The organism is Aquaspirillum serpens DSM 68 (assembly GCF_000420525.1).
GTDB lineage: Bacteria > Pseudomonadota > Gammaproteobacteria > Burkholderiales > Aquaspirillaceae > Aquaspirillum > Aquaspirillum serpens.
In genome coordinates, this window is the sequence record NZ_ATVC01000008.1 from 1 (window position 1) to 50,939 (window position 50,939).

46 protein-coding genes and 1 pseudogene are annotated in these 50,939 nt (G+C 47.6%); 18 read left to right on the plus strand and 29 right to left on the minus strand.

What is annotated here, in order from left to right:
• The 8 genes from G465_RS0102960 to G465_RS0102995 all read right to left on the minus strand — a co-directional run.
• Nucleotides 1–988, minus strand: a 988-nt coding sequence (locus G465_RS0102960) for a sigma-54-dependent transcriptional regulator (protein ID WP_022652996.1), incomplete at its 3' end; no start/stop codon positions are given.
• Nucleotides 989–990: 2 nt separating this feature from the next.
• Nucleotides 991–1,584, minus strand: coding sequence for a CheB methylesterase domain-containing protein (locus G465_RS0102965; protein ID WP_245556741.1), 594 nt, complete (start codon nucleotides 1,582–1,584; stop codon nucleotides 991–993).
• Between the two features lie 388 nt (nucleotides 1,585–1,972).
• On the minus strand, nucleotides 1,973–2,680 hold the full coding sequence (locus G465_RS0102970) for an MlaA family lipoprotein (protein ID WP_027405113.1): 708 nt from the start codon (nucleotides 2,678–2,680) through the stop codon (nucleotides 1,973–1,975).
• 10 nt (nucleotides 2,681–2,690) lie between these two features.
• Nucleotides 2,691–2,987, minus strand: coding sequence for an STAS domain-containing protein (locus tag G465_RS13220; protein ID WP_081642676.1), 297 nt, complete (start codon nucleotides 2,985–2,987; stop codon nucleotides 2,691–2,693).
• Complete coding sequence (locus G465_RS0102980; protein ID WP_022653000.1) at nucleotides 2,962–3,582, minus strand: MlaC/ttg2D family ABC transporter substrate-binding protein; 621 nt, start codon at nucleotides 3,580–3,582, stop codon at nucleotides 2,962–2,964. The genes G465_RS13220 and G465_RS0102980 overlap by 26 nt, the downstream gene beginning before the upstream one ends.
• A 26-nt stretch (nucleotides 3,583–3,608) precedes the next feature.
• Nucleotides 3,609–4,085, minus strand: a complete 477-nt coding sequence (gene mlaD, locus G465_RS0102985; protein ID WP_027405115.1) for an outer membrane lipid asymmetry maintenance protein MlaD — start codon at nucleotides 4,083–4,085, stop codon at nucleotides 3,609–3,611.
• A 13-nt stretch (nucleotides 4,086–4,098) separates the two neighbouring features.
• On the minus strand, nucleotides 4,099–4,881 hold the full coding sequence (mlaE, locus tag G465_RS0102990) for a lipid asymmetry maintenance ABC transporter permease subunit MlaE (RefSeq protein WP_022653002.1): 783 nt from the start codon (nucleotides 4,879–4,881) through the stop codon (nucleotides 4,099–4,101).
• A gap of 10 nt (nucleotides 4,882–4,891) precedes the next feature.
• A complete protein-coding gene (locus G465_RS0102995) occupies nucleotides 4,892–5,707 on the minus strand; it encodes an ABC transporter ATP-binding protein (RefSeq protein WP_027405116.1) in 816 nt (271 codons plus the stop codon).
• A gap of 142 nt (nucleotides 5,708–5,849) precedes the next feature.
• On the opposite strand from G465_RS0102995, the gene G465_RS0103000 reads away from it, so the two are divergent.
• The 6 genes from G465_RS0103000 to G465_RS0103025 are packed head-to-tail and all read left to right on the plus strand — an operon-like array spanning nucleotide 5,850 to nucleotide 12,946.
• Nucleotides 5,850–7,547, plus strand: coding sequence for a type II secretion system protein GspD (locus G465_RS0103000; RefSeq protein ID WP_027405117.1), 1,698 nt, complete (start codon nucleotides 5,850–5,852; stop codon nucleotides 7,545–7,547).
• On the plus strand, nucleotides 7,544–8,344 hold the full coding sequence (locus G465_RS0103005) for a tetratricopeptide repeat protein (protein ID WP_022653005.1): 801 nt from the start codon (nucleotides 7,544–7,546) through the stop codon (nucleotides 8,342–8,344). The genes G465_RS0103000 and G465_RS0103005 overlap by 4 nt, the downstream gene beginning before the upstream one ends.
• Before the next feature lie 2 nt (nucleotides 8,345–8,346).
• On the plus strand, nucleotides 8,347–9,882 hold the full coding sequence (locus tag G465_RS14940) for a GspE/PulE family protein (protein ID WP_022653006.1): 1,536 nt from the start codon (nucleotides 8,347–8,349) through the stop codon (nucleotides 9,880–9,882).
• A 12-nt stretch (nucleotides 9,883–9,894) separates the two neighbouring features.
• Complete coding sequence (locus tag G465_RS0103015; protein WP_022653007.1) at nucleotides 9,895–11,100, plus strand: type II secretion system F family protein; 1,206 nt, start codon at nucleotides 9,895–9,897, stop codon at nucleotides 11,098–11,100.
• A gap of 4 nt (nucleotides 11,101–11,104) precedes the next feature.
• On the plus strand, nucleotides 11,105–12,370 hold the full coding sequence (locus G465_RS0103020; RefSeq protein WP_022653008.1) for a hypothetical protein: 1,266 nt from the start codon (nucleotides 11,105–11,107) through the stop codon (nucleotides 12,368–12,370).
• A gap of 21 nt (nucleotides 12,371–12,391) precedes the next feature.
• Nucleotides 12,392–12,946: a hypothetical protein gene (locus G465_RS0103025; RefSeq protein WP_162138804.1), complete on the plus strand. Its 555-nt coding sequence runs from the start codon at nucleotides 12,392–12,394 to the stop codon at nucleotides 12,944–12,946.
• Here the strand turns inward: G465_RS0103025 and G465_RS0103030 are convergent.
• Nucleotides 12,943–14,118, minus strand: coding sequence for an acetate kinase (locus tag G465_RS0103030; RefSeq protein ID WP_022653010.1), 1,176 nt, complete (start codon nucleotides 14,116–14,118; stop codon nucleotides 12,943–12,945). The two genes, G465_RS0103025 and G465_RS0103030, sit on opposite strands and share 4 nt — an antisense overlap.
• A gap of 348 nt (nucleotides 14,119–14,466) precedes the next feature.
• Here G465_RS0103030 and G465_RS0103035 point away from each other — a divergent pair, with 348 nt between their 5' ends.
• Together G465_RS0103035 and G465_RS0103040 are read left to right on the plus strand one after the other, a co-directional pair.
• Nucleotides 14,467–15,582, plus strand: coding sequence for an aromatic ring-hydroxylating oxygenase subunit alpha (locus G465_RS0103035; RefSeq protein WP_022653011.1), 1,116 nt, complete (start codon nucleotides 14,467–14,469; stop codon nucleotides 15,580–15,582).
• 76 nt (nucleotides 15,583–15,658) lie between these two features.
• Nucleotides 15,659–17,605 (plus strand): glycoside hydrolase family 113, encoded by a 1,947-nt coding sequence (locus G465_RS0103040; protein ID WP_022653012.1) that lies wholly within the window; start codon nucleotides 15,659–15,661, stop codon nucleotides 17,603–17,605.
• Here the strand turns inward: G465_RS0103040 and G465_RS14945 are convergent.
• From G465_RS14945 to hemP, 7 genes are all read right to left on the minus strand, one after another.
• Nucleotides 17,602–18,336 (minus strand): energy transducer TonB, encoded by a 735-nt coding sequence (locus G465_RS14945; RefSeq protein ID WP_022653013.1) that lies wholly within the window; start codon nucleotides 18,334–18,336, stop codon nucleotides 17,602–17,604. The two genes, G465_RS0103040 and G465_RS14945, sit on opposite strands and share 4 nt — an antisense overlap.
• Nucleotides 18,317–19,156 (minus strand): ABC transporter ATP-binding protein, encoded by an 840-nt coding sequence (locus G465_RS13235; RefSeq protein WP_022653014.1) that lies wholly within the window; start codon nucleotides 19,154–19,156, stop codon nucleotides 18,317–18,319. The genes G465_RS14945 and G465_RS13235 overlap by 20 nt, the downstream gene beginning before the upstream one ends.
• The gene (locus G465_RS0103055) at nucleotides 19,156–20,109 is read right to left on the minus strand and encodes a FecCD family ABC transporter permease (RefSeq protein WP_022653015.1); all 954 of its coding nucleotides are present in this window, start codon (nucleotides 20,107–20,109) and stop codon (nucleotides 19,156–19,158) included. Before G465_RS0103055 ends, G465_RS13235 begins: the two co-directional genes overlap by 1 nt.
• Entirely contained in the window at nucleotides 20,109–20,900 is a 792-nt protein-coding gene (locus G465_RS0103060; RefSeq protein WP_022653016.1) for a heme/hemin ABC transporter substrate-binding protein, read from the minus strand. The genes G465_RS0103055 and G465_RS0103060 overlap by 1 nt, the downstream gene beginning before the upstream one ends.
• Nucleotides 20,890–21,936: a hemin-degrading factor gene (locus tag G465_RS0103065; protein ID WP_022653017.1), complete on the minus strand. Its 1,047-nt coding sequence runs from the start codon at nucleotides 21,934–21,936 to the stop codon at nucleotides 20,890–20,892. Before G465_RS0103065 ends, G465_RS0103060 begins: the two co-directional genes overlap by 11 nt.
• Before the next feature lie 37 nt (nucleotides 21,937–21,973).
• Nucleotides 21,974–24,247 carry a TonB-dependent hemoglobin/transferrin/lactoferrin family receptor gene (locus tag G465_RS0103070; RefSeq protein WP_022653018.1) on the minus strand — a complete coding sequence of 758 codons (2,274 nt, stop codon included), beginning with the start codon at nucleotides 24,245–24,247 and terminating at the stop codon, nucleotides 21,974–21,976.
• Between the two features lie 133 nt (nucleotides 24,248–24,380).
• Nucleotides 24,381–24,572, minus strand: coding sequence for a hemin uptake protein HemP (hemP, locus tag G465_RS16135; protein WP_022653019.1), 192 nt, complete (start codon nucleotides 24,570–24,572; stop codon nucleotides 24,381–24,383).
• Between the two features lie 115 nt (nucleotides 24,573–24,687).
• Here hemP and G465_RS0103080 point away from each other — a divergent pair, with 115 nt between their 5' ends.
• The 3 genes from G465_RS0103080 to G465_RS0103090 are packed head-to-tail and all read left to right on the plus strand — an operon-like array spanning nucleotide 24,688 to nucleotide 26,888.
• Nucleotides 24,688–25,047, plus strand: a complete 360-nt coding sequence (locus G465_RS0103080; protein WP_022653020.1) for a Spx/MgsR family RNA polymerase-binding regulatory protein — start codon at nucleotides 24,688–24,690, stop codon at nucleotides 25,045–25,047.
• Nucleotides 25,037–26,170, plus strand: coding sequence for a succinyl-diaminopimelate desuccinylase (gene dapE, locus G465_RS0103085; protein ID WP_022653021.1), 1,134 nt, complete (start codon nucleotides 25,037–25,039; stop codon nucleotides 26,168–26,170). The genes G465_RS0103080 and dapE overlap by 11 nt, the downstream gene beginning before the upstream one ends.
• 13 nt (nucleotides 26,171–26,183) lie before the next feature.
• Nucleotides 26,184–26,888 (plus strand): hypothetical protein, encoded by a 705-nt coding sequence (locus tag G465_RS0103090; protein WP_022653022.1) that lies wholly within the window; start codon nucleotides 26,184–26,186, stop codon nucleotides 26,886–26,888.
• Here G465_RS0103090 and G465_RS0103095 read toward each other — a convergent pair.
• The 6 genes from G465_RS0103095 to flhB all read right to left on the minus strand — a co-directional run bounded on the left by G465_RS0103095 (nucleotide 26,875) and on the right by flhB (nucleotide 34,246).
• Nucleotides 26,875–27,618 (minus strand): flagellar motor protein, encoded by a 744-nt coding sequence (locus G465_RS0103095; protein WP_022653023.1) that lies wholly within the window; start codon nucleotides 27,616–27,618, stop codon nucleotides 26,875–26,877. The two genes, G465_RS0103090 and G465_RS0103095, sit on opposite strands and share 14 nt — an antisense overlap.
• Before the next feature lie 65 nt (nucleotides 27,619–27,683).
• Entirely contained in the window at nucleotides 27,684–28,424 is a 741-nt protein-coding gene (locus G465_RS0103100) for an RNA polymerase sigma factor FliA (RefSeq protein WP_022653025.1), read from the minus strand.
• A 21-nt stretch (nucleotides 28,425–28,445) separates the two neighbouring features.
• The gene (locus tag G465_RS13245) at nucleotides 28,446–29,336 is read right to left on the minus strand and encodes a MinD/ParA family ATP-binding protein (RefSeq protein ID WP_022653026.1); all 891 of its coding nucleotides are present in this window, start codon (nucleotides 29,334–29,336) and stop codon (nucleotides 28,446–28,448) included.
• Complete coding sequence (gene flhF / locus G465_RS0103110) at nucleotides 29,333–31,003, minus strand: flagellar biosynthesis GTPase FlhF (RefSeq protein WP_022653027.1); 1,671 nt, start codon at nucleotides 31,001–31,003, stop codon at nucleotides 29,333–29,335. Before flhF ends, G465_RS13245 begins: the two co-directional genes overlap by 4 nt.
• Before the next feature lie 6 nt (nucleotides 31,004–31,009).
• Nucleotides 31,010–33,088 carry a flagellar biosynthesis protein FlhA gene (gene flhA / locus G465_RS0103115; RefSeq protein WP_022653028.1) on the minus strand — a complete coding sequence of 693 codons (2,079 nt, stop codon included), beginning with the start codon at nucleotides 33,086–33,088 and terminating at the stop codon, nucleotides 31,010–31,012.
• Nucleotides 33,089–33,097: 9 nt separating this feature from the next.
• Nucleotides 33,098–34,246 (minus strand): flagellar biosynthesis protein FlhB, encoded by a 1,149-nt coding sequence (gene flhB / locus G465_RS0103120; protein WP_022653029.1) that lies wholly within the window; start codon nucleotides 34,244–34,246, stop codon nucleotides 33,098–33,100.
• A gap of 173 nt (nucleotides 34,247–34,419) precedes the next feature.
• Between flhB and G465_RS0103125 the strand changes: the two genes are divergently transcribed.
• Nucleotides 34,420–35,214, plus strand: coding sequence for a thymidylate synthase (locus G465_RS0103125; protein WP_022653030.1), 795 nt, complete (start codon nucleotides 34,420–34,422; stop codon nucleotides 35,212–35,214).
• Nucleotides 35,211–35,705 (plus strand): dihydrofolate reductase, encoded by a 495-nt coding sequence (locus G465_RS0103130; RefSeq protein WP_022653031.1) that lies wholly within the window; start codon nucleotides 35,211–35,213, stop codon nucleotides 35,703–35,705. Before G465_RS0103125 ends, G465_RS0103130 begins: the two co-directional genes overlap by 4 nt.
• Nucleotides 35,706–35,754: 49 nt before the next feature.
• Here G465_RS0103130 and map read toward each other — a convergent pair whose 3' ends face one another.
• From map to dinG, 4 genes and pseudogenes are all read right to left on the minus strand, one after another.
• A complete protein-coding gene (gene map / locus G465_RS0103135; protein ID WP_022653032.1) occupies nucleotides 35,755–36,543 on the minus strand; it encodes a type I methionyl aminopeptidase in 789 nt (262 codons plus the stop codon).
• A gap of 120 nt (nucleotides 36,544–36,663) precedes the next feature.
• Complete coding sequence (locus G465_RS0103140) at nucleotides 36,664–37,731, minus strand: porin (protein WP_022653033.1); 1,068 nt, start codon at nucleotides 37,729–37,731, stop codon at nucleotides 36,664–36,666.
• A 185-nt stretch (nucleotides 37,732–37,916) separates the two neighbouring features.
• Nucleotides 37,917–38,204 (minus strand): annotated as a pseudogene (locus tag G465_RS0103145) (DUF3579 domain-containing protein); the annotation flags it as partial.
• Nucleotides 38,205–38,312: 108 nt separating this feature from the next.
• Entirely contained in the window at nucleotides 38,313–40,445 is a 2,133-nt protein-coding gene (gene dinG / locus G465_RS0103150; RefSeq protein WP_022653035.1) for an ATP-dependent DNA helicase DinG, read from the minus strand.
• 106 nt (nucleotides 40,446–40,551) lie between these two features.
• Here dinG and G465_RS0103155 point away from each other — a divergent pair, with 106 nt between their 5' ends.
• The 3 genes from G465_RS0103155 (at nucleotide 40,552) to G465_RS0103165 (ending at nucleotide 44,997) form a co-directional block, all read left to right on the plus strand.
• Entirely contained in the window at nucleotides 40,552–42,492 is a 1,941-nt protein-coding gene (locus tag G465_RS0103155) for an aminotransferase class I/II-fold pyridoxal phosphate-dependent enzyme (protein ID WP_022653036.1), read from the plus strand.
• Between the two features lie 242 nt (nucleotides 42,493–42,734).
• On the plus strand, nucleotides 42,735–43,658 hold the full coding sequence (gene argF / locus G465_RS0103160) for an ornithine carbamoyltransferase (protein ID WP_022653037.1): 924 nt from the start codon (nucleotides 42,735–42,737) through the stop codon (nucleotides 43,656–43,658).
• Nucleotides 43,659–43,761: 103 nt separating this feature from the next.
• Complete coding sequence (locus G465_RS0103165; RefSeq protein WP_022653038.1) at nucleotides 43,762–44,997, plus strand: argininosuccinate synthase; 1,236 nt, start codon at nucleotides 43,762–43,764, stop codon at nucleotides 44,995–44,997.
• 57 nt (nucleotides 44,998–45,054) lie between these two features.
• On the opposite strand, the gene bfr is transcribed toward G465_RS0103165, so the two are convergent.
• Both bfr and G465_RS0103175 read right to left on the minus strand, forming a co-directional pair.
• A complete protein-coding gene (gene bfr, locus G465_RS0103170; RefSeq protein WP_022653039.1) occupies nucleotides 45,055–45,519 on the minus strand; it encodes a bacterioferritin in 465 nt (154 codons plus the stop codon).
• 21 nt (nucleotides 45,520–45,540) lie between these two features.
• Nucleotides 45,541–46,704: a THUMP domain-containing class I SAM-dependent RNA methyltransferase gene (locus G465_RS0103175; protein ID WP_022653040.1), complete on the minus strand. Its 1,164-nt coding sequence runs from the start codon at nucleotides 46,702–46,704 to the stop codon at nucleotides 45,541–45,543.
• 65 nt (nucleotides 46,705–46,769) lie between these two features.
• On the opposite strand from G465_RS0103175, the gene mutY reads away from it, so the two are divergent.
• On the plus strand, nucleotides 46,770–47,840 hold the full coding sequence (gene mutY, locus G465_RS0103180) for an A/G-specific adenine glycosylase (RefSeq protein WP_022653042.1): 1,071 nt from the start codon (nucleotides 46,770–46,772) through the stop codon (nucleotides 47,838–47,840).
• A gap of 27 nt (nucleotides 47,841–47,867) precedes the next feature.
• A complete protein-coding gene (locus tag G465_RS0103185) occupies nucleotides 47,868–50,072 on the plus strand; it encodes a RelA/SpoT family protein (RefSeq protein WP_022653043.1) in 2,205 nt (734 codons plus the stop codon).
• A 73-nt stretch (nucleotides 50,073–50,145) separates the two neighbouring features.
• Here G465_RS0103185 and G465_RS0103190 read toward each other — a convergent pair whose 3' ends face one another.
• Nucleotides 50,146–50,508 carry an Mth938-like domain-containing protein gene (locus G465_RS0103190; protein WP_022653044.1) on the minus strand — a complete coding sequence of 121 codons (363 nt, stop codon included), beginning with the start codon at nucleotides 50,506–50,508 and terminating at the stop codon, nucleotides 50,146–50,148.
• Nucleotides 50,509–50,939: the final 431 nt, after the last annotated feature.

Sequence of the window (50,939 nt, forward strand, 5' to 3'; positions counted from 1 at the left end):
CTGTGCCAGATAAAAAAGCTTTAGCCAAAGGCAAAATATCTTCTTTTCTTTCCCGCAAAGGGGGAATAGAAACCGGAAAAACATTTAAACGGAAGTATAAATCTTCTCGAAACCGACCAGCAGCCACTTCTTCTTCGATGTGGCGGTTACTGGTTGAGATCACCCGAATGTCTAAACGAATTGCACGATTACTACCCAATCGTTCTAACTCTCGCTCTTGTAACACTCTCAGCAATTTTGCTTGCAGTTGCAATGGCATTTCACTGATTTCGTCGAGCAAGAGTGTACCACTTTGGGCCTGTTCAAACTTACCAACAAAACTTTGGCTAGCACCGGTAAAAGCGCCTTTTTCATGTCCAAACAGTGTCGATTCTAACAAGTGTTCAGGAATCGCTGCACAGTTGACTGCAACAAAGGGGCCGTTTGCCCGTGCCGAATGTTGATGCAGAAAGCGGGCTAAAACTTCTTTTCCTACACCACTTTCACCATGCAAAAATACACTAGCATCACTTAAAGCAACTTTCCCCAATAACGCTAACAGCTCTTTCATTACCTTGGATTCAGCAACAAGAGCCGTAGTTGCTTCGACATGATTAAGCGCAGTGGGGGCAGCATGTGTCCTCTCGAGACAACGCGCCACCTCATCTAGCAGCACATCAGGTTCAAACGGTTTTTGTAAGTAATGTGCAGCACCAGCCCGCAACATTTCAACAGCTTTATCTAACTCTCCATACGCCGTCATTAAAATAAACGGCACCGTCAGATTTTTTTGTTTTAATGCTGCAAATAAAGCATATCCATCCATCGGTTGCATTTGTGCATCCGAGATCACCAGAGCAACTTTATGTTGTTTGAGAATATGGAGTGCTGATCTACCTTCTTTTGCTGTCAAGGTTGAGTACCCTGCCAAATGCAGGGTATCTACGATGGCCTCCAATAAAGCATCATCATCTTCAACCACAAGAATAGGTAGCGTGAGCTTAGACATCTCTACCTCGCAATATGACTTGTTTGATGTGTCAACAAAGCTAATAGTCGTGGCGCAATTTGTTCAATCGATAGCACTTCTGCCACACCACCTAGTGCGATTGCTTCTTTCGGCATACCAAATACAACACAAGACGCTTCATTTTGGGCAATGGTATAGGCACCTGTTTGGCGTAATTCAGCTAATCCTCGTGCACCATCTCGCCCCATTCCCGTCAAAATCACACCAACAGCAGCAGCGCCTAGGGTATTAGCGCCAGAACGAAATAATACATCCACCGAAGGACGATGACGATTGACTTCATTGCCACGACTGAGAGCAACAAAAAATTGCATCCCCCGCTTTTGTAATAAAAGATGAGCAAAACCGGGGGCAATATAAACATGATTTGCTTTAATCATTTCACCGTCCTCGGCCTCTTTCACTGTCAACGCACATTGTGTATTGAGTCGATCGGCAAATGATTTGGTGAAGACTTCTGGCATGTGTTGTGCGATCAAGATAGGAGGAAATTGGGCTGGTAGCGCAGTCAACACAGCCTTGATTGCCTCAGTCCCCCCCGTTGAAGCGCCGATCAACACCATCTTTTCTGTCATGCGACTATTGCAACAACAGGGGTGTAGGGGCAAGACAACGTCGGCGCTATAGCTTGGCGTTAACTCAAAGGGTTTTTGTGTCGCAGGCTTTAACATAAAGGGCAATCAAATAGAAAAGAGACACACACAAGAACATCCTTGCCTCGCCAGATCACACTCAAACAAGGTTAACCACAACTCTAGCAGGAAACAAGGCCTGTACGCGAAAAATCGCAACAAACAACAAAAACAAAATTCACTCTTGCTTTATACCCTAAAAGGTGCCTGATGAAAACCGCGTAAAATATGAAGAAGAATTGCGATAAACACATAAAACAAAAATTCTATCTGATAAAAAATAAAAGCGCCCGTTAAGGCGCTTTATAGACCTAATCATAGAAATGATCTATTAGGGATTCACTAATTCATTAATAGGGATCTCTTCTTCTGCTTGAGATTGCAACCCAACTTTTTTATCTCGAATCTGCAAATAGGTATCTCTCATCAAAGAATAGGGATCGAGGGCAGCTTCTTCTAACAATTTTTCACTACCCAACAACTGCGCCCGCTGATTGATTACGTTAACACCGACGATAGTATTGCGTGTAGGAACATCATGTTGGACATGATGGTCGAGTGGATTAGAGACAAAATCAACCCCCGTACCAATCGCATCACGTACAGTTGAAGGCCCTAATAGCGGCAACACTACATAATGGCTGTTTTTCCAACCATAATGTGCCAAAGTATCGCCGAAGCCACTTTTTTGGCTTTTGAGTCCCATTGGGGAAGCAATATCAAGCAAACCACCAAAACCAAATACCGTATTAACAGCTACACGGAAAAAGTCATTTAGTGCTTCCTTTGGCTTTAATTGGACTGCATGATTGGCAAAACTGACAATATCTTTCATATTGTCAAAAACATTACTGACCCCCTGTCGGATGGGCTCAGGTGTCACGGTTTTGTATCCCTCAGCAACCGGCTGCATCACATATCGATCCGCCTTCTGATTAAAGGAAAACACGACACGATTCACCGGTTCGAGAGGGTCGCGGGCATGGCGTTGCTCAACACTGGCACAAGCGGTCAAAGAAAGAACCAAGGCTGCCGCCATGGCCGAACGCCTATTGAACAGAGGTAACAAGGTCAGAAACTCCATATAAATCAGCAAGATCTAAAAATGCTTGCGGCAGATGTAGGTGGGAGAGTTCCACGTGGTTAGCCGCAGCAATGCGTTGTAGTTGCAAAGCCAAAGCAACCGCTGCGGAATCAACCTTTTCCACCGCTTGCCAATCGAAACAAACAACACCGCGCTGCACCGCTTGGCTTATCTCACGTTCAATTTTTGCTGCCTCATAAAACGTAACGTTGCCCTTCAGTGGCCACGGCGATAACTCAGCTTTTGGCGATGAAAGCATCATTTTTCTCTTTTAATGACTTAATTAAGCCATCAACACCCGACTGACGAATAATGTCGTTAAAATTATTGCGATAGACAGTGACCAAGCTCGCCCCTTCTACAGAGACGTTATAGACTTTCCATTCAGTAGCAACCTTATATAAGGAATAGTCAACTTGGACATTCTTACCATCACCCATCGCTACTTGGCTACGTACTGTGGCTTCATTACCGTCGGCAGAAATAACAGGGTTAGATGCCACATTGACTTGTGCATTACGGAAGCGGAACATGGTTGAAGTGTAGGTTCTCACCAGTAGCGTTCTGAACTGCACTTGTAATTCTTCCTGCTGCGCCGGTGAAGCGTCTCTCCATCCTCGTCCCACCGCTAAAGCCGTCATCCGTTTGAAATCAAACTTCGGCACAGCGATAGATTCCACCTCAGCACGAATCTGACGGCTATTTTTCCCGTCATCTTTTTTCAGCGTGTCTAAGACCTGTCGAGAGGCCTGCCGTACCATGGCATCCGGCGTGTCATTTGCCAGTGCAACAGTTGATGGTAGCAATCCAGCACAGAACAAAATTGGTACTAACCAATGACGTAAACCCTGTAACATATTTTATTTCCTTAATTAAATGATGATTATTCGGTTGAGTTGGTTGGTTTTTCAGCAAAACTCAACATAAATTTGCCAACCAAATCCTCTAATACTAAAGCAGATGAAGTGATATCAATCTTATCGCCGGCAGCCAATTGAACTTCATCGCCCCCATCCAACAAACCAATATATTGCTCGCCTAACAAACCTGCTGTCAGAATTTGCGCGCTCACATCCTTGCTAAAGCGATATTCACTGTTTAAAGCCAAAGTTGCACGAGCACGCATGGTTTTTGTGTCTAAAGCAATCGATTCAACACGTCCCACTAAAACGCCCGCCGCTTTCACCGGTGCTCTGACTTTTAAGCCACCGATATTATCGAAATCGGCATACACCACATAGCTCTGCACACCCGAGCCGATGGAAGTCAGATTTGCCACTTTGAGTGCCAAAAACAGCAAAGCCCCAAGGCCGATCACCGCAAAGACGCCGACCCACAAATCTATCGTACCGCGTTGCACCATTCTTGAATCCTTAAAACATAAAAGCCGTTAACATAAAGTCTAGGGCCAAAATCACGAGAGCGGAGGTAACAACAGTCCGAGTCGTAGCACCAGAGACTCCCGCTGCAGTTGGTACGGCGTTAACACCCTCAAACACAGCAATCAATGTCACCGCCACCCCAAAAATCACACTTTTGATCACACCATTGACCACATCATAGTGAAGATCAACATTTGACTGCATTTGTGACCAATAAGCGCCCCCGTCCAGACCAATCATCACGACACCAACAAAATACCCCCCAACAATTCCACATACATTAAATACAGCAGCCAATAATGGCATCGATACCACCCCAGCCCAAAACCGAGGTGCCAACACCCGCGCTATCGGGTTCACCCCCATCACCGCCATCGCATCTAACTGTTCAGTGGCTTTCATCAAACCAATTTCTGCCGTCATCGCACTACCCGATCGACTGGCAAACAATAGTGCAGCTAATACAGGGCCAAGCTCACGCAGCAAAGATAATGCCACTAAAGTCCCTAGCGCCTCGGTAGAACCAAAACTATTGAGCGTGGTATAGCCTTGCAATGCTAAAACCATACCAACAAAAGTCCCCGACACCACAATAATCAGTAATGACAAAACACCCGCAAAATAAATCTCACGGATTAACAAGGGCAATCGCTGTAATGTCTGTAAAGAATTGATTAATAACAAGAACAAAAAGCGCATGGCAAAACCAAAACGCCACACACCCTCTACAACCAGATGCCCAACTCGACGTAATGGGTACAATAAATCAGGCAAGCGAATCTCCTCATTGCTTTAAACCAAGTTCAGCCGCGTAATCAGCAGCAGGGTAGTGTAATCTGACCGGTCCATCCGCTTCACCTTGGACAAATTGCCTCACAAACGGATCGGTAGAAACACGAACTTCATGTGGCGTACCTTGGGCGACAATTCTTCCTTCGGCAATAAAATACACATAATCTAGTATATTTAACGAGACATGCACATCATGTGTCACCATCACAGCCGTAGTTTTCAGAGCATCATTCAAACGCCGAATCAATACAGCAATCGTGCCGAGTGCAATCGGATCTAAACCAGTAAAAGGCTCATCGTACAGCATTAAAGCCGGATCTAAGGCAATCGCCCGCGCCAAAGCGACTCGACGCGACATCCCCCCTGATAGCTGGGATGGCATCAAATTTGCTGTCCCACGCAGCCCTACTGCTTGTAGCTTCATCAAAACCAGATCACGAATCATCGCCTCTGGTAGTTGAGTATGTTCACGCAATGGAAAAGCAACATTCTCAAATACATTCAAATCAGTAAACAATGCGCCAAATTGGAAAAGCATACCCAAGCGGCGGCGCAATGCCAGCAAATCACGGTCAGACAGACGGTTAACCTCACAACCATCAACCCAAACCGAACCGGATTGCGGTTTTACCTGACCCGATAACAAACGCAACAATGTTGTTTTTCCGCAACCAGAACCACCCATTATGGCAACTAGCTTACCTTGTGGTATAGATAGTGAAATGTCTTGCAAAATGGGCTTTGTGCCGTAGGAAAAACTAACATTTTTGAGTTCTATGAAAGGTTTGTAATCTGTTTCATTGTACATATACCCGCCCAGCAAGCACATTAGCATTGCAAATAAAAAAGCGAGATGATAAATATCATCTCGACAAACGGATTATATTCCGTGATGAATTGAGATACCAAATTGTTGCCGTCAACTGGACGTGGAGTCGACAACCGTGGGAATGCAACTTCATATTAGAACGCGTCAGCAGCAAAAAATTCCTCTCTGGCTGATGATGTTTTTATCACTGACGGCTTGTCAGCATCGCCCGCCAACACTTTCAGACCAGCATCTTACACAGCCTCACACGCCATCCGTTATTTCTTCACCAGTCAGCACCGAATCATCTCCGCTCACTCTGGTTCAGCCACCACAAAAAACCTTTACTTTAATTGTTTCACAAGCGCCAGTACGCGAAGTACTTAGCAAGATCGCAAAAGAAGCAGGGCTAAATGCTGATGTTCATCCAGCTATCAATGGTTTAATCACGATTCATGCCATTAAACAATCTTTGCCCACTATTTTAAATCGTATTACGCAGCAAGCGGCTATTCGTTGGCGAGTTAGTGATCAAGCCATCATTATTGATATTGAGCCAGATACTCCTTATCTAAAACACTACCAAATCAATCATCTTAATTTAAACCGTCAATATAAAACGGAAATTGGTGCCAGTTCAGTAGTCAAAGCCACCGGTAGCCACAGCATTATCCCAGGGAATCAGTCAGGACATAAAGCAGGATCATATAGTCAATTCCAAAATGAAGCACATAATCATTTCTGGCAAAGTTTACAAAATCACTTTGAGAAAATTTTACAAGAGCGAGGGAATTCTCCAACCGTTGTTGAATTGGTGCCAAAATCAAATGAGCAAAAACCAAACCAACAAACATCGAGCGTACCAATTAAAGAAAGTTTTTCTCAAGTCTCTGGCCTAGTATCAATTCATAAAGAAACTGGGATTATCTCAATATTAGCTACCGAAAATCAACATCAAAAAATCTCTCAACTGATTAAAGAGATAGAAGCACAAAGCAACAAACAAGTCATGATAGAAGCAACTATCATTGAAATAGAACTTTCACACGAGTATCAAATGGGTATTGACTGGCAAGGAATATTTAAAGATGGTCGGTATCGTTATCAACAGAATTTTGCCCGTTATATCAATAGCAACCCTATACCGAAGTTTAATGCTGCATTGCCCATTTTTGAATATATTAGTAGCGGTGGCAACATACAAAGCACAATACAAGCTTTAGAAAGTTTTGGCAAACTTAAAGTTTTATCCAGCCCTAAAATTATTTCTCTTAATAATCAACCAGCTATTCTCAAAGCAGTACAAGACATCCCTTACTTTACTATGCGGGTGAATATTTCAGAAGGCAACAATAATCAGGCTAGTAGAACAAGCTATGAAAGTCATTTAAATACCGTATCAGAAGGGATTGTTCTCACCATTTTGCCACAAATTTCTGACCAAGGAAGAATAGCAATCAATATTCGTCCAACTATTTCATCTGTTATTGGCTATATCCGAGACCCAGCAATTGATTTAGCTCTTTCACAACAAGCGAAAGCTAACTCAGTTGATGTAAAAAGCGAAATTCCTATTGTACAGATTCGAGAACTAGAGTCGACATTGTTTCTTCAAAATGGCCAAGTGGCTGTGCTCGGCGGATTGATTAAAGACCAAATAAAAGAAAATGATATCGGTCTACCTTTTATCAGCCGTGTTCCAGTAGTCGGTAATATTTTTAAATATCGCACCGAAGAAAGCAAAAAAACAGAATTAGTTGTTTTAATCAAACCAACTCTGATTTCAGCAACACAGCAAAAAATCATTAAGCTCTCTAATCAAGATGGAGATCCAACATGAAAATCAAACCACTTAATGAATTTAACTTTTCAGAAAAGATACCTAACTCTCTACATATCGAGAGCACATTACGGCAGGAAGATATGAGCTCAGATTCAAAAAACAATCAAAAAAGCAAAACCAAATCGATCTTGATAATTAGTGTTCTCCTAATTGGAGGGATGATTCTATTTGCCACAGATCTGACCTTAATTAATGCCAAAGCAGAACAGGTGGTTACCACAGGAAATACTCCAACAAAACTGTCTCCTGAAGTGACTCAAGACACAATTGTCACATCAACTGCAGCAGAAGAACAGCTACTCGATAGACTAGCTAGAGAATATCCAGCCCCTTCGCTGAGAGTAGATCAAGAAAGTCAGCAAACACATCAAGAGCAAAAAGCAATTGAAAATAAAAATTCTCAATTGCCTACAAAAATTTCTCAGGTTAAAGACAATACAGAAACAAAACCACTCTATTTTTTTGAACAGCATACAGAAAAAAACTTGCCCTATGAGGATAGTAGTAAAAATAAAACAGCAGATGAAATATTCTTGTATGGAATTGAACTGGCTAAAGCAGGAGATTGGCAACAAGCACAAGAAAATTTCTTTATTGCCTATGATATGCAACCCACACAGGCTGATTTTGCTTTTAACTTAGCAGTCAGTCTCGATCAATTAAACTTGAAAAACCAAGCACTTCTTTTCTATAAAAAATCTATCGAATTGACCCAACAAGGATCACCCTATCAATTTAATATTCAGCAGGTTGACAATCGTATTATACACATCGAGAATTTAATTCGAGGTTAGAAATGGATAATGAAAAAATTGGGCAATTACTGATTAAAAAAGGACTCATTACGCAACAACAGCTCACTATTGCACTTGAGGAACAAAAGCATAGAAACATTGGTACGAGAATTTGTAATATTCTCATTGAGATGGGCTTTGTTGATGCTGATATTTGTTATGCAGCATTAGCTGAGAAACTAGGTGTTAAAAGCATAAATGTTTTTGACCAAAACAATAGGGAAATATTTGAGTTTACAGAAAATCAATTATTAACTCTCGAACAACACTTAATTTTTCCACTATGTTTTAATAAAACAGCCAATACAATCAGCTTAGCTGTTAGCGATACGGATCAGTTTTTATCAATCGACTTAATTAGAGAAAGTTTCTTCAACCCATCTGCTAAGGTTGATATCTTTCTTTGCAGTCAAAAAGCCATATTAAATTTTCTAGAGCAATATTTTTACAATCATCAAAAACTCGATCCAAACCAAGAAGACTTCTTAGAAATGATTTTTAGGATTGCTCTTGCAAGGAAATGTTCAGACATCCATTTTCAACCACATCAGTATTTCACTCGGCTATGTTGGAGAATAGATGGGGATTTGCATGAAGCAACACTTATTCATTACAAAAAATGGCCAACTATCTTAGGAAAAATAAAATTTTTAGCAAATTTAGATATCAGTGAAAACAGAAAATCACAAGATGGTCGTTTTAGCGCAGAAATTTTTGGCAAAAAAATTGATTTTCGTGTTTCTGTTCATCCGACTCTATTTGGTGAAAACATTGTTATTCGCTTACTTAATTTTAGCAATAATATTTTTCATTTAAGCAGCTTAGGCTTTCTATCTGAACAATTAAAACTCATTGATAAAATTATTCAACAAGAACAAGGTTTAATTATTGTCACAGGAGCAACAGGGAGTGGAAAAACAACAACTTTGTATAGCTTGTTACAAAAAATAAATCGCCCCCAAATTAATATCATGACGCTAGAAGAGCCTGTTGAGTATGTAATGGGTTCTATTAGACAAACCTCATTAACAGATAACAGTAAAATCTCATTCTCAGATGGCATAAAATCTTTATTAAGACAAGATCCGGATATTATTTTGGTAGGCGAAATTCGAGACACAGACACAGCAATTATGGCAATTAGAGCAGCCATGACAGGACATCAAGTTTATGCAACCTTACATGCAAACTCTGGATTAGGTGTAGTTGCACGTCTAATTGAACTTGGCATTAGTCATGAATTAGTTGCAATGAATATAATAGGTGTAATTTCACAAAAACTAGTCAAGAAACAGTGTAGCTGTTCTCAATCTGTCTCTTGTCGTATATGTCATGGGACTGGTTTATTTGGTCGAACAGTGATTGCAGAGGTAATTGCCTTCGACAAGGAAATTTCACTTGCCATTTCTAATAAAGAATCTTTGTTGCAAATTGAAAAAAGTAAATTACATGGAGAGAATCATTTCTCAATGGAACAAGACATCAAAGAAAAAGTTAGAGCAGGACTTATCAATAAAGAAAGCTCTATGTTTTTTTAGGAAGTTAAGAATATGAGATATTACTACAGATCAATTGACCATAACCATAAAATCCATACTGGTTACATTGATGTAGAAAGCATCACTGAGTTAGAAAAATCATTAAAAGCACGCAATCTTTTTCTAATTGATTGCAAACTATTAGACAATAAAAAGAAAAATTGGCTGAGTTTTGGTAAAAAAATAGAAATCGATCAACAACTTCAATTATTATTTGAATGGTTGTTACTATTACAATCTGGCATTACAGTGATTTCATCTATTGAAAGTTTGATTGAAGCCAGTGAAAACACGAATCGTAAAAATGCACTACAAGCAACGCTGTTAGCATTAGAACAAGGAAAATCTCTATATCAGGCAATCAGTCATAATCAAATTTTCTCAAACATGGTAAAAGAGTTTATTAGAATCGGTGAAACCAGTGGCAGCCTTATTACAAGTATGAATCATGCTTATACGTACCTACAAGAACAAAAAAACAACCAAGATACTATTAGACAAGCTATGTTATACCCGATGTTTACTGTTGTTATTGGGTTGGCTGCTGTTGTTTTTTTGAGCTATTGGATATTACCAGAATTGACCAGCTTTCTCTTAAGTTTAGATCAAGAACTCCCGACTACAACACGCATATTAATTTCACTGTCTGATTGGTTACAAACAGAAGTTGACCAGTTAGCCATTATTTTAGGATTTATTTTTTTAATTATTTACCTCTTGATTAAACATGAGTTAATTTCAAGAGAAAAGGTAGACTATTTCTGTTGGCGATTACCAATTTTTGGAGAGATTCAACAAATGATTTTTCTCAGCCAATTTAGCCGACTGCTCAGCATCACCTTAACTAGCGGTCTCACATTGGCAGATTCGATACAAACCAGTAATTTTATCAGCAACAATGCCTTCATTCAAAAACAAATTGAGTTAATTTATCAAAAATTAGAACAAGGCTTTTGCTTTCATGAAAGCCTTGCCCATACACAATTAGCGCCCCAGATCATTGTTTCTCTTATCTATAATGCAGAGAAAACGGGAAAAATTGCACCATGCTTAGACTATATTTCCATATTCTATCGTGAAAAAGCCAATCAGAGATTACAAAAAGTACAAAAGTTAATTGAACCATGCCTTACTTTGTTTATTGGGCTGATACTTGCTTTTTTCATCATGGCAACCCTAGGTCCATTGTATGAATTGAGTAGCCAACTGGGGCAGTGATAGCATGAAAAAAGCCATTGTTTTTATTGAACCCAGCCAGATAGAAATATTCTTTTGCGAGGTATTTTTCCAAAAAATAAAAATAAGTCAAATTTTAACTTTATCAACAACTAATCAACAACAAGACTGGTTGAACCAATGGATTGATGTAGTTAAACAAGACAAACAGACTATTTTTTATTTTGTATTAAGCAGTAGCTTTGTTGATACTAAGGTAGAGTATCTACCAAAAATCGGCTTCTTCGATCAGAAAAGGCTGCTTAACCGGTTGGAGAGATCGAAGTTAAAAGGTAATGCAATATACCAATTAAAGGGACGATGCTTATTTTGTTACAGCCTCAAAACAGAAGCAGTGATGGATAAGATATTTACCATTGCAGAGGAGCAAGAAATCCAAGTTGCAAAAATCGTGAATTTTTTTGATTTACTTAGTCATAAATTTCTCAAGAATCTGCCTAATAAAGACATTTACTATCAGACAGACAGCCTATTACACTTTTACACTTATCAAGATGGTTATCTAAAAGCAAAGCGGGATTTATATTTACAACCAGAAGAGAGTTGGTTAGCACGAGAAGTGGACAACTGGCAAAGGTCAACAGGAAAACAATTGATAAATATCACATCGGAGATTGACAAATCAGCCCTAATTTCTGACATCATCAAGAAAAGCATTAGTTACTCACTACCACATCTGCGTAAAAGCTTTTTTAAGCAGTATTTAACAAAAATAACTCAGGCGATCATTTTTTTAACATCAAGCATGATTGTTATATCATTTGTTGCTTTTATTTTCTTCTTCCAAGAAGGGCAGCAACTAACCGAAATCCTATCACTAAAAAAACGAGAGTTTATTACTGTAGAAAATCAACAGCAAAGACAGCAACAACAAGATCAAATACTGAGTCAACTGCAGCAATATGATCTAATTAGGCCACCAGAGAAATGTCTGGGTACTGTCAAAGAAATAATAAAAAAAGCCTGGCCATTAGAAATCAGTCATTACACATGGCAATATGAATTTACTAAAAAAGAGCCAAAACTAAAATTTTCTATTAACCTTCAACATAGAACTGAGGTTAATCCACATCAAGCAATGCTATGGATTCACGCGGTTGCAAATGCTTTGCAAAAACAACAGTTAACAACCTCAATTGAACAATCTCCCTTACCATTGCGACCTGATCAAAACTGGACAAATCGACAGCAAGATAATAATCCGGTGTTTCAGCTGACTATCGAAACAGATCGTCCAGCAAGATGCATATAATCTCTGATGAAGGGTAAGAGCATGTATTTTATAAAAACAACAGACATCAGGCATTATTTACCACCAGCACATTTGCTGAAAGTTGCCTCAATGCTTATCGGATTATCAATCATAATAAGTGGTTATGCTTTCCATTATTATAAAAACAATCAACGATTAAAAAATCAGCTGCAACAATATCAACAAAAAACAATAGTCCCTGAACAAGAGATGTCTTTGCAAAAACATAAGTTAAAAAACAGCATATTATTTCAAGCTGAAAACCGCGTAGCACTGTTACAAACCTTGCAAAAAATAGAACAGAAAGGCATTACCAATAATGATTGGCAAGTTGATTTTTCAATCGCAGAACAACATCAACAGGGATTATGGCAGATAAGTACAATCAAATTAAAAATAGGCTTAAAACGAGAAATACAGCTGTTTGAATTGCTGGATTTTTTGACACAGCGCGAGGGTGTCCTATCGCCCATGCGCTGTGATGTGCAACAGTTGAGGACCGGCGCAGCAACAGCAAATTGTCAATTACAGTGGCTCACTGTCACTGCCGCAGGCAAACAGGCCTTCAACGATTAACAAAGAGCTAACGTATCGCGTGCGATGGTTCGCTCTTCATCTGTCCCCAGCGCCAAGGCCAGCGGACTGCCAGCCGCCGTAATTTGCCCTTCTTTACCTCCAACACAAAGCGCATTGGCTTGCGTGTCAACACGGTAACCAAATAAACCTAGGCGCTGTAAGGTACGGGCACGCAGGCTTGGCGCATTTTCACCAATTCCACCGGTAAAAACCAACGCATCAATCCGAGGCAAATTAGTCATCAAACCAGCAATAGCCTTTGCTAGACGATGAACAAACACTTCCAACGCCAAGTGTGCCCCTTGATGGCCTTGGGCTTCTGCTTCTAACAATTCTCGGCAATCGTTGCTCAACTCAGACAAACCTAATAAACCACTTTTGCGGTTTAGCAGTTCATTTACCCCCTGCACATCGGTTTTCAATACCTCGCATAAGAACGGCAAAATACCTGGGTCGATATCACCCGAGCGCGTTCCCATGACTAACCCTTCTAATGGCGTCAGCCCCATGGTGGTATCAACACTTTTGCCATTCACAATCGCACAAGCAGAGGAACCGTTGCCCAAATGCGCGCTGATCATACAAATTTCATCTGTTGGTTTACGTAACCACTGTGCAGTGCGTTGACACACATAACGATGACTGGTGCCATGAAAACCATAGCGGCGAACACCGTGTTCTTTATACAAGAACATCGGCACTGCATACAAATAGGCATGTGATGGCATGGTTTGATGGAAAGCAGTATCAAACACAGCCACATGGAGCAGGTGGGGCAGATGTTGGCGGGCAGCGTGAATACCAATTAGGTTGGCGGGATTATGCAATGGTGCCAAGGCTGAACATGCTTCAATCGCAGTCAACACCTCATCATCAATAATGATTGATCCCTGAAAATGCTCACCACCATGCACAACACGATGCCCAACTGCGCGCACTTTGGTCATCAAATCCCGTTTTTCCAATTCAGCCAACACGGCCTGCATGGCTTCACTGTGTGCCCCTTGTTGCAGATCGAATTCGTAGCTTTCGTCTCCCTTAAATAAGACATGCGCCCCCGGTTGTCCGAGCCGTTCAGCCAAACCTTTTAATGCTACCTCGCCGGTTTCTGGGTCTAACAAAACAAATTTCAGAGAGGAACTACCACAGTTAATCACCAACACAGAAGACATCGATTTCTCCAAAAAGGGGGCGGATAGGCCAAAGGCACAACCAGCCTAGGATACCAGACATGCCAAGAAGATAAAGCCAACTTTACGACATGGATGTTAAAGATATGTGAGCAAAATCCCTCGATTTAACCTGCTTTTTACTAAAACTTTGATGAAAAACTACTTTTAGCAAGTTTTTTTCACAAAAGGCTTGCATCTCCATACGCTTACGGCGACAATCCGGCCCCTTGCTTTCAAGCCAACTCACACCACAACTTTGAATTGGCTAAGTAAGAAATAGGTATCCGCAAACTCGTTTCAGCGAGATTCGGCTGGTCTTGATTCTTCAGATATTGGGGATTGGGAATAATGTCTGATCTGGCGAACGCGCATACTCTGCGCGCCTCCTCCACGCAACTTCCGGTCGATGTTTACTTCGATCCGGCCATTTATCAATTGGAACAAGAACGTTTGTTCCGCAACGCTCCGCAATACTATGGACATGAGCTGATGGTGCCGAATATCGGTGACTATCACACTTTGGCGTGGATGGATCACGGCAAAATGCTCAAACGAGTAGAAAGCGGTGTGCAGCTATTGTCGAATGTCTGCCGACATCGGCAAGCCCTCATCCATAAGGGTCGCGGCAATGGTGATCTTATCACCTGTAATATCCACGGTTGGACTTATGATAATCAGGGTGTTTTAGTCGGTGCACCGCACTTTGCTGATAACCCTTGTCTCAATCTTGGGAAAACGCAGTTGGTCTCTTGGAATGGTTTGTTGTTTGACGCAAAACGCGACATTCAACAGGATTTAGCCAGTCTAGGTGTCGCCCAACATCTGAGTTTTGAGCAATACGCCTACTCAGAATCTGTCACCACTGAATACGACTTCAACTGGAAAACCTTTATCGAGGTGTATTCAGAAGACTACCATGTCGATCCGTTCCACCCTGGTTTGGGCAACTTCGTTGACTGCAGCGAGTTGAAATGGGAATGGGGCCGACAATACCATGTGCAAACGGTTGGCGTGAAAAATCGTCTGGCACGGGCAGGCAGTCAGGTTTACAGCCAGTGGCACCAAGAAGTGCTCAAACAGTACCAAGAAAAACAACCCGAGTTTGGCGCAATCTGGTTGACCTATTATCCAAACATAATGGTGGAGTGGTATCCCCATGTGTTAGTGGTCAGTGTCGCGATTCCTCGTGGCCCAGAAAAAACCACCGTCATCACTGAGTTTTACTACCCAGAAGAAATCGTGTGGTTTGAGCCTGACTTTATCGCAGCAGAAAAAGCAGCTTACTTTGAAACCGCTGTTGAAGATGATGAGATTTGCTACCGGATGCACGAAGGCCGCCGCGCCCTGTGGCAACGTGGTGAATCCGAAGTCGGCCCTTACCAATCGCCAACCGAAGATGGAATGCAGCATTTCCATGAATACTACCGGCGCGAAATGGGTGCAGATTTTGTAAAAGCCCGCTAAGCTGACCACAGTTGTTTGCTCATACGCCCCCGCCTTGGGGGCGTTTGCTCGTCTGGCCTTTACCGAGACTTTCCCCATGACATCCTTTACTAGCCAAGGCTTTGCCCTACCCTCATGGTGGAATGGGCGTTTTGCCAGTCAGGACACCGCACAATCGCTACGCGAATTGGTCACCAGTGGCGCTAACAGCGTCTCTATCGTAGCAACGGCTTACACCAAAGATCGCTTTTCCAGCACTATCGTTGCCGATGGCCGTACAGAATCAGCCGCTAATGTGGCCACGATCTTACAAGCCGCACAACGCTATCCAAATCTAGAGGTCATCTATAAACCACACTTCAGTCCACAAACCGATGACTGGCGTGGCCGTTTTGCCCCCACCGACCCCGAGGCGTGGTTTCAAACTTATCGCACTTGGATTGTTGAACAGGCTAGATTGGCTCAAGCCAATCAGGTTGATGTGTTTGTGTTGGGCACAGAATTTAGCTCATTAGCGATTGCTCGTTATCAAACACAGTGGACGGACATCATCAGCGCCATTCGGGAAGTCTATCAAGGACAACTCACTTATAGTTCGACCTTGAGTGCCGCCATGAGTGTGCCTTTTTGGGAACAGCTTGATTTTGCCAGTGTTACCGCCTATCCAGTCAGCGCCGGTAGTTATGCGGTCAACGCAGCACAGGTCATGGAAAGCTGGTATCTCGGTGTGGGCGGTGAGATTGCGCCATTAACCCAAATCAGCGCCCTACAAAACGCCACCGGACATCGTGTGTTAATCACCGAAGCAGGCTATCGTAGCATCGACGGTGCAGCACTCAAGCCGGAAGACTACGAACAAAACACCACCGTTGATGTGCAGGAACAACAAGCCGCCCTACAAGGTATGTTATCGGCACTCAGTCAATTTTCCACTCACACCGGCGGCTTACAAGGCATCCATCTGTGGAATTGGGAAACACAACCCAGCGCCAGCTTTAACAATAGCGACAGTGGTTACACCGTGCAGGGCAAACCCGCTTATCAAACCGCCAGCCAATGGTTTCATGCCAGTACACCACCAACCGTTTTACAGCTATTAGATGGCCGCGCACGCGCCGATTTATGGTTAATCGGCAACGACAGTGCCGAGTTAGTGTTACTCAACCAAACAGGGCAAGCGGTATTAGCAGGCGGGGGAGATGATCGAATTGCCCTACAGCGTGGGTCGCATTGGATTGATGGCGGTAGTGGTAACAACACCCTTTCGCTGCAATCGTCGGCCAGTGGCAGCACAGTGTTTTTCGGAACAGATAACGACAGCATGGGCGTGGCGTGGAATCAAAGTGGTGTCAGCCTATTCCGCCATATCCAAGCCGTAAACGGCACTATCTATGACGATACTTTGATCGGTAACGATCAAAATAACCTGTTTTACACCGAAACAGGACAAGACAATGTGATGCTGCGTGGCGGTAATGATGAGGTTTATCTTGGGCCAGGAAATAAGATGGTCGATGGCGGCAGCGGCGTAGATAAGATGAACTACAGTGGCGTCGGTACCGCTCTCACCGCCAGTGGCGACACGCGCTTATGGCAGGTCAAACACGGTGGATTTCACGATGTCTTGCTGCAAGTGGAGCATCTGGTAGGTAGTCCCTACGCCGACAACATCCGTTTTGGCGAAGGTGCGCAAACTGTTGATGGCGGTGGCGGGCGCGATACCTTAGGCGGAGGAACGGGGGCTGATCGCTTTGAAATCACTCGCGCGGCAGCGAGCGGAGATACCGCTACCCTAATAGATTTTCGCGCGGGTGAAGATCAACTCGCGTTAAGCAGCAAAGTATTTATTGCCGCAACCCAGCAAGACTGGCAAAACGTCTCCTCACTGACCACCAGCAGCCCAGCGCGCTACCTGCTCGATAGCCAAACGCGAACCTTATACTACGATGCCGATGGCAGCGGCAGTGCATTTGCTGCGGTTTCAGTGGTGAGCTTCGCCAGCAGCAGTGATTTGCCACAGTGGACAGATATGGTGTGGTTTTAACTGGCGTGCAATTGAAACACAAGCGGCACTTCCGCCCATGCTGACACCGCCTGCTCCCCCTCGCGGGCGGGTTCAAAACGCCAGCGCGCCACCGCTTCTTGCGCAGCTTCATCCAACGGTGAATAACCACTGCTGCGGGCAAGACGAATCACATCGGCACGCCCCTGTGAATTAACTTTTACCCGCAATAGTACGGTGCCTTCCCATCCCATTTGGCGGGCAGTCCGTGGATAGCGCGGTGGGGGATTGTCTAAATAGGCCAAATCAAAACGTGGTGCTTGAAAGTGACTCGGCCGTGAGGATGACTCAGTTGTCACAACCACAGGGACGGCCGAAGCAGCCGGTGGCGATTCTGCAACCGTCTTGGTCACAGGCTCGGTTTTAGTCTGTGCACGAACAGAAGGTGCAGTAGATGACACTGGTGCTGCAGATGGCGCGGGTGTTGAACGCTTAACCACCGGTGGCGCAGCGCGTGAGGGGACAGCATTCGCGGCTGGAGTGGGAACAGCGTCAGCAACGGCAACAGGCGGTGCGGGCAACAATTCAATCCATTGTGCGGTCAGGGGTGCCACCATTGGCGTGATAGCCACTGCCGGAACCCGAGTGTGTTGCACACCCCAAGTCAACAGTGCAATCACCCCACCATGCAATAACACACTCCCCAAAGCAGCACTGGCGGCGCGAGGTGTGACCGATGCCGAGACAGGCGCACTATGCAGAGGCTTTAACATGATTTACCTCATGTAGCACATCAAAACGCCAACCATGACTTTCTTGCACCACACGAATCGGCCAATCGTAGGCAATGCTCAACGCCTCGCTGTCGAGTACACATGCCGGTGGGCCAGCGCGCAAAACACGGCCTTGATGCAATAACACCAGCCAATCAGCATACTTTGCCGCCAATTCTAAATCGTGTAACACCGCCACCACCGTTTTTCCCCGCGCAGTCAAGGCAAATAGCCGCTGCATTAAAATCTGGCGATGACGTAAATCAAGATGATTCGTCGGTTCATCCAATAATAAAGTTGGCGTATCTTGGGCTAAAGCCTGTGCAATCACTGCACGCTGACGCTCACCGCCAGACGCTTGTTGATAACGCTGTCCAGCCAAAGTGGTCAGCTCTAGCGCCTGCAAAGCCTGTTGTACCCGTTGCCGATCGTCTGCCTTCGGCAACGCAAAACGGCCAAGATGAGGACGACGCCCCAACATCACGAAATCTTCAATACTCAAACTGCAATCACTCGGCGGATGTTGCCCCACCCAAGCAATCTGCTGGGCACGTTGTCGGGCTTTTAATTGAGTGACCGGCTGGCCGTGATACATCACCTCGCCCTGTTGCGGTGGTAATAAGCCCGCTAGATGGCGTAACAAAGTGCTTTTACCCGCACCATTGGGCCCAATCAAGACACACAAGCTGCCACGAGGAATCACTGTATTGACAGATTGCAGAATGGTTTTATGACCCATTTGCAAAGAGAGTTGGTCTATTTGAAATGCAGACAGTGCTGTTTCATGGGCTACAGGCAGGGGAATTGCATCGCGTTGCATCAGTTGACCTTTCTTTGCCGATACCAGAACAACCAGATAAAAAACGGTGGCCCAGTGAACGCAGTCAGCAGGCCGACGGGAATCTCAATGGGATACACCACCAGACGGGATACCGTGTCCATCGCCAGTAAAAATAAACCACCCAGCCAAGCCGACAGCGCAATCAACCGCCGCCGACTTCCCCCCACCACCAAAGCAAGCGCATTGGGCACCATCATGCCCACAAAACCAATGACCCCCGACAACGCCACCGCAGCCCCTGTTGCTAATGCTGCTGCAACAATGACCCAAGCGCGGGTTGCTGCTAAAGACAATCCCAAACCGTGGGCGCTGTCTGTACCTAATGCCAAACAATCTAAATCGCGTCCCAAGGCAATCAATAACAGCAAAGCAAGCGCAATCGCTGCGGCAGATACACCTAACGGCGAGGTACTGGCCCCTGACAAATTACCCGCCAGCCATGCCATTGCACCACGCAAGGTCAGATCATCGGATAAGAACAGCACCAAACTGGTAATGGCACCGATAAAAGCTGCAATCACCAAACCCATCAGCAACAACGCCGCTTCACTGTTTCCCGCTACTCGCGACAACAATAAAATCAGGCCAGTGCTCAATAAGCCCCCGACAAAGGCAGCCAGTGGTAAACCAAAACTGGCAGCCCCACCCCACGCAATGAGTAACACCACCCCCAACGCCGCACCGCTTGACGTCCCAATCAAACCCGGATCGGCCAATGGGTTACGAAACAAGGCTTGTAGCGCCGCACCACTGCCCGCCAATGCCGCACCAACCAGCAAAGCACTGGCAATGCGTGGCAACCGGAGTTCTTGTAATAAGGGGTCTTGCCAATCTGGCCATGCCCACAGCCCCCCTTGCCCCGTGATCGCCACGATCACCACCAACACACTGACGGCTACCGCCAACCCATACCCCACGGCTTGATGACGCATTACAGTTGCCCTAGCTTGCTCACCGCTTTCGGACTGTCCAAATCAATGCGGAACATTTCCCCAGCCGGCAATTCATACACCCGACCTTTTTGTCCGGCCGGTGTTAATGCAATTTCAGGACGCGCCAACAAACCGGCACGACCGCCAGTGATAGCACGATTGTGATCGGCCACCACAATCACCTCCGGTTTCAAGCGACGCCAAGCCTCACGCGATAAGGGCTTAAAACCATCATGTTCGGCGATATTGATACCACCAGCAGCACGAATCAGAGTATCGGCAGCGGTGTTTTTACCGGCAACCAAACTCCCGTCATACGTGAACAAATAGCGCACACCCGTTGCCGTCTTTGCCGTCATCCCCTGTTGCCATTGCTGCGCCAGCTGCTCCGCACGCGCCGACTGTTCTAACAAACGGCCAATCTCACGAATACTATTTGCAAAATCACGCCCATCTTCATGTTGGCTCACTTGTTGCGCAGGAATGCCCAATTTTTGTAATTGAGGCCAAATGGTCGCCGGTTGTGCCAAGCTGCTTCCTAACACCAGCTGAGGCTTTAAGCGGGTAATCGGTTCAACGCTCAATGAGCGATTAAAACCAATCACCGCTGCCGAAGCCAAGGCAGGGTGTTGGCTAGAGCGATCTCGACCAATGACTGTTGGCGCGGCGCCTAAGGCCACCACCACATCCGCCACATCGGCCGTCATCACCACAATCCGCTCTGGCGCGGCAGCCCATACAGGACATGCCAACAGCGCCAGCAGTGCTGTCGAAAGAGACTTACGCCACATCACCATCTTCCACCGCCAACTCACTGACCAACTTCACCCAACTGGCCAGCTCTGGCTTACCCGGTTTGCGCTCACCAAACAGCGTGACAATCGATTGACCATGCGCATCAAACAGTTCCAGCGACGTCAACATGCCGCAGTCACCCGGCTTTTTGACCACCCACGCTTCTTGAATCAAATCAGTACGCAAGTGAAGGTTGAAATTAGGATCTAAGACATTCAACCATGGCCCTAAACGCTCCACACGATGAACAGGGCCGGTATGAATTTGAATGCAGCCGCGATTGCCTGCAAACACCATAATCGGGGTTTCAGTTTCGCTGGCACAATGTAACAACGGCTCTATGGCATCTTTTGCCACCGTCCACGCATGGCCTTCTGGTGCCAGACGGAACGCCTGTTGCCGCGACACCTTATGCTGTGTCAGCAAACCATGAAAATCATGTACATCTTTTAACGCCAACCAACCCGCCCGTAGCCCCACCACATCAATGGCGTCATCAGGGAGTTCTACCGAGGAAGCAGGGACAGTATCAATCACCAATGGCAGCAAGGTTGTCTGTAAATCTTGCTTGACGCTATTAAAAGCCGACACATCACTTTGCAGTGTCAGGAAAATTTTATGGATTGCCTCACCATAGCGATCGAATACTTGAATACTGCGCTGTACTTTATCGTCAGTTTGACGATGCTCTACCGCAAAAACATATTTCCAATGAGAGAGAAACAACCGCAAATCGATTTCTGGGTTTAATGCCAAACCCATATTTCCGTTAATGCTGATATTGTCGTACAAACCAATTTTTTCGTGGACGCAAGCCTCATTGCGCGTTAATGCCATCACAGGCCCGAGTGTCCGCATAGCCATCAACAAAGTTGGCCAATCCGCCTTTAATGCCACGGCATCAGGGTCGGCAGCCACCAACTCGGCTTCACTGATGGCTAACTGCCGTGCCGCATCGCGAATTCGCATCTGTGGCATATCTCGTTTTAAAGCAGCGAAAGCTTGCCATAACGCTTCTGGCGCACGTTCCATAGTTTCTCTTCCTTATCATGTTGTGAATGGATAGCGATTAGAAAAAGCGATATTCCACTGTACCCGCCACACTGCGACCGGGTTGGGAATAGAAGTCCAACACTGCACTATTGGCAGCAAAGCCCTTCACATCGCTCCAATTCCAATAAGTTTTATCAAAGACATTGAACACCCCCGCATTGATGCGTAGCTGTTTATTAACTTGCCAATACGCAGTTAAATCGACAACGCCATAACCTGCAGGGGCAAAGCCAGCGGTAGCCTGACCTCGGCTATCCGTCGATTGCGGCACGCGACTCTTAGCCGCAGCAAAACGCAGCTTGGCATCGGCACCAAACGGCTCAGTGCTATAGGCCAGTTTCAGATGACCTTTTAACGGTTCTACCGAGGTTAATGGGGTACCTTCGCTGTCGTTATCCCCTTCAGCCCAAGCAAGCGCGCCACTGATTTGCCAATGAGGCGCGAAGCGCCAGCCTGCCTTCACTTCCGCGCCGTGGATACTCACCTTCCCAACATTGCCATATTGATAGGTTGCCAAGGGACGGCCTTGTACACTGCGTTGACCGACTAATTGGCGTTCTAAGAAATCACGATAGCGATTGGCGAACACACTGACATCAAGCTCAACCTCTTGCCAACGGCCTTTGACCCCCAGCTCAATCCCACGGCTGGTTTCTGCTTTTAAGTTTGGATTGGGTAATACCTCATAGCCATGAGCAGCATTCATAAAAGCCATGGTGGCATCATCAAACGGCGGTGCACGGAAGCCGGTTGAGAACTGGGCAAAACCTGTGATTTGGTCGTTAAAGGCATACGCTAATGCCAATTTGGGGGATAAAGCACTGTCAGACAGATCGCTGGCTTGCGGGCCATTTTGGTTAATTTTTTGCGATAGCGCGTCTTGTTGCAGGCTCAAGCGGTAGTAGTCATAACGCAGCCCAGGTGTCACGGTCCAACCGTTATCCCACCGCATTTGGTTTTCGACAAATAAACCAAAACGATCGGTGCGATTGTCTGGAAACGCTTTCTGTGGGAAGGGCTCGCCGCCTACGGTTTTGGTCGTCGAACCATCAGCATTCCATTGTGTACGATCACGCAAACGCTCTGTTTCAGTACGCGAAGCATCAAAACCATAAATCAAGCGATGCGCCGCACCCAAAGCAAAAAACCGGCTTTCGAGTTGGGCATCCAAACCGGTGAGGGTTTGTGCAAAGCGATAGTCCGAGGTCCGCAAACGGGCATTACTCGGCCCTAAGCGATGCTCACGCACATCTTCGGTCTGATCGAGCGTTTGGTGATAAATCTGCCACTTTGCTGCTTGAACCCAAGGGTGATCTTTATCTTGCCATTGATGCGCTAAGGTAAAACGTTCGCGGGTTTGATCATCATCGGCCATTTGACTTAACAAACTGCCAGTTGTCGGTGATCCACTGCTGCGCGCAGAAATTACATTGCTATCTTGTTGGCGTTGGAAACGCTCATAGGTAAAGAATAAGTCGTGTTGTGGATTTGGATGTAGGCCCAGCTTCAACAGGACATTATCGCTGTCCCAAGCTTGTGGATTAGGCATCGTCCGGCGACTGGCTGCTGTGCCGTCGCTACTGTCATCACGTCCTTGATTGTCAGTTTCATGGCCATGACGACGGGTATACATCAATAATGCCGACGCCAGATCATTGCGGCCAGCCAAGGTCAAGGTTGCTGCTGTACTCTGGTCGGCACTGTCACCGCCTAATTTCACACCAAAGTACAAAGGGTTATCTGCGCTGACAAAATCAGCAGCCGATAAAGTGCGGTAAGCCATCACCCCGCCAATCGCATCACTGCCATACAAGCTAGAAGCAGGGCCTTTAATGATTTCCACCGCCTTTAAGCTTTCTGGCTCGGTGTAATCAGCACCAGAGATTGCACCATTCCCACCGCCCCCGCCGTACTGATCGGGTTGGCGCACGCCGTCAATCAGGGTCAAAATTCGATTGCCACTAATCCCACGAATCGTTACACCGGCATTACCACGCCGCCCGGGTTCACGACTGACACTGACCCCAGCTTCATCACTGACCAAATCGCGCAAATCTGCTGCAATCCGGCGGTCGAGTTGTTGTCGATCAATCACATCAACCGAGGGTGCAGTTTCATCTAGAGCTTGCTCAGTCCGCGAAGCCGCCACTGACACCGCCTGTAGGCGTTTGACCTGTTGTGGTTCGGTTGTGGCGTTATCTGCTGCTGCAGACAGGGGAAAAGCAGCAACAAGACACAGTGCAATCTGTGACAGTGTCCAATGTGAGCGGGAAAAATGGCCGCCAGTCATAGCATCTCCTTAATTCGGTTAATTCGGAATCGTGCTCTGGCTGGCTAACCGCAAAAGGCGGTGGGCTGGCGAAGCCAAGCCGGTGGCGACTTGGCGAGCTTGCTTTTCGATGGCACGCAGCCATCAAAATCGGTTATTTGGTTAAGATAATTTTGTCATTTCGCGTTAAACGAAGGCGATACAGCTCACCGTGATGCTCGATGAGAATCTCTTTTGTTTTCGCAAACAAATGCCGGCTGTCTAACGCCGGTGGCATCGGTGTCGATGCTGCCGGCAGAGTCAGGGCCGATGGCAAAGCTGGGGAAGTGGTGCGTAGTGTATCCATACGCAAATGATAAGCCTTCTCATTTATAAGTCAAACCCCTTTCTCTATCAGCACCACAAAAGCCCTCTCTGCGGTATGTTAGACTGTTGCTATTTGTCACCCTTCTCAACTTGCCATGCCCAATGTTTTATATGGTATTAGCCAATGTGATAGCGTGAAAAAAGCGCGTCGATGGCTCGATCAACGTGAAATTCCCTATCAGTTCCATGATTTTCGCCGTGATGGTCTCAGCCTTGCTTGCCTACAAAGTTGGTTAGCACAACAGCCTGATTTGTCATTGCTCAATCGCAAGAGCACAACGTGGCGTCAGCTAAGCGCAGAACAACAGGCTTTAGCAGACAACCCTGCCACCCTGCTCGATGTCTTACAACAATACCCAACGCTGATTAAACGTCCGGTGCTACAAACAGCACAACGGATTGAAGTTGGGTTTTCAGAAGCTCGTTATGAGGAATGTTTCCCCCATGCACAATGATCCTACTCGCGAACTGACAGAAGAGCTGATTCGCCGCCCCTCGGTCACGCCAGAAGACCATGGTTGTCAAAAATTGATGGCAGAACGATTGGCCGCCATTGGTTTTGATGTTGAAATGCTGCGCTTTGCCGATGTTGATAATCTTTGGGCCCGCCGTGGTAGTGCAGGGCCGTTGCTTTGCTTTGCTGGTCATACCGATGTTGTGCCGACAGGCCCTTTGTCGCAATGGCATAGCGACCCCTTTGTGCCCACCGTCCGCGATGACAAATTGTATGGACGTGGTGCGGCTGACATGAAAACCTCACTGGCAGCGTTTGTAACTGCCTGTGAAATGTTTGTGCAAAAACACCCACAACATCGCGGTTCGATTGCGTTCCTGATTACATCTGATGAAGAGGGTGTTGCCACTCACGGCACCCGCGCCGTGGTAGAAACGCTGGCAGAACGTCATATTGAATTGGATTACTGCATTGTCGGCGAACCGACCTCGGTGCATGTGTTTGGTGACACAGTAAAAAATGGCCGTCGTGGTTCATTAAATGGGCATCTGATTGTCAAAGGCATTCAAGGTCATATTGCCTATCCACATTTAGCCAAAAACCCGATTCATCTGGTTGCCCCTGCTATTGCCGAGTTGTGTGCCATTGAATGGGATCATGGCAACGCCTATTTCCCCCCCACCACCTTCCAAATCTCGAACTTCCATTCTGGTACCGGTGCCGTCAATATCGTACCGGGTGAAGCCGAGCTGCGTTTTAATTTTCGTTTCTCGACTGAGCACACGGCAGATGAATTAAAAGCGAAGGTGCATGCGGTGTTAGACCGCCACCAGCTCGACTATCACTTAGATTGGAAATTATCCGGTAACCCATTCTTAACCGAACCAGCAGCGTTAACGGATGCGGTGTGTGCAGCGATTCATGATGTTACCGGTGTGGAAGCACAGCTCTCGACCACTGGTGGCACCTCGGATGGACGCTTTATCAAAGACATTTGTCGTGAAGTGGTCGAGTTTGGCCCGATTAACGAGAGTATCCATAAAATCAACGAGCATGTTGCCCTCGAAGACATCCCGCGCTTATCGGCGGTTTATCTTCGCGTGATGGAACGCTTGTTAGCTTAAAGAAAGAACGCCCATGTTATGTCGTCATTTACCACTGATATTGCCATTGGCCTTGGCGATGGTGAGCCACACAGCATGGGCCGTCAGTTGTGACAACAGCGGGTTGAAAAATCGGCTGTTATTACAGCTCGAACCCACCGTGATTGACGTCAATCACAGCCTAGACTATGCGGGGATTCAGCAAGAATCTGGCATCAAACCGCTACAAGGAATGCCGAACGCTTTTGTCGGCGGTTTTACCAAAACCTCGGTTTCCACCAGTTTTGATATGAATTTTCATGCCAAACCCACTGCCGATGGCCGGCTGTGTGTCGCGGGTACGGTCAAATTAACCTTCAGCCAACCCAAAGCGGTGGTGTATATGCCAAAAGATGCGCCAGCCAATAGTTGTTTGTATCAAGTGACTTATACCCATGAAATGCAGCATGTCGCGATTTTTCAACGTGGCCTGCGGCGGGTATTACAAACCGAGGGCCAAGCGCTGCGCCATGAGATTGAACATCTACCGATTGGGGTGTATGCCAATGAAGACGCCGCCAAGAAAGTCCTGACGGCGCGTTTAGAAGTTTGGCAAAAACGAATGCAAGCGGCGATTGCTAGTATTGAACGTGACCAAGGGCAAATTGATACGGTGGAAAATTATCGCCGCGAAGGAGAAAAAGTCGGGCGCTGCCAACAACGACGACAAGCACCCAACAACACTGCTAACGGGCAATAAAGCCTTGTAATTTGCTTTCGATAATTCGTGGGTTCTCTCCGTTACAAATCGAGATCAACCCTTCGACCATCATATCTTTTGCCACCACCTGCGCCGCAATCAGGGTTTTCAATTTGTTGGCGACTGGCAGGAAAAATAAGTTGGCAGAACCCACGCCATACACCGTTGCCACAAACGCTACCGCAATACCACTACCCAATTTTGATGGATCGCTTAAGTTTTCCATCACATGAATCAAGCCCAATACCGCACCAATAATCCCGATAGTGGGAGCATATCCACCGGCGGCTTCCCAAATTTTTGCCGCCTGTTTTTTCTGATTTTCATAGGCGGTGATTTCAAGATCGAGGGCAGCACGCAAAATATCGGGTTCTGCCCCATCGACTAACATCTGCAAACCTTTTTTGGTAAAAGGGTCTTTTACCCCCCCGACATTGTCCTCTAGGGCTAATAAACCATTTTTCCGCGCAATTTGGCTCCAATGAATCACATCGCGAATCACCCGTTTTTCATCTAATTCCGGCGGGCTAAACACCCAGCCCAACAACTTTAAACCAGCAGTGAATTGCGGCACTGTCGATTGCAGCATCACCGCCCCAACCGTACCACCGATCACGATTAAAAAGGCAGTGACTTGTAGCAATGAGGAAACATGCCCCCCTTCTAACACTTGCCCCAGCAAAATCGCGCTAATCCCGATGATAATGCCGAAAATACTGATTAAATCCATCCCTACTCACTCCCTTGATACGGCGATAAAGGCTTACTTATCGCCTGTATTAGATTCATGTGTGCTCACAACCAGAGTTTGAGTTTGCTACGCAAACGAGACACCGCTTGTGTATGTAGTTGGCACACTCGAGATTCTGTCACACCCAATACTTCGCCAATTTCACGCAAATTCAGCTCTTGTTCGTAGTACAAGCTCATCACCATTTGGTCGCGCTCTGGCAGGGTTTTAATTGCCTCGACCAAGGCCGAGCGAAATTGATCTTCACCTAAAATGTCAATGGGATTGACTTGGCCTTCGTCACGCAACATCTCTGCTGGATGCGAGGCTTCTTCTTTGTCGGTAGCAAAGTCCTCAAAATACACAATTTGATGGCCTTTACATTCAAACAAAGCTTGTTGGTAGCTTTCTAGATCCATCTCAAGGAAAGCGGCAATTTCCGATTCTTGTGCACTGCGGCCAAGCTGGTTTTCCAAACGAAAAATGGCATCCTCGATTTGTTTGGCTTGCTTGCGCGCTTGGCGAGGCAGCCAATCGAGACGGCGCAATTCGTCTAACATCGCGCCACGAATACGCTGCGTGGCAAAAGTTTCAAATAACACGCCCTGCAGGGGATCGAATTGTCGTGCCGCTTCCATCAAACCAATTAGGCCAACTTGGATCAAATCATCAATTTCAACGCTGGCAGGCAAGCGACTCATCATTTGGTAAGCAATGCGTTTCACCAATCCGGTATGCCGCGAGACATCCTCAGCGACAGGCTCTTGATCTGTTTGATAAGCAAGATGTTTTGGGATACGGGACATAGAGAGAGAAAATAAAAGGATTTAAGGGTGAGGGTTGTCTGCTGTCACCGCTTCTTGCAGATGACGTACAGTTTCTAACCAACGTGCAAACAGGGTATCACCTTCTGTCGGTGTACGACCGGCCCACAGCGGCAGTGCGCGGGCAAGTTGAGTGCAGGCAATCGCCCCTTCACTTTTTGGAAACGCCAAGGTAGCGGCGGTTTTCATCACTAAAGCACGCCGCAGGTGATAGTCTTCGGGAATAAAACCCACCCAACGCAGCGACACATTGAGGTATTCGCTAGCAGCATAGGTGAGACGGCGAAACACATGTTGCGCATCTTCCAGCGACTCGGCATGGTTGATCAACACATTAAATGCCCGCCGGCCAAACTCACCCGACAATTGTTTGATAATGCTATAGGCCTCTGTCAATGATTTCGCTTCTGGCGTCAAGACCAGAATCAGATGGTCAGCGATGGCACTCAGCGCTGGTTCTTGTCGCGGCGGCAAAGCATCAATCAAAATCCATTCCGAGTCGCGCAAGCGTGAAGAAAACTCTTGTGACAAACGGTGGGCCAAACCAGTATGCAAATTGGCAAACGCAAAAGGCCGGACATACAAATTCAGCAATTCAGCGCCCGAGCTTAAACTGACAATCGCATCTTCCAACGCCCCTTGATAGCCCATCACGTCATCAAGATGGCGAGCATGATTGACTTTGAAGCGGCGCGCTTGTCCCATATCTGCATGAGCATCTAAGATCATCACCCGCTGTCCGTCCGAGGCCAACACGGCTGCAAACTCAGCGACAATCGTACTAATGCCACTGCTTTGATCGCCAATAAACGCAAAACTACACGGTTTACGACCCGCCGATAGCAAACGCCGCAAACTCGCTGCCTGATCATCCATCCCCATCCCCATACTCATGACCAACTCGCTTGTGCCGCTTGCACCAGTTGATATTCATCTCGTTTCAAGCTGTAAGGCCCCGGCTCTCGCGTTGCTTTAAAAGCACGATCCACCAAAAATTGGGCATTTGGCAGATGTAAGTCTTCAGGCACTCGCTGGCCGTTGGTCACGTAATAGACCGGCAAGCGATGTCGAATTAAGGTATCTAAGCTAGGACCAGCTGACACCGCTTCATCCAATTTAGAAATAATACAACCCGCCAAGCCATTGCCACGATAGCGCCGCACCACATCTTCTAAGGTATGACCATCCGAATTGGCGGCCAAAACCAAAATCCGCGAGATGGTTCTACCGCCGTGCCCCACTGAATTGGCAAACATTTCAATTTGACCATTCACCCGACTATCGCGTTGTCCCATGCCAACCGAGTCAATTAACACCACATGATGTTTGCTGCCCAAATCAGCCAAGGTTAGGTTCAGGTCGGCTTCGTTTTGTACAGAGTAAACCGACACCCCCAAAATTTTGCCGTATAAACGCAGTTGGTCCTGTGCCCCAATGCGGTAGCTGTCGGTGGTGATTAAAGCGACCCGATCGGCGCCGTGTCGGATGGTACAACGTGCCGCCAGTTTCGCTACGGTGGTGGTCTTACCGACCCCAGTGGGGCCCACCAAAGCATATAACCCCCCCTTGGCTACCACATCTTCTTGTTCGGGAATGGTCAACACATTGTGTGCTAAGGCAGACTTCGCCCACTTTAAAGCTGCTTCATCACTAAATTGTGTTGGCAGTTTTGCCACCAATTGGCGACATAATGCTGGACTCATGCCGGCGGCTAACAATTGTCGGAATAACTCGGCCTGTACCGGTTCGTGATTCTCAAAATTCGCCCACGCCAAACTAGCCAATTGCCCTTGCAAAATACTGCGCAGGGTTTTGATTTCTTCATTCAGTAGATCAAGTTTTTCTAATGCAGGATCGGGTTCTTCCTTGCGTTCGAGTAACTCACTATCGGCATCAGGGGCACGCAAATGGTTGGGAATGACTGATTGGTTGTCTTTTTGTTGCGCCAACGCCATGGTTGCTGGATCAGCAAAATGTCCTGAAGGGGCAATCTCTGCCGCCGCCCGCTCTTCATAGCGACCAATCACTGATTCTCGAAATGGCACCGCTTTGGGGGGGATTTCTTCTTGTTCAGCCGTGTCGGAGATATCTTCATCTGTCTCCACATCGGTCATCGCAGATTTGACCATCGCTGCTGCAGATTCAGCGTTGGGCGTGGGATTGTCTGGTTGAAATGCAGCCGGTGTCACTAAAGGCCGTGCAGCTGGGGGAATGTGCTCTGGTTCATCAAGCGGTTCAACAGGGACAGCATAGGTCCGCGCCAAAGCATGCCCCATCACCGCACTGTTTAATGGTTTGGCCTGTGTGGTAGAGGGCGTGGCTAAACCGCTACCAGTAAAGGCGGCTAGACTTTCCGCTGCTTCTGGTGCATGTCGGTTGACTGCTGCCGTTGCCAATGACTGAGCCAGCGCGCTGACATCACCATCGGCCACGGCCATGATTTCAATGCCACCGGAGGCAAGGGGTCGATTCGATAGAATCAGCGCATCGGCACCGAGTTCTTCCCGCACCTGACGCAGGGCATCGCGGGTAGTGCGCCCAAAATATTTTTTTACCAACATGATGAATTATCCCCTGCCGCCAACAACTGCAATGATCCGGATGGTTTTGTTATCAGGGATTTCATTGTGTGCCAAAACTGCCAACTGCGGCAGGGCACGGCGTAAGAATTTTGACAATAAAGGCCGTAAGGCTGTCGGTGTTAACAATACAGGGTTGTGGCCTTGTTGTTCCACACGTTCAGCCTCTTGTGAGGCCGACTGTAATAAACTTTCTGCCAAGCCAGGTTCCAAACCACCGCCTGCTTTGCTTTGCACCGCAGATAACAAAATACTTTCTAATTGTGGATCGAGTGTCATCACCGGCAGTTCTTGGATGCCGGGGAACAGTTGATGCACGATAGCACGCGACAACGCCACCCGCACCACGGCGGTGAGGTCATCAATATCCTGTGTCATCGATACATGATCAGACAGGGTTTCGATAATGCTGCGGATATCACGAATATGCATACCTTCAGAGAGCAAATTCTGTAATACCTTCTGCAAGGTACTGATCGACACCACTTTGGGTACCAAATCTTCCACCAGTTTGGGCGCTTCTTTGGAGAGATGGTCGAGCAGGGCTTGTACCTCTTCGCGGCCTAGCAATTCGGAAGAATGTGTTTGCAAGATATTGGAGATATGAGTCGCCACCACCGTACTGGCATCAACCACGGTATAACCGAGGGATTGCGCTAAATCGCGATTAGAGGACTCAATCCAGACCGCCGGCAAACCAAAAGCAGGGTCGGTGGTTGGCGTTCCTGGGACTTGGCCCAACACACGCCCAGGGTTAATTGCTAAAAACTGGCCGATATAGGCTTCACCGGCGCCAATCTCTACCCCTCGGAGCAAAATACGATAGGCATTTGGACGAATTTCTAGGTTGTCACGAATATGCACCGCCGGCACCAAGAAACCGACTTCTTGCGCAATTTTCTTACGAATCCCACGTACCCGCCGCAACAGCTCACCATCTTGTGAACGATCCACCAACGGAATCAGACGATAGCCCACTTCTAAACCGACCGGATCGACAGGTTGGACATCGTTCCAACTGACCTCGGCCAATGGTGCTTCCATGACCTCTTCCAAAGCGGTATCGGTTTCGACTTGTTGTTCCTGCTGTTTTTTCCGTTTTTCTAACCAATAAGCCAGCCCACCAAGACCGCTAGCAATCAACAGAAACGCCACATGTGGCATGTTAGGAATAATCCCAACCAGACCAATCACGCCAGCAGTCATATACAACACACTCGGTTGCATAAACAGTTGGCCGACCATCTGTTCTGAGATGTCTTTTTCTGTACCGACACGGCTGACCACAATACCAGCGGCAGTCGAAATAATCAGGGCGGGAATTTGTGCGACCAAACCATCACCGATGGTCAATAAGGTGTAAACGTGGGCCGCTTCACCGACAGGTAAATCATGTTGTGCCACACCGACAATCAAGCCACCGACAATGTTGATCAACATAATCAAGATACCGGCAACCGCATCACCCCGCACAAACTTAGACGCACCGTCCATCGACCCGAAGAAGTTAGCCTCTTCTGAAATGGTGGAACGGCGGATCCGTGCTTCATCTTCACCAATCAAACCGGCGTTTAAGTCGGCGTCAATCGCCATCTGTTTACCGGGCATTGCGTCCAAGGTAAAGCGTGCCGACACTTCAGCAATCCGGCCCGCACCCTTGGTAATCACCACAAAGTTAATGATGGTCAGAATAATGAACACCACAATACCAATAGCGGTATTGCCCCCGATCAGGAAGTGAGCAAACGCTTCAATCACCTGACCGGCGGCATCGGGGCCGGTATGCCCCTCTAACAAAATCACACGGCTGGAAGCCACGTTCAGCGACAACCGCAGCAGCGTTGTCACCAATAACACGCTAGGAAATGCTGAGAAATCGAGTGGTTTACGGACATTCAAACTCACCATCAACACAATCACCGAGATGGCGATGTTGAATGTGAAAAACATATCGAGCAGAAAAGCCGGCAAGGGCAACACCATCATGCCCAAGATCAACAAGATCAGAATCGGGCCTGAGAGGGTAACAAAATTGAACTGCCTAAGAGAGGCAAGCAGGTTTTCCATTGATATACGCTATGACGACAAAGGGTCTTTAGAAGCCGGATCGAGTTCGGGCGGTACCGGCAGGTTTTCAGGGTAAATCGGCGCAAACCCACCTTGGGTTTGATATTGCTTTAATTGGAACACATAAGCCAAGACTTGCGCCGCCGCAGTATAAAGGGCCTGAGGGATTTCTTCTCCTAATTCGGCATGATGATACAGCGCACGGGCAAAAGGTGGGGTTCGCATCAGGGTTATTTTATGTTCTTTTGCCGACTCGATGATTTTCTCAGCCAAGCGTAGCGAACCTTTGGCAATCACCTTCGGTGCCCGCATCCCCTCTTCGTATTTTAGTGCAACCGCATAGTGAGTAGGGTTTGTCACCACCACGCTAGCAGTTGGAATATCTTGCATCATCCGTTTCCGCGCTGCTTCACGTTGCAGTTGCCGAATGCGGCCTTTAATTTCTGGACTACCTTCGCTTTGCTTATACTCTTGTTTGATTTCTTCTTTGCTCATCCTTAGGTTTTTTTGGTAGTTCCATAGCTGAAAAGGCACATCGACCACCACAATCAACAACATCGCGCCGACTACAACCAAAAAGGTATATTCCATCAGGCCAACCAGCGTTGCCATACTGCGTTCAACGGGCAATGTAATCAGATTAAGAATTTCATCTCGTTCTTTCCAGATCACCGATGTTGCCACACCACCAATCACTAAACTCTTAAGGATCGCCTTGCCGCCCTCCAACGCTGCCGACACCGAAAACATGCGCTTGATACCAGACAGGGGATTCAGTTTAGAAAATTTAGGCTCAATCGCCTTGCCAGAAAAATTCCAGCCACCGATAAGAATAGGAACGGCAGCAGCAATCACAAACAGCGCCCCAAGGATGGGTGCCAATGCTAATAAAATATCAAAAGTTGACTGTTTAAGCTCAGCCAACATACTTTCGCTGTGCAGCAAGGTTTTACCGTTGAAAGTAAAACTGCGTTCTAAAATCTGACCTAATGTTCGATAAATCTGTGCGCCAGTCATCATCAACATCGCCACACCGGTCATGGTGACAGCAAATGTTGCCAATTCACGCGAACGGGGTACTTGCCCTTCTTCGCGAGCCTGTTCTAACTTGCGCGGGGTAGCGGCTTCGGTTTTTTCCTGATCGCTGTCGTCAGCCATGTCTCTTCTCAGTCAATCGCGCAAAAATGGGGAAAAAACAATCTTTGGTAGCCAATTCTACTAAACTCTTTTGTTTTCTGTTGGTTTGTCTGGCAACAATCAAAAATCTCGCGAGCGTGCCGCTAGTAAAGACAAAAAGAATTTACAATAACGAGTTTTTTTGAAAGTAAGCCATGCAAACTTATCTGAATCTGATGCAACATGTTTTACAACATGGCATTGACAAATCAGATCGTACAGGAACGGGCACACGCTCGGTGTTCGGCTATCAAATGCGTTTTGATTTACAAGCCGGTTTTCCACTTGTTACCACGAAAAAACTGCATCTACGTTCCATCATTCACGAACTATTGTGGTTTTTACGCGGTGATACCAACATCGCCTATTTGAAAACACATGGTGTCTCAATCTGGGATGATTGGGCCGATGAGAATGGAGAACTAGGCCCCGTTTACGGTTATCAATGGCGGTCGTGGCCGACCCCAAATGGACAATCCATCGATCAAATTAGCCAGTTGATACACCAAATCAAAACCAATCCAGACTCAAGACGATTAATCGTCTCGGCGTGGAATCCTGCGCTGGTTGATGAAATGGCACTGCCGCCTTGCCATTGTCTGTTTCAGTTCTATGTTGCCGACGGCAAACTATCTTGCCAACTCTACCAACGCTCAGCCGATATTTTCTTAGGGGTACCTTTTAATATCGCCAGCTATGCTCTGCTCACCCACATGGTGGCACAGGTGTGTGAGTTGCAGGTGGGTGAGTTTGTGCATACGTTAGGTGATGCCCATCTGTATCACAATCACTTAGAACAGGCCAAGCTGCAACTTAGCCGCCAGCCTCGTCCGTTGCCACAGTTACGTTTAAATCCCGAGGTAAAAGACCTATTCAGCTTCTGCTATGAGGATTTCACTATCGAGGGTTACGATCCCCATCCTCACATCAAAGCCGAGGTCGCCGTATGAGCACAACACCGATCATTCGATTAGTCACCGCCTGCGCACGCGGTGGTGTAATTGGGCTGAATAACACCTTGCCATGGCATTTACCCGCCGATTTGAAGCATTTTAAAGCCATAACCACTGGCAAACCGGTAGTCATGGGTCGTAAAACCTATGAATCGATTGGTCGCCCATTACCCAACCGCGACAATATCGTGCTCACTCGACAAGCAGATTGGCAAGCCGAGGGAGTTCGTGTGGTAACAAGTTTGAGTGAAGCGCTGACGGTGGCGACATCAGCCGCCGAAATTTGCATCATTGGCGGGGGAGAGCTATATCAACAAGCGATTTCCATCGCGACTCATTTATCGCTGACTGAAATTGATGCTGATTTTGTCGGTGATGCGCACTTTCCTGCAGTCTCGGCCACCCTGTGGCAAGAAATCAGTCGCGAACGTCATTTCAACGAAGCAGGGCCTTGGCACTACGACTTTGTTGAGTATCAGCGGCGCTAACTGCAAAAAAAATCCCATCAATTAAGATGGGATTTTTTTTCACTAGGTGTTAAGGACGCGGCGGCGCACCTGCCGAGAGCGTTAACACTTCATGTCCTGTTTCGGTTACCAAAATCATATGTTCCCACTGTGCGGACAAACTGCGATCTTTGGTTTCGACCGTCCAACCATCCGATTTGATTTTAATAAACCGCTTGCCAGCGTTAATCATCGGTTCGATGGTAAAAATCATCCCCGGCTTTAACTCAACACCGGTACCTTGACGGCCATAATGCAAAACCTGTGGTTCTTCATGAAAGTTTTTACCAATTCCATGACCGCAAAACTCTTGTACCACTGAATAGCCAGCATTTTCTGCATAGCGTTGGATAGCATAGCCAATATCACCAAGGTGAGCACCGGGCTTGACACAGTTAATACCAACCCACATGGCTTCAAATGTTGTTTTCACCAAACGACGCGCTTGGGGGGTTACATCGCCAACAAGGAACATCCGACTTGTATCACCGTGATAACCATCTTTAATCACCGTGATATCCAGATTCACAATATCACCATTCTTCAAGGGTTTATCGTTTGGAATACCGTGGCAAATGACCTGATTAACCGAGGTGCAAATCGATTTTGGATAGGGGACATGGCCGTCGGGAGCGTAGTTTAATGGCGCAGGAATACAACCCTGTTTATTCACCATATATTCGTGGCACAGGCGATCAAGCTCGGCGGTGGTAACACCTACGTTTACAAAAGGCGTAATGTAATCTAATACTTCACCCGCTAAACGACCGGCAATACGCATCTTTTCAATGTCTTCAGCGGTTTTCAGATGAATAGTCATGGATTTTTGATAGTCAGGATAGGGAAAGTGCCAGATAGTAACAAAAAATACAAAAACGGGCACCCGTTAGGGCACCCGTTTTAGGTTTCTAACCTCGGCAACGCAAAGCGTTGCAAGAAATTAGAAGGAGTGTTTCAGCGCAACACCAACAGCTTGTGGGTTGGAGCCAGCTTTAACAGTCACAGGATTCACGCCGAAGTTAACAGCGGCCTTGTCTTTGTTGTCGATACGGGTTGCGTATGCCAACACTTGAGTGCGCTTGGACAGGTCGTAAGTTGCGCCCAGAACCCACTGGTTTGCTTTGTATTTGTCAGCATCAGCCAAACCTTTGGCTTTGCCCAATTGGGTGTAAGAAGCTTTCAGGCCAAATGCACCAAATTGTTGTGCAGCAGCGATAGTCCAGCTGGCTTGGTCGTAGTCTTGACCGCCTTTGACATCGTAGTCCAGACGCTCATAACCGGCGCCAACCATGGTGTCACCAAATTTGTACGACAGTGCCAAGGCCCATGCGTCGATATCGTTGCTAGCCAAGGTTTTGGTGTCGTTTTGACGGCTGTAAGCCAAACCAGCTTTCAGACCTTCCAATTGGTAGGTTGCAGCCAAAGCGTAGATGGAAGCGTCGGTGCGCTCGTTGCCATCGTAAGCACGGGTTTCGTCAGCAGAGTAGCTGGCCTGTACGCCAAAGCCGCTGAAATTTGGCGAGAAGTAGATCGCGGTGTTGTTGCGACGGGAACCAGCACGGCCCCAAGTGGTGTTGCCCCAACCGTTATCAGCGGTGGTGTTGGTCATTACGTTCAGACCCACGCCATCGATAGCCAGTTTGTAAGCATCGTCATGACGGCCTAAACGCACATCACCGAAACCACCAGCCAAACCGATGAAGCTGTTGCGAGTTGCCCAGTTGCTGGAGGAGTTGCTGTCATCAACGTTGATGGCTTGTTCAACTTGCCAGTGCGCTTTCAGACCGTTACCCAGGTCTTCGCTGCCTTTGAAACCGATACGGGAGTTTTCGTTAGCAATACGCATACGACCTTCGTATTGATCTTTGTCAGCAACGTTACCAGCAGCGCCAGTGGCTTTAGCGTGTTCAACGCCAGCACTGATGAAACCGTAAATTTGGACGTCAGCCATAGCGACTGGGGCAACGAAAGCACCGGCTAAAGCAGCAGCGATCAGCTTTTTGTTCATAGAAATGAGCTCCACAGAGTGTGTTGTAGAAACGTGTTGTTGTTTGGCTTCATGCGACGAAAGCGCACCGACTATAACAGAGGGTTTCTATAAAAACGATGAAGTCGGTGTTGCATTTTCGTCCTGCAACGCAGCAATTGTTGTTTTTTTGATACGGTTTAGCCCAAAAACTGGTTCGGATAGACCTCATCAATCAGGGTACGACAGTCAATCACCCGTAAATCGTTGTCTTTAGCAAACGACATGAGGAAGGCAAAAACACGCGGGTCGATCTTTTCAAGTTTTTTATCCACCGCCACACAACGCACGTTATCTAGCATCAATGGACGCACATAGGGGTGGTAAGACATTTTCTGATCATTACCGAAACTGGCCAAAATACCGGACAAACGCTCAGCCCAATCACTGGGGCGGAAAGTACGGCCATCAGAGGTAATACCTTGGATGATAACTTCGTAAGGATTGCAGATCATGGCGAATGGTGTGTCTCTTAGGATGCCAAAAAGGCTTTGTTATTCAGCATGGAAGCGCCGCAAGGTAAGGGGCTTCTGAGGTCGTATTCTACCGCAAAATGATGGTGCTTAGATTCGTCTAAATGGGGGGAGTGCAGCCAATAACTGACGGCCATACGCTTGTTTTAATAACCGATTATCCAAAATAGATACTCGTCCATAATCTCGTTCGGTACGAATCAAACGTCCTACCGCTTGCACCAGTTTGATCGACGCTTCTGGCACACTGATTTCTAAAAACGGATTCCCCCCACGGGCCGTGATCCATTGCGCTAAGGTTTGTCCCACCGGATCATCCGGCATCGCGAATGGCAATTTGGCAATAATCACATGCACGCACTGCTCGCCGGGAAGATCGAGGCCTTCGGCAAACGAATCTAAACCAAAAATCACACTCGCTTGCCCAGCGGCAATACGTTGTTGGTGTTGTGCCAACAACACCGCCTTGGGTAACTCACCTTGCACCAACAGCACATCACGCCAAGCGGGGGGTAAACCAGCAGCAACGTCTAACATCTGTCGCCGCGAGGAAAACAGCACCAAACTACCCACGGCTTCTGCAGTATCAATTAAAGTTGGTAATATGCTGATGATTTCTGCCGTATGGGCGGCACTATCGCGTGGATTCGCCTGCATTGGCGGTAAATACAGCTCACCTTGCTGTGCAAAATCAAAAGGCGAAGGCAGCGCAACACAACGCACATCGTCTAACCATCCCAAGCCGGTTTGCTGCAGCAATAAATCAAACTTACCCAATGAACGCAGTGTTGCCGAGGTCAACACCGCTGCCGAGACTTTCTGCCACAAGGTTTGACTTAAGGCACTGGCAGCAGAAATTGGCGAAGCGGAAATCATAAAATCGACTTTTTTTGCCTCGCGTTTTTGTGTAATCCATTTTGCAATCGGCGGGATCGGCGGCTCGACGTGTTGTGCCATGTGCTGCCACACAGCGGCCATCCGTTCATGCTGCCCCATCACCATACCCAATTCACTGCTGTAATGATCAATCGTCAGTTCATCATCAGGGTGTTGTTTACGTGCCTCTAACAAAGCCTCACCACAGGTAGTCAGTTGCTTCATAAGACTGGCACTCATCAACGCCATATTACCCGCCACCACCGCCAACCCTTCAGGTAAGAGGCCTTGTTCAAATAGCCATGGCGCCGGATTGTCTGTTTCGGTAAATCGAGCCTCATTTTGCAAGATGGCATGTAACTGGCTTAACTCATCATGCAAAGCTTGCATTGTGTCTTGAGTTAACAGCACAGCGTCTGCTGAGGGTAAAAAACTCAGACAACGATTTAACAGTTCTGTGGTTTTCTTCAACCAAGATTGTGCTTGTAACAGGCTATGTTCAGCAGCAAATTGACCAACCGCTTTCTTTGCTAAATGATGGGCTTCATCGATGCAATACAAACTCTGACTTGGCGCAGGCAACACCACACCACCGCCCATGCTGGCATCAGCCAACAGCAAATCATGGTTTGTTACCACCACATCCACTTTTTCTAGCACATCCCGTGCCAGATAAAAGGGACATTGTTGCCGTTGTGGACAGCGGCTTTTCAAACAACCATGACGATCGTTGGTGATTTTCTGCCATAAGCGATCATCAATTACCTCCGGCCAATCATCACGATCGCCCGACCATTGCTGGGCTTGGAATTGTTCTGCCAATAGGCGCAGAAAAGAGAGTTCACCTTGTAAGGGCTTGTGATCCCAAATAGCAAATTGCCTGTCAAAAGGCAAATCTGCTGCTGTATCTTGCCCTGTCATTTGATATAAGCGGTAGGGGCAAAGATAGCGCCCTCGCCCCTTGGCCAAGGCATAGGACACGTCTAATTCACTGTGTTCAATGAGGGTGGGTAAATCACGATTGACCAACTGTTCTTGTAAAGCAACGGTGGCCGAACTCACAATCAGCTTTTTGCCACGTGACAACGCCATCACCATACCAGCCAATAAGTAAGCCAAACTTTTTCCCACCCCAGTGGGGCCTTCGATGACCGCGATATGGCGACCCGAATTCACTCTATCAACAACCGCAGGGCTATCGGTTGATGCTTCACGCGCGAGGGCAAAAGTGTGGGCAATCTCCGCCAGCATTTGCCGTTGGGCGGCACGCGGGCGAAAGTGGGGGAGTCGTTGCGCCAGCAAACGATAGAGATCTTGCAGCGCTTGTTTTTCAGTATCAGAGAGCATGGCTAAATTGTACTCCAGAGCAGCTTCCTGTGCGTTGCAGCGTGACCCTCGGCACAGTTCTCGCTAGCATCTTATGTCCTTTTACCCACTTTAATTTATACGAACGATGACACCCATCCTCAGCCGTATCCTATTGGTCAGCAGTGATCCTGCTTGGCGCCAACAAACCTTGGCCGGTTTTTCTCAAGTGTTGATGCGTTATGACAATCCTTTTGGCCTCACTTTTTCCAGCGAGGCAAGCGCACAACAAGCCCTCCATGCCATTGAGCAAGATGGCGATATTCAAGCGGTGTTGGTGGATGACAGTTTGTCATCAAGCCAAGGCAAGAATGCGGCAACTCTACTGCAAACCTTAGCCAACTATCGTCCTGAGTTATCGCTGTATGTGCTACTCGAGCAAGAAGATAGCCCGCATGTTGCCCATTTTGCTGAATTGGGTATCAGCGGTTATTTTTATCGCGCCGAACAAGATTATGCTGGATGGTTTCGCATTTTACAGGCAGAAATCGCCGATAAAGCAGCGACGCCATTTTTTGACCAACTGAAACGCTATGTCGCGCTAGCCAAAGACGCTTGGCACACCCCAGGTCATTCTGGCGGCGATAGCTTACGGTCGAGCCCGTGGGTGGGTGATTTTTTTGATTTTGCTGGTGAGCAAGTTTTACGGGCAGATTTGTCGGTGTCGGTCCCGATGTTAGATTCTTTGTTACATCCAGAAGGGGTCATCGCCGAGGCGCAAGCACGGGCGGCGCGGGCTTTTGGAGCTAAACAAACGTATTTTGCTACCAATGGCACTTCGACCTCGAATAAGGTCATTTTCCAAACGTTGTTATCTCCGGGCGATATCTTGTTGTTAGATCGCAACTGCCACAAATCGGTGCATCATGGCGTGATTCTTTCGGGTGCGATGCCGGTTTATTTAGATTCTTCCGTCAACCGCCGTTATGGTGTGTTTGGGCCAGTGCCGAAACACCGAATTTTGCAGGCAATGACAGATTATCCTCAGGCGAAAGTGCTGATTCTAACTTCCTGCACCTATGATGGTTTGCGCTACGACCTTAAACCGATTATTGCCGCCGCCCATGAAAAAGGGATTAAGGTTTTGGTGGATGAGGCTTGGTATGGCCACGCCCGCTTTCATCCTGCCTTACGCCCAACTGCTTTGGAATGTGGTGCCGACTATGCCACTCAATCCACTCACAAAGTGCTGTCGGCGTTTTCCCAAGCCAGCATGATTCATGTCAACGACCCCGACTTCGATCCGCATGTTTTTCGTGAAAACTTCAATATGCATGCCTCGACCAGCCCACAATACAGTTTGATTGCCAGCTTAGATGTAGCAAGAAAACAGGCGGTGATGGAAGGGTATAAATTATTACACCGTACTTTGCACTTGGCAGCTGAGCTACGAGAACAAATCAATGCCACCGGTGTGTTTCGTGTGCTGTCTTTAGAAGAATTATTGCCAGAAGAAGTCAGCGCAGATGGGATCTTGCTCGACCCTTGCAAGCTGACGCTAGACATTTCCGATTCTGGTTTTTCGGCGGATGAATTACAGGAAGTGTTGTTTGAACGCTTTAATATTCAAATTGAAAAATCCACTTTCAATACAGTCACCCTGTTACTCACACTTGGCACCACTCGCAGCAAAGTCTCACGGCTGCACGATGCCATTGTCCGACTAGCAAAAGAAAAACGACTACCACGGCCACCACTGCGGCTACCGGAAATCCCTCACTTTAGCCGCCTTTTGTGTTTACCACGGGATGCGTTTTATCAGCGTGGTGAGCGAGTGCCGTTATGTGACGAAAATGGCGCGCCAAATCCAGCGTTGGTCGGACAAATTGCCTGCGATCAAATTGTGCCTTATCCGCCAGGGATTCCGGTGCTTGTCCCCGGACAAGAGATTACGGCAGACATCATTGCCTATTTAATTCGATTAAAAAAAGCACAAAAACATATTGAAGTACACGGTCTAGACCAAACAATAGGTGAAGAATGTTTGCGAATTTTGCGACAGAAAGCACCCAATCAGGCGGCTATTTAGCATCAGCCTTGCCTAAGCAAGCAAATTAGCAGAAGATTCATTCAAGCTGATCTAGCCTATGTTGGCGAGAGAAGTCAGTTTTTTCTCGTCAACAACGACAGCCTACCCGTTACCACGGGTCTTTTTCTAAACCCTAGACCTAACAAAAAGGGGGAGCAAGCAAAGGTAAAATAGGGTGTCATATCCCTATTCATGCTTACCTTGAGGCTTCTGATCGAAGCCAATGCTCCCGCGTAAAACTGATGAAAACGCCAAAGCATTACCTCCAATTTACTGACTTCAGCCAAGACGAGTATTTGCATCTGTTCGAACGGGCGCGAATTCTGAAACGCCGTCACTATGATGGTGAACTGTATCGTCCGCTTGTCGGCAAAGTCATGTCGATGATCTTCGAAAAAAACTCGACCCGCACCCGGGTTTCTTTCGAAGCGGGCATGGCCCAACTTGGCGGCCATGCCTTGTTTTTGGATGGCCATACTTCGCAAATTGGACGTGGAGAACCGATTGCTGATACGGCGCGGGTTTTGTCGCGCATGTCCGATATCATCATGATCCGCACTTTTGAACAGGCCAATGTCGAACAACTTGCCGCCCATTCTCGTGTCCCCGTTATCAATGGTCTGACCAACGAATATCACCCGTGCCAAGTGTTGGCAGATATTTTCACTTGGGTCGAACAACGTGGTCCCATTGCAGGAAAAACAGTGGCATGGATCGGTGATGGCAATAATATGGCGCGCACTTGGGCACAAGCAGCCCGCTTGTTAGGGTTTAAGCTGCGTGTCGCTACCCCCAAAGGGTATGAAATCAAACCTTTGCCCCATGACGTTTACGACAGTAGTTTCTATCACGCCTGTCACGATCCACATGAAGCCGCACAAGGCGCCGACATTGTCACCACCGATGTCTTTACCAGCATGGGGTTTGAAGCAGAAAGCGCGGCCCGAGCGGCTGCATTCGAACAATTCACCGTCACCGCTGAATTGATGGCGTTGGCTCACCCACAAGCGATGTTTATGCATTGCCTCCCAGCTCACCGAGGCGAAGAAGTCAGCGCAGAAGTGATTGATGGCGCACAATCGGTGGTATGGGATGAAGCAGAAAACCGTATGCACGTACAAAAAGCGGTGATTGAATATCTGTTGTTAGGCCGCGTCTCGCGTTAATCCCGTTTTACTATAGAGGCAATCCCTCTGTAACAACCCGTACCCGTGTCGCACGGGTGCGGTGTTGCTGTTCTCACATGCGATAATTTAAGGAAATCTCCTGATGAGTGAATCTCAAGTGAACAAGGTGGTCTTGGCTTACTCCGGTGGGTTAGATACCTCGGTCATCCTCAAATGGTTACAAGACACCTATCAATGTGAAGTGGTGACTTTCACCGCCGACCTCGGCCAAGGTGAAGAACTGGAGCCCGCTCGTAAAAAAGCGCTGCAATTCGGTATCAAGCCAGAAAATATCTTTATCGATGATTTGCGTGAAGAATTTGTCCGCGATTTCGTGTTCCCGATGTTCCGTGCTAACACCATTTATGAAGGTGAATACTTGCTCGGTACATCAATTGCACGACCATTGATCGCCAAACGGCAAATTGAAATTGCGCGTGCGACAGGTGCCGATGCGGTGTCGCATGGCGCAACCGGCAAAGGTAACGACCAAGTTCGCTTTGAATTGGGTTACTACGCTTTGATGCCAGGGGTCAAAGTGATTGCCCCGTGGCGCGAATGGGATTTGCTGTCGCGTGAGAAATTACTCGCCTATGCAGAAAAAGCCGGTATTCCAATCGACATGAAACACAAGCAAGGCGGTTCGCCTTACTCGATGGATGCCAACTTATTGCATATTTCCTTCGAAGGTCGCCATCTGGAAAATCCAGCAGCAGAAGCCGAAGAAGATATGTGGCGTTGGACGGTTAGCCCAGAAGCAGCCCCCGATGCAGCCGAATATATCGACCTTGAATTTGCTAAAGGCGATTTGGTTGCTATCAACGGCGTGGCGATGGCCGCACATGAATTGCTGGCGAAGCTGAACGAGCTCGGCGGCAAACACGGTATCGGTCGTTTGGACTTGGTGGAAAACCGTTATGTCGGTATGAAATCGCGTGGTTGTTATGAAACCCCCGGCGGCACCATTCTGTTGCGTGCTCACCGTGCGATTGAATCGATCACCCTCGACCGCGAAGTGGCACATTTGAAAGACGATCTGATGCCACGCTATGCCAGCCTGATTTATAACGGCTACTGGTGGAGCCCAGAGCGTTTGGCCTTGCAAGCGCTGATCGATCATACTCAACAAACCGTCAACGGTTGGGTGCGTCTGAAATTGTATAAGGGCAATGTGATTGTGGTTGGCCGCGATTCGAAAACCGATTCGCTGTTTGACCCAACCATCGCGACCTTTGAAGATGACCAAGGCGCCTATAACCAAAAAGACGCTCACGGCTTCATCCGCTTAAATGCTTTACGGATGCGCATTGCTGCCAATGCCGCGAATAAGCGTAGCTAAGCGGTTTTCGCGAAAAAAACGGCCTGTCTAAGGCCGTTTTTTTTATCATCAGAAAAATTAAGCTTGGCTTTGCAAATAATTTTGCAAACCAATCTGTTTAATCAGATTCAGTTGTTGTTCCAACCAATGCGCGTGGTCTTCTTCTGTATCACGCAACAGATCTAACAACATATCGCGGGTGATGTAGTCTTGTTGTTTTTCACAACAGGCCATCGCTTCACGCAACGTGGTAACCACTTCATATTCCACCTCTAAGTCACGCGCTAACATCGATGGCACGTCATGGCCAACTTTGACCTCCAGCGGTTTCATCGCCGGTACACCACCAAGGAACAAAATTCGGGCAATCAGCCGATCTGCATGTTCGGTTTCTTCTTGCGTTTCGTGCCAGATACGCTCATACAGCTTGCTAAAACCCCAATTTTCATACATGCGGGCATGCAGAAAATACTGATCCCGCGCCATCAATTCCCCGGCCAACAAATCGTTTAAGTGTTGGATGACTTCTGGATGACCTTGCATCACACTGCTCCTAAAAAATAATTACTCGGCGGAACGCGGTTTGCGGTTACTGCCCGCTACCATCTTATATTCGAATAAACGACATTCTAGAGCACCGTTGAACAAGGGAGTGCGCTTGGATGCAGATAAACGTACTCCTTTCGCCAATTGCGGATCGGCGCTCAGGAAATAAGCACGCCAACCGGCTAAGGCACGTTTCATCCACGCCCCTAATTCAGGATAAAATGCCGCTAAATGTTCTTGTTCATCCAAGCGTACACCATACGGTGGATTACACACTAAAATCCCCTCTGCCGTTGGTGCCGACATCTCTAAAATATCACCAAGCTGCAGCGCAACCGCACCGTTTAGACCACAGGCGGTTAAATTTTCTTGGGCTGCAGCAAGCGCATAGCGATCTCCATCGCTGCCATAAATTGGCAATGTTTTTACCGGCAGCTCAGCCGCTTGCGCCTGTTGTTTTTCACGCTGCCACGCTTGGGCATCAAAACCCGGGAATTGTTCAAAAGCAAAGGTACGACCACGACCAGGCGCACGGTTGAGGGCAATATGTGCCGCTTCAACTAAGAAAGTCCCACTTCCACACATCGGGTCATATAATGTCTGTTCTGGTGTCCACCCTGTTAACGCCAAAATGCCAGCGGCTAAATTTTCTCGCAAAGGTGCTTCGCGGGTGGTTTGTCGCCAACCGCGTTTGAACAACGCCTCGCCGGAGGTGTCGAGATATAACGTGGCGTATTTGGCATCGAGGAAAACATGAATCCGGCGATGTGGTTGCGCGGTATCAACCGAAGGACGTTGTCCACCGGTACGTTCGCGAAAGACATCACAGATGGCGTCTTTCACTTTAAGACTGACAAAATCCAAACTTGGCAGTGGGCTTTTGATGGCATCAGTTTTGACTTTGAACGTGTCGGCGATGGAGAAGAACAGTGTCCAATCCACCCCCCGCGCCAGCCGATAGACATCATTTTCATTGCGGTAGGGCGCATGAGCCAACCGCAACAACACGCGACTGGCAACACGCGAATGTAGATTGACACGCCGCATTAAGGAAAATGCCCCGCTAAAGGCGACACCGCCATCTCGTGCGACAATCTGATTTGCACCCAAGGTATGCAATTCTTGAGTCAAGACCGGCTCTAAACCACGAGGACAAGGCGCGAAAAACTGTTCAGTCAACATAAACTTTGCTTAAAAAAAAGAAACTTTCTCTATTGTACCTGTCTTGTCGTTCCCTCTATAAGAATATGCCTATCTCTTCCAAACAATTTGCCAAACAGCTGATAACATGGCAGAAAATTCATGGTCGTCATCATTTACCGTGGCAAGTTTCAGATGCCTACGCGGTATGGGTGTCGGAAATTATGTTGCAGCAAACCCAAGTCAGCACCGTCTTGAACTACTATCCGCGTTTTATGGCGCGGTTTCCTACTGTCACGGCTTTAGCCAGTGCTGATATTGATGACGTGCTTAGCTTGTGGAGTGGCTTGGGTTATTACAGCCGCGCACGCAATCTTCACCGTGCAGCACAATATATTGCGACACACTATGGCGGCCAATTTCCACAACACGCAGCGCTGTTAGCCGAACTCCCGGGCATCGGTCGCTCCACCGCCGCCGCCATTGCTGCTTTTGCCTTTGGCCAACGCGAGGCTATTCTCGATGGCAATGTGCGCCGAGTATTCACCCGTGTCTTCGCGATAGAAGGTTGGCCGGGGAATAAAGCGATTGAGCAACAACTATGGCAGTTGGCCGAGTCGCTGTTACCGGATGCGGCCGAGATTCAACCCTATACGCAAGGGTTAATGGACCTTGGCAGTTTAGTCTGCCGCCGTGGTCAGCCGGATTGTGGCAGTTGTCCTTTTACTCAAGATTGTTTAGCCAATCAACAGGGCAGACAGCGCCAGCTACCCACCCCACGGCCAAAACGAGAGATACCACAACGCGAGGTAAGGTGGTTATTGCTCTACGACACCGAGGGTCGTGTCTTTTTAGAAAAGCGCCCACCAACTGGAATTTGGGGAGGGCTGTGGAGTTTGCCGGAATGGACAGCAGAACACACATCGCTAGCGCAACGGTTGCAGGAATTAGCCGTGATCGCGGAAGACGCCGCCGAAGCACCAGCGCCTTTACATGCTGTCACGCATCAGTTTACCCATTTTCATTTAACCGCTTACCCATATCCGCTTGCCGTTCGTACCCGAGCTGAGTGTCGCGAATCCGCATCCTGTTGGGTTAACGCAGCAGAATTAGCGCATATCGGCCTTGCCGCCCCAGTACGACGTTTATTAGAGACATGGATGTCGTCTCTATTTTGATGAAAAAGAATTTAGGAAAAAATCGCCATGGTTTCTGTTACCCGCCCATTGGTGGATTCTCTTGCTCATGCCGCTGATCCAGACCGTTGGTTAACCGGCTTAATCAGTGGGCTGCCACCGGAAGGGGCCAGCCTTGTCGAACGTGCTTTTCACACCGCACGCGAACACTACGGTGAAGATAAGTTGCCGCCGGTTGGCGAGCGGCTGTTTACCCACGCTGTTGCTGCTGCCGCCATCGTCGCCGATATGGAGTTACTCGCCGATGCCATCGCCGCAACGTTGCTGTTTGCCATGCCCGATTACCGTGGCGATTATGTTGATTGGCTGAAGAAACACTTTACCCCCACTGTGGCAGAACTGGTGCAAGGGGTGAGTCGGATGCGACGGATTACGTTGTTGGCTTCGCAAGACCGTGAAGAAACGCCAGAAGCGCGGGCACAACAAGCAGAAACCATGCGTAAGATGTTGCTGGCGATGGTGGCAGATATTCGGATTGTGCTGATCAAATTGGCATGGCGTACCCAAACCATGCATTTCTTATCCCGTGTGCCCCAAGAATCTGAACGGCGGCGCATTGCACAAGAAACGATGGATTTGTTTGCACCACTCGCCAATCGGTTAGGGGTATGGCAGGTGAAGTGGGAGTTAGAAGATCTTGCTTTCCGCTATCTGCAACCGGACAGTTATAAAAAAATCGCCCGTTTGCTGGATGAACGGCGGGTAGAACGGATTGATTACATCGAGCGAGTCTTAAACGACCTGCGGCGAGAACTGGCTCACGCCCATATCGAAGCGGATGTCACAGGTCGGCCCAAGCATATTTATTCCATCTGGAAAAAAATGCGCAAAAAGAACCTCGACTTTTCCGAGTTGTACGATATTCGGGCAGTACGGGTGTTGGTACACAGTCTGAAAGACTGTTACACCGTGTTGGGCCTAGTCCACAGCATGTGGCATCCGATTCCAGGGGAGTTTGATGACTATGTGTCCAACCCCAAGCCGAATGACTACAAAAGCCTGCATACGGCAGTGGTTGGGCCAGAGGATAAAGTGCTCGAGGTACAAATTCGCACTTTTGAAATGCACGAACACGCTGAGTATGGCGTGGCAGCGCATTGGCGTTATAAAGAAGGCGGACAAGGCGATAGCCAGTATGAAGCCAAAATCGCTTGGCTACGCCAGTTGTTAGAATGGCGTGAAGAAGTCAGCGACCGCACCGCGCTAAGCAGCGAATTTCAGACCGCGTTGTTCTCCGACACCATTTATGTTCTTACCCCAGCCGGTAAGGTTATCTCATTGCCGCAAGGCTCCACCCCGCTGGATTTTGCCTATTCCCTCCACACCGATTTAGGTCATCGTTGCCGAGGGGCAAAAATTGATGGGCAAATCGTGCCTTTATCCACGCCTCTGCAAAACGGCCAACGGATTGAAATTTTGGCGGCAAAAGAAGGCGGGCCGTCATTAGACTGGCTGCATGATGGTTGGGTAAAAACCCATCGTGCCATCAGCAAAATTCGGCAGTGGATTCGGCAACAAAATGTCGATGTGGCGATTGAGGCTGGACGGCAGGTATTTGAGAAAGAAATCCAGCGTTTAAGCGTACAACCAAATTTGGAGCAGTTGAGTGAGAAACTCAATTTTCACAAGATTGAAGACGTCTATGCCGCGCTGGGACATGGAGAACTGACACTCAAAGCGTTAGCACAGGCAATTCACAGCATTCATCCACCGCCCCCTGCCCCCGATCTCGATCCAAATTCGTTGATTCGCGCCAGCCGTGGCAGCTTTGATAGCCAAGGGGTGTTGATTGAAGGGGTGAATAATCTAATGACGGTGTTAGCGAAGTGCTGCAAACCGGCGCCGCCTGATGCAGTGGTTGGATTTGTGACCCGAGGGCGAGGGATTTCGATTCATCGCACCAACTGCCTGACCTTGAAACGACTCTCGGCGAATGCGCCAGAGCGTTTAATTCATGCCGCCTGGGGAAAACAAGAACGCAGTGTGTTCCCCATCGATATTGAAGTATTGGCGCGTGATCGGAATGGTTTACTGCGAGATATTTCCGATATCTTTAGCCGTGAAAAACTCAACGTCACCGCAGTCAACACCCAAAGCCGTGATCTCAAAGCATCGATGCGCTTTACCGTTGAGGTGCGTAATGTCAGCGAACTGTATCGGGTGTTGGCACGGATTACCGATGTGCCGGGGGTACAGGAAGCACGCCGGCTTTAACAACTTTTTCATCCACAGACTCAAAGACGCTACCTATTGCGGTAGCGTTTAGCACAACCACCACGGGCATCGATTAAAACAGTGCCGCAACCACCCGCCGATCTTCATCAGCCAAAATATTAAACGTGCGGCAAGCCGCCTGAGTGGTCATCACCTCAACCCCCACCCCAGCCGCCAACAACGCCGCCGTCAATCGGGGATGAGGAAACTTTTGCCCTGTTCCCGTCCCCAGCAAAACGACCTCAGGCTCCCACGCTAACAGCGCCTCAAAATCACTGGCCTGTAAAGCGGCAAAATCTGCCACCTCCCAAGTTTCTAATCGTTCAGCACTCACCAACAACGGTGGGGTGTGTTCCTGTTTATTGATGCTGACGCTGGTTTCGGAATACGCCGTAAAGCGGTTTTGATTGAGATTTTGGTTAAGGTGCAATTTCATAATCGAGGCAATCCCACAGAAAAATAGTCAAGACACGCGTTGATGTGCCGTTAGCAACAGCAATCTATCGAGAATGGGGGTTCGGGGACATTTAGCAAGGGAATGACTTGTCTCTCAAAACCGACAGACAGAATAACGATTTGCATATTTTTATCAAAAAATTCGGATAAATCATATATTATCTTAAAAAATTTTTCTTTCAGTATCAAAACTCTCTTTTGACATCGATTTCCTCGAAAAGCCCGTTGCCACATGCCTACTTGACATCCTCCCCGGCCTGAAGGCCGGAGATTCCTACGGCGCTCAGACACGGCATTGAGCCGCATCTGAGTCGCTTCGGTGGGTTCCTGCTGCTGGCGGCATTGCTGCACCGCTCACTTCACAGGCGAACCGGGCGTGTCCCGCCCTTAGAACATTGATCGCGCCGACCA

Bases quoted from the DNA above. Each gene is read 5' to 3' on its own strand.
- G465_RS0102965 (WP_245556741.1), bottom strand. From the start codon at position 1,584: ATGACAGAAAAGATGGTGTTGATCGGCGCTTCAACGGGGGGGACTGAG.
- G465_RS0102970 (WP_027405113.1), bottom strand. From the start codon at position 2,680: ATGGCGGCAGCCTTGGTTCTTTCTTTGACCGCTTGTGCCAGTGTTGAG.
- G465_RS13220 (WP_081642676.1), bottom strand. From the start codon at position 2,987: ATGATGCTTTCATCGCCAAAAGCTGAGTTATCGCCGTGGCCACTGAAG.
- G465_RS0102980 (WP_022653000.1), bottom strand. From the start codon at position 3,582: ATGTTACAGGGTTTACGTCATTGGTTAGTACCAATTTTGTTCTGTGCT.
- G465_RS0102995 (WP_027405116.1), bottom strand. From the start codon at position 5,707: ATGTACAATGAAACAGATTACAAACCTTTCATAGAACTCAAAAATGTT.
- G465_RS0103000 (WP_027405117.1), top strand. From the start codon at position 5,850: ATGCAACTTCATATTAGAACGCGTCAGCAGCAAAAAATTCCTCTCTGG.
- G465_RS0103005 (WP_022653005.1), top strand. From the start codon at position 7,544: ATGAAAATCAAACCACTTAATGAATTTAACTTTTCAGAAAAGATACCT.
- G465_RS14940 (WP_022653006.1), top strand. From the start codon at position 8,347: ATGGATAATGAAAAAATTGGGCAATTACTGATTAAAAAAGGACTCATT.
- G465_RS0103015 (WP_022653007.1), top strand. From the start codon at position 9,895: ATGAGATATTACTACAGATCAATTGACCATAACCATAAAATCCATACT.
- G465_RS0103020 (WP_022653008.1), top strand. From the start codon at position 11,105: ATGAAAAAAGCCATTGTTTTTATTGAACCCAGCCAGATAGAAATATTC.
- G465_RS0103025 (WP_162138804.1), top strand. From the start codon at position 12,392: ATGTATTTTATAAAAACAACAGACATCAGGCATTATTTACCACCAGCA.
- G465_RS0103030 (WP_022653010.1), bottom strand. From the start codon at position 14,118: ATGTCTTCTGTGTTGGTGATTAACTGTGGTAGTTCCTCTCTGAAATTT.
- G465_RS0103035 (WP_022653011.1), top strand. From the start codon at position 14,467: ATGTCTGATCTGGCGAACGCGCATACTCTGCGCGCCTCCTCCACGCAA.
- G465_RS0103040 (WP_022653012.1), top strand. From the start codon at position 15,659: ATGACATCCTTTACTAGCCAAGGCTTTGCCCTACCCTCATGGTGGAAT.
- G465_RS14945 (WP_022653013.1), bottom strand. From the start codon at position 18,336: ATGTTAAAGCCTCTGCATAGTGCGCCTGTCTCGGCATCGGTCACACCT.
- G465_RS13235 (WP_022653014.1), bottom strand. From the start codon at position 19,156: ATGCAACGCGATGCAATTCCCCTGCCTGTAGCCCATGAAACAGCACTG.
- G465_RS0103055 (WP_022653015.1), bottom strand. From the start codon at position 20,109: ATGCGTCATCAAGCCGTGGGGTATGGGTTGGCGGTAGCCGTCAGTGTG.
- G465_RS0103060 (WP_022653016.1), bottom strand. From the start codon at position 20,900: ATGTGGCGTAAGTCTCTTTCGACAGCACTGCTGGCGCTGTTGGCATGT.
- G465_RS0103065 (WP_022653017.1), bottom strand. From the start codon at position 21,936: ATGGAACGTGCGCCAGAAGCGTTATGGCAAGCTTTCGCTGCTTTAAAA.
- G465_RS0103070 (WP_022653018.1), bottom strand. From the start codon at position 24,247: ATGACTGGCGGCCATTTTTCCCGCTCACATTGGACACTGTCACAGATT.
- hemP (WP_022653019.1), bottom strand. From the start codon at position 24,572: ATGGATACACTACGCACCACTTCCCCAGCTTTGCCATCGGCCCTGACT.
- G465_RS0103080 (WP_022653020.1), top strand. From the start codon at position 24,688: ATGCCCAATGTTTTATATGGTATTAGCCAATGTGATAGCGTGAAAAAA.
- dapE (WP_022653021.1), top strand. From the start codon at position 25,037: ATGCACAATGATCCTACTCGCGAACTGACAGAAGAGCTGATTCGCCGC.
- G465_RS0103090 (WP_022653022.1), top strand. From the start codon at position 26,184: ATGTTATGTCGTCATTTACCACTGATATTGCCATTGGCCTTGGCGATG.
- G465_RS0103095 (WP_022653023.1), bottom strand. From the start codon at position 27,618: ATGGATTTAATCAGTATTTTCGGCATTATCATCGGGATTAGCGCGATT.
- G465_RS0103100 (WP_022653025.1), bottom strand. From the start codon at position 28,424: ATGTCCCGTATCCCAAAACATCTTGCTTATCAAACAGATCAAGAGCCT.
- G465_RS13245 (WP_022653026.1), bottom strand. From the start codon at position 29,336: ATGAGTATGGGGATGGGGATGGATGATCAGGCAGCGAGTTTGCGGCGT.
- flhF (WP_022653027.1), bottom strand. From the start codon at position 31,003: ATGTTGGTAAAAAAATATTTTGGGCGCACTACCCGCGATGCCCTGCGT.
- flhA (WP_022653028.1), bottom strand. From the start codon at position 33,088: ATGGAAAACCTGCTTGCCTCTCTTAGGCAGTTCAATTTTGTTACCCTC.
- flhB (WP_022653029.1), bottom strand. From the start codon at position 34,246: ATGGCTGACGACAGCGATCAGGAAAAAACCGAAGCCGCTACCCCGCGC.
- G465_RS0103125 (WP_022653030.1), top strand. From the start codon at position 34,420: ATGCAAACTTATCTGAATCTGATGCAACATGTTTTACAACATGGCATT.
- G465_RS0103130 (WP_022653031.1), top strand. From the start codon at position 35,211: ATGAGCACAACACCGATCATTCGATTAGTCACCGCCTGCGCACGCGGT.
- map (WP_022653032.1), bottom strand. From the start codon at position 36,543: ATGACTATTCATCTGAAAACCGCTGAAGACATTGAAAAGATGCGTATT.
- G465_RS0103140 (WP_022653033.1), bottom strand. From the start codon at position 37,731: ATGAACAAAAAGCTGATCGCTGCTGCTTTAGCCGGTGCTTTCGTTGCC.
- dinG (WP_022653035.1), bottom strand. From the start codon at position 40,445: ATGCTCTCTGATACTGAAAAACAAGCGCTGCAAGATCTCTATCGTTTG.
- G465_RS0103155 (WP_022653036.1), top strand. From the start codon at position 40,552: ATGACACCCATCCTCAGCCGTATCCTATTGGTCAGCAGTGATCCTGCT.
- argF (WP_022653037.1), top strand. From the start codon at position 42,735: ATGAAAACGCCAAAGCATTACCTCCAATTTACTGACTTCAGCCAAGAC.
- G465_RS0103165 (WP_022653038.1), top strand. From the start codon at position 43,762: ATGAGTGAATCTCAAGTGAACAAGGTGGTCTTGGCTTACTCCGGTGGG.
- bfr (WP_022653039.1), bottom strand. From the start codon at position 45,519: ATGCAAGGTCATCCAGAAGTCATCCAACACTTAAACGATTTGTTGGCC.
- G465_RS0103175 (WP_022653040.1), bottom strand. From the start codon at position 46,704: ATGTTGACTGAACAGTTTTTCGCGCCTTGTCCTCGTGGTTTAGAGCCG.
- mutY (WP_022653042.1), top strand. From the start codon at position 46,770: ATGCCTATCTCTTCCAAACAATTTGCCAAACAGCTGATAACATGGCAG.
- G465_RS0103185 (WP_022653043.1), top strand. From the start codon at position 47,868: ATGGTTTCTGTTACCCGCCCATTGGTGGATTCTCTTGCTCATGCCGCT.
- G465_RS0103190 (WP_022653044.1), bottom strand. From the start codon at position 50,508: ATGAAATTGCACCTTAACCAAAATCTCAATCAAAACCGCTTTACGGCG.